Source organism: Pandoraea pneumonica (assembly GCF_049918595.1).
GTDB classification, from domain to species: domain Bacteria; phylum Pseudomonadota; class Gammaproteobacteria; order Burkholderiales; family Burkholderiaceae; genus Pandoraea; species Pandoraea pneumonica_A.
In genome coordinates this window covers 1,325,285-1,367,249 of record NZ_JBNCRZ010000002.1, presented here as the reverse complement: position 1 = coordinate 1,367,249, position 41,965 = coordinate 1,325,285, and the positions used below count along the sequence as shown (strand labels likewise).

34 protein-coding genes and 1 pseudogene (1 of these 35 only partly in view) are annotated in these 41,965 nt (G+C 63.2%); 22 read left to right on the top strand and 13 right to left on the bottom strand.

Features of this window, described 5'->3' with window-relative positions:
- The 6 genes and pseudogenes from ACPWR9_RS12495 to ACPWR9_RS12470 all read left to right on the top strand — a co-directional run.
- A pseudogene (locus ACPWR9_RS12495) lies at positions 1-263 on the top strand (allantoicase); the annotation flags it as partial.
- 86 nt (positions 264-349) lie between these two features.
- Positions 350-883 (top strand): ureidoglycolate lyase, encoded by a 534-nt coding sequence (locus ACPWR9_RS12490; RefSeq protein ID WP_426335077.1) that lies wholly within the window; start codon positions 350-352, stop codon positions 881-883.
- 368 nt (positions 884-1,251) lie between these two features.
- Complete coding sequence (locus ACPWR9_RS12485) at positions 1,252-2,676, top strand: circularly permuted type 2 ATP-grasp protein (protein ID WP_174987699.1); 1,425 nt, start codon at positions 1,252-1,254, stop codon at positions 2,674-2,676.
- Between the two features lie 57 nt (positions 2,677-2,733).
- Positions 2,734-3,726: an alpha-E domain-containing protein gene (locus ACPWR9_RS12480; RefSeq protein WP_150678384.1), complete on the top strand. Its 993-nt coding sequence runs from the start codon at positions 2,734-2,736 to the stop codon at positions 3,724-3,726.
- A 4-nt stretch (positions 3,727-3,730) separates the two neighbouring features.
- The gene (locus ACPWR9_RS12475; protein WP_426296650.1) at positions 3,731-4,531 is read left to right on the top strand and encodes a transglutaminase family protein; all 801 of its coding nucleotides are present in this window, start codon (positions 3,731-3,733) and stop codon (positions 4,529-4,531) included.
- 106 nt (positions 4,532-4,637) lie between these two features.
- Positions 4,638-5,483, top strand: coding sequence for a proteasome-type protease (locus tag ACPWR9_RS12470; protein WP_150678382.1), 846 nt, complete (start codon positions 4,638-4,640; stop codon positions 5,481-5,483).
- An 86-nt stretch (positions 5,484-5,569) separates the two neighbouring features.
- Here the strand turns inward: ACPWR9_RS12470 and ACPWR9_RS12465 are convergent, their stop codons facing one another.
- The 3 genes from ACPWR9_RS12465 to uraH all read right to left on the bottom strand — a co-directional run bounded on the left by ACPWR9_RS12465 (position 5,570) and on the right by uraH (position 9,092).
- Positions 5,570-6,970, bottom strand: coding sequence for an MATE family efflux transporter (locus ACPWR9_RS12465; protein ID WP_426296651.1), 1,401 nt, complete (start codon positions 6,968-6,970; stop codon positions 5,570-5,572).
- A gap of 523 nt (positions 6,971-7,493) precedes the next feature.
- On the bottom strand, positions 7,494-8,699 hold the full coding sequence (locus ACPWR9_RS12460; protein WP_426296652.1) for a urate hydroxylase PuuD: 1,206 nt from the start codon (positions 8,697-8,699) through the stop codon (positions 7,494-7,496).
- A gap of 42 nt (positions 8,700-8,741) precedes the next feature.
- Entirely contained in the window at positions 8,742-9,092 is a 351-nt protein-coding gene (uraH, locus tag ACPWR9_RS12455) for a hydroxyisourate hydrolase (RefSeq protein WP_150685617.1), read from the bottom strand.
- 435 nt (positions 9,093-9,527) lie between these two features.
- On the opposite strand from uraH, the gene ACPWR9_RS12450 reads away from it, so the two are divergent.
- Both ACPWR9_RS12450 and ACPWR9_RS12445 read left to right on the top strand, forming a co-directional pair.
- Complete coding sequence (locus tag ACPWR9_RS12450) at positions 9,528-10,895, top strand: nucleobase:cation symporter-2 family protein (RefSeq protein ID WP_426296653.1); 1,368 nt, start codon at positions 9,528-9,530, stop codon at positions 10,893-10,895.
- Positions 10,895-12,253 carry an 8-oxoguanine deaminase gene (locus ACPWR9_RS12445; protein WP_426296654.1) on the top strand — a complete coding sequence of 453 codons (1,359 nt, stop codon included), beginning with the start codon at positions 10,895-10,897 and terminating at the stop codon, positions 12,251-12,253. Before ACPWR9_RS12450 ends, ACPWR9_RS12445 begins: the two co-directional genes overlap by 1 nt.
- Before the next feature lie 163 nt (positions 12,254-12,416).
- Here the strand turns inward: ACPWR9_RS12445 and ACPWR9_RS12440 are convergent, their stop codons facing one another.
- Positions 12,417-13,355, bottom strand: a complete 939-nt coding sequence (locus tag ACPWR9_RS12440) for a LysR substrate-binding domain-containing protein (RefSeq protein WP_150678378.1) — start codon at positions 13,353-13,355, stop codon at positions 12,417-12,419.
- A 132-nt stretch (positions 13,356-13,487) separates the two neighbouring features.
- On the opposite strand from ACPWR9_RS12440, the gene ACPWR9_RS12435 reads away from it, so the two are divergent.
- The 4 genes from ACPWR9_RS12435 (at position 13,488) to ACPWR9_RS12420 (ending at position 18,448) form a co-directional block, all read left to right on the top strand.
- Entirely contained in the window at positions 13,488-15,119 is a 1,632-nt protein-coding gene (locus tag ACPWR9_RS12435) for an ABC transporter ATP-binding protein (RefSeq protein ID WP_426296655.1), read from the top strand.
- 88 nt (positions 15,120-15,207) lie between these two features.
- On the top strand, positions 15,208-16,314 hold the full coding sequence (locus ACPWR9_RS12430) for an ABC transporter permease (RefSeq protein WP_426296656.1): 1,107 nt from the start codon (positions 15,208-15,210) through the stop codon (positions 16,312-16,314).
- Between the two features lie 10 nt (positions 16,315-16,324).
- Positions 16,325-17,254, top strand: coding sequence for an ABC transporter permease (locus ACPWR9_RS12425; RefSeq protein ID WP_426296657.1), 930 nt, complete (start codon positions 16,325-16,327; stop codon positions 17,252-17,254).
- Between the two features lie 42 nt (positions 17,255-17,296).
- The gene (locus tag ACPWR9_RS12420) at positions 17,297-18,448 is read left to right on the top strand and encodes a BMP family ABC transporter substrate-binding protein (RefSeq protein ID WP_426296658.1); all 1,152 of its coding nucleotides are present in this window, start codon (positions 17,297-17,299) and stop codon (positions 18,446-18,448) included.
- 100 nt (positions 18,449-18,548) lie between these two features.
- On the opposite strand, the gene ACPWR9_RS12415 is transcribed toward ACPWR9_RS12420, so the two are convergent.
- A complete protein-coding gene (locus tag ACPWR9_RS12415; RefSeq protein WP_426296659.1) occupies positions 18,549-19,046 on the bottom strand; it encodes a cupin domain-containing protein in 498 nt (165 codons plus the stop codon).
- A gap of 239 nt (positions 19,047-19,285) precedes the next feature.
- On the opposite strand from ACPWR9_RS12415, the gene ACPWR9_RS12410 reads away from it, so the two are divergent.
- The gene (locus tag ACPWR9_RS12410) at positions 19,286-20,881 is read left to right on the top strand and encodes an ABC-F family ATPase (protein ID WP_426296660.1); all 1,596 of its coding nucleotides are present in this window, start codon (positions 19,286-19,288) and stop codon (positions 20,879-20,881) included.
- A gap of 122 nt (positions 20,882-21,003) precedes the next feature.
- Positions 21,004-22,443, top strand: a complete 1,440-nt coding sequence (locus ACPWR9_RS12405) for an aldehyde dehydrogenase family protein (RefSeq protein ID WP_426296661.1) — start codon at positions 21,004-21,006, stop codon at positions 22,441-22,443.
- Here the strand turns inward: ACPWR9_RS12405 and ACPWR9_RS12400 are convergent.
- A complete protein-coding gene (locus ACPWR9_RS12400) occupies positions 22,418-22,639 on the bottom strand; it encodes a DUF1289 domain-containing protein (RefSeq protein ID WP_426296662.1) in 222 nt (73 codons plus the stop codon). The two genes, ACPWR9_RS12405 and ACPWR9_RS12400, sit on opposite strands and share 26 nt — an antisense overlap.
- Before the next feature lie 119 nt (positions 22,640-22,758).
- On the opposite strand from ACPWR9_RS12400, the gene ACPWR9_RS12395 reads away from it, so the two are divergent.
- A complete protein-coding gene (locus ACPWR9_RS12395; RefSeq protein ID WP_174987696.1) occupies positions 22,759-23,181 on the top strand; it encodes an EamA family transporter in 423 nt (140 codons plus the stop codon).
- A 48-nt stretch (positions 23,182-23,229) separates the two neighbouring features.
- On the opposite strand, the gene ACPWR9_RS12390 is transcribed toward ACPWR9_RS12395, so the two are convergent.
- The 5 genes from ACPWR9_RS12390 to ACPWR9_RS12370 form a co-directional block, all read right to left on the bottom strand.
- Positions 23,230-24,588 carry a phospholipase A gene (locus ACPWR9_RS12390; RefSeq protein WP_426296663.1) on the bottom strand — a complete coding sequence of 453 codons (1,359 nt, stop codon included), beginning with the start codon at positions 24,586-24,588 and terminating at the stop codon, positions 23,230-23,232.
- Between the two features lie 47 nt (positions 24,589-24,635).
- A complete protein-coding gene (locus ACPWR9_RS12385) occupies positions 24,636-26,303 on the bottom strand; it encodes a sensor domain-containing diguanylate cyclase (protein ID WP_426296664.1) in 1,668 nt (555 codons plus the stop codon).
- A 51-nt stretch (positions 26,304-26,354) separates the two neighbouring features.
- Entirely contained in the window at positions 26,355-27,689 is a 1,335-nt protein-coding gene (locus ACPWR9_RS12380) for a putative bifunctional diguanylate cyclase/phosphodiesterase (protein ID WP_426296665.1), read from the bottom strand.
- Positions 27,690-27,906: 217 nt separating this feature from the next.
- Positions 27,907-29,172: an FAD/NAD(P)-binding oxidoreductase gene (locus tag ACPWR9_RS12375; RefSeq protein ID WP_426296666.1), complete on the bottom strand. Its 1,266-nt coding sequence runs from the start codon at positions 29,170-29,172 to the stop codon at positions 27,907-27,909.
- Positions 29,173-29,536: 364 nt separating this feature from the next.
- Positions 29,537-30,007 carry a Cd(II)/Pb(II)-responsive transcriptional regulator gene (locus tag ACPWR9_RS12370; RefSeq protein WP_150678365.1) on the bottom strand — a complete coding sequence of 157 codons (471 nt, stop codon included), beginning with the start codon at positions 30,005-30,007 and terminating at the stop codon, positions 29,537-29,539.
- Between the two features lie 68 nt (positions 30,008-30,075).
- On the opposite strand from ACPWR9_RS12370, the gene ACPWR9_RS12365 reads away from it, so the two are divergent.
- Positions 30,076-32,547, top strand: a complete 2,472-nt coding sequence (locus ACPWR9_RS12365; RefSeq protein WP_426296667.1) for a heavy metal translocating P-type ATPase — start codon at positions 30,076-30,078, stop codon at positions 32,545-32,547.
- Here the strand turns inward: ACPWR9_RS12365 and ACPWR9_RS12360 are convergent.
- On the bottom strand, positions 32,544-33,563 hold the full coding sequence (locus ACPWR9_RS12360; RefSeq protein WP_426296668.1) for a CHAD domain-containing protein: 1,020 nt from the start codon (positions 33,561-33,563) through the stop codon (positions 32,544-32,546). The two genes, ACPWR9_RS12365 and ACPWR9_RS12360, sit on opposite strands and share 4 nt — an antisense overlap.
- A gap of 247 nt (positions 33,564-33,810) precedes the next feature.
- Positions 33,811-34,089 carry an HU family DNA-binding protein gene (locus ACPWR9_RS12355; protein ID WP_058378908.1) on the bottom strand — a complete coding sequence of 93 codons (279 nt, stop codon included), beginning with the start codon at positions 34,087-34,089 and terminating at the stop codon, positions 33,811-33,813.
- Between the two features lie 539 nt (positions 34,090-34,628).
- On the opposite strand from ACPWR9_RS12355, the gene ACPWR9_RS12350 reads away from it, so the two are divergent.
- From ACPWR9_RS12350 to galE, 6 genes are all read left to right on the top strand, one after another.
- On the top strand, positions 34,629-35,495 hold the full coding sequence (locus ACPWR9_RS12350) for a phosphodiesterase (RefSeq protein WP_426296669.1): 867 nt from the start codon (positions 34,629-34,631) through the stop codon (positions 35,493-35,495).
- Between the two features lie 329 nt (positions 35,496-35,824).
- Positions 35,825-37,246 carry a PelD GGDEF domain-containing protein gene (locus tag ACPWR9_RS12345; RefSeq protein ID WP_426296670.1) on the top strand — a complete coding sequence of 474 codons (1,422 nt, stop codon included), beginning with the start codon at positions 35,825-35,827 and terminating at the stop codon, positions 37,244-37,246.
- A complete protein-coding gene (locus ACPWR9_RS12340) occupies positions 37,239-38,381 on the top strand; it encodes a hypothetical protein (protein ID WP_426296671.1) in 1,143 nt (380 codons plus the stop codon). The genes ACPWR9_RS12345 and ACPWR9_RS12340 overlap by 8 nt, the downstream gene beginning before the upstream one ends.
- A gap of 26 nt (positions 38,382-38,407) precedes the next feature.
- On the top strand, positions 38,408-40,078 hold the full coding sequence (gene pelF, locus ACPWR9_RS12335) for a GT4 family glycosyltransferase PelF (protein WP_426297925.1): 1,671 nt from the start codon (positions 38,408-38,410) through the stop codon (positions 40,076-40,078).
- Positions 40,078-41,454, top strand: a complete 1,377-nt coding sequence (gene pelG / locus ACPWR9_RS12330) for an exopolysaccharide Pel transporter PelG (protein WP_426296672.1) — start codon at positions 40,078-40,080, stop codon at positions 41,452-41,454. The genes pelF and pelG overlap by 1 nt, the downstream gene beginning before the upstream one ends.
- A gap of 115 nt (positions 41,455-41,569) precedes the next feature.
- Positions 41,570-41,965, top strand: the 5' end (the start) of a protein-coding gene (gene galE, locus ACPWR9_RS12325; protein WP_426296673.1) for a UDP-glucose 4-epimerase GalE. It continues 627 nt past the right edge of the window; the window shows 396 of its 1,023 coding nt (coding positions 1-396); its start codon is at positions 41,570-41,572; its stop codon lies off the right edge, out of view.

The following is a 41,965-nucleotide window of genomic DNA, read 5'->3' as shown; positions in this document are numbered from 1 at the left end:
CCGCGCACTTCAAGGGCAACTTCCCGGACCGCTGCTCGATTCAGGGCGCGTATGTGACGGGCGGTACCGAGCAGTCGCTGATTACGCAGTCGATGTTCTGGCCGGTGCTGTTGCCCGAGCAGAAGCTGGCGATGGACAAGCAGTTCTTCTTCGAAGAGCAGATTCAGAAGCTGGGCGCGATTACGCACATTCGCTTCAACATCATCCCGGACGGCGGCGTGTCGCGCCTGCGTCTGTGGGGCCGGTTGGGCGAGAAGAAGTAAGCGAGTCAGACAACAAGCAAAGCGACTCACCGTCCGGCAGCAGGCGGGCGGTGAGCTAGTCAAAAAAACGAGAGGGAGAGAGTGATATGGCGGGCCCGGCATTGAAGATAGAGCGATTGACGCGTGAGTCGTTTGCGGCGTTTGGCGACGTGATCGAGTTGGCGGGGGCGAAGCATTTCGCGATCAATGGCGGGACGACCGAGCGGTATCACGATCTGGCGACGGTGGATCTGGGGCCGGAGGGCGGGCGCACGTTGGTGAACGTGTTCCGGGGCCAGCCGCGGGAGTTGCCGTACGAGGTGAAGATGTTGGAGCGTCACCCGTTGGGCAGTCAGGCGTTTATTCCGCTGAAGACGCTGCCGTATCTCGTGGTGGTGGCACCGGCGGGCGAGTTGGACGTGAGCAAAATGCGCGCGTTCGTCTCGGACGGCTGGCAGGGTGTGAACTATGCGCGTGGCGTGTGGCATCACCCGTTGCTGGCGTTGCACGAGGTGAGCGACTTCATCGTCGTGGACCGTGGCGGTGAAGGGCACAACTGCGATGAGTTGGATTTGCCGACGACGTACTTGCTGACGCAGGCCGAGTTGGACAAAGTGCAGGGCGTGCCGAAGGCCGCATAACAGGCAACCTTGCAGGGAATCAAATAAGAACGCCAGACGATGTCTGGCGTTTTTGTTTGGCGGGAAGAAGAAACGACGAGCGGAGGGGGCGGTGTCGCCGGAGGGACCGGCCGGGTGGATGAGGACAGAGTGGGGCCCCTTTCCGAGGCGAGTTGAACACTGTCTGAGCAGCGGAAAGGGGCCCCGCTCTGGCCTGGGGGGAGGTTTAACAGACGTAATCCTGTGCCAATGAACGCCCCGACCTATACTCAAAATCACCGGCATGGTGCGTGGTGGAGGAAAGCGCACCGGAATCGTGCCGAAAGCGATCAAAAAAGCTCGGGCATGGATATTGCTCGATCTCGACACAGCAATCTGCGGAGAAGCGTATGGTCGAGAGCTATAACGAGATGGCGAGCATCACGGGTACGACTCGCTCGCACTACCGTCGATTTGACGATTGGCTCAAGTGTCAGTCCGACGACGTCTTGCACCATAAGCGAACCGAGGCGGATCTCGCGTTTCGCCGGGTGGGGATTACCTTCGCCGTCTACGGTAACGAGGCGGGCACCGAGCGGTTGATCCCATTCGACCTCATCCCAAGAATCATCCCAGCGCACGAGTGGCAGACCCTGCAAACCGGGTTGCGCCAGCGGGTCGACGCGCTGAACCGGTTCATCCACGACGTTTATCACGATCAGGACATCCTGCGCGCCGGGGTCATTCCGGCCGAGCAGGTGTTGATGAACGCGCAGTACCGCCCCGAAATGCAGGGTGTCGATGTGCCGGGGAATATCTACGCGCACATTGCCGGGGTCGACGTCGTGCGGGCTGGCACCGGCGACGATGGCGTGTTCTACGTGCTTGAGGACAATCTGCGCGTGCCGTCCGGCGTGTCGTACATGCTGGAGAACCGGAAGATGATGATGCGGCTATTCCCCGAGTTATTCGCGAGGAATCGTATCGCCCCGGTCGAGCACTACCCGGATCTGCTGTTGGACAACTTACGCGCCGTCGCACCGATGGGCGTGGACGACCCGACCGTCGTCGTCATGACCCCGGGTATCTACAACTCCGCGTACTTCGAGCATGCGTTTCTCGCCCAGCAAATGGGGATCGAGCTGGTCGAAGGGCAGGATTTGTTCGTCGAAGACAATCTCGTCTACATGCGCACCACTAACGGGCCGAAGCGCGTCGACGTCATCTACCGCCGGATCGACGACGACTTCCTCGATCCGCTGGCCTTCCGCGCCGATTCCACGTTGGGTGTGCCGGGCCTGTTGAGCGTCTATCGTGCGGGTCGAGTCACGCTGGCCAATGCCATTGGAACGGGCGTTGCGGACGACAAGTCCATCTACCCGTTCGTGCCCGACATGATCGAGTTCTATCTCGGTGAAAAGCCGATTCTGAACAACGTGCCAACGTACCAGTGCCGCCGCGCCGACGATCTGGCTTACACCCTCGATCACCTGAGCGAGCTGGTCGTCAAGGAAGTGCACGGGGCAGGTGGCTACGGCATGCTTGTCGGCCCGGCGTCCACCAAGGCCGAGATCGAGGCTTTCCGACAGCGCTTGCTCGCCAAACCCGACGGTTACATCGCGCAACCCACGCTGGCGTTGTCGGCGTGCCCGACCTTCGTCGAAGCCGGAATCGCACCGAGACACATCGACCTGCGCCCGTTCGTGCTGTCGTCCGGCAAGAACATCACGATGGTGCCGGGCGGCCTCACGCGTGTCGCGCTCACCGAGGGGTCGCTCGTCGTCAACTCCTCGCAGGGCGGGGGCACCAAAGACACGTGGGTGCTCGAGAAGTAACCGTACCAATCGCCGAACGCCTCACCAGAACTACGCCAATACCCACGGGAAGCCATCATGCTCAGCCGTACCGCCGACCACCTGTTCTGGATGGCCCGCTACATGGAGCGGGCCGAAAACACTGCACGTCTGCTCGACGTCAACTTGCAGAACTTGCTGCTGCCGCAAGACGTCATCGACGATGAAGACGACAACGCCCCCGTGTCGCTCGCCGGGCTCAACGACGAAGCGGGCTGGCGCGCCACGTTGCGCATTTCCGAACTCGAACCGGCCTTCAATCGGAAACACAGCCGCGCCACGCGCGCTAACGTGCTCGACTTCGTCGTGCGCGATCGCGATAACCCGTCGAGCATCGCGTGCTGTCTGGCCGCAGCGCGCGAGAACGCCCGCGCCGTGCGCGGCACGCTCACCACGGAATTGTGGGAAACCGTCAACAGCACCTGGCTCGACTTCCCGCGCATGCTCGACCTGCTCGAACACGATCCGGCGCATCTCTTCGAGTGGGTGAAAGTGCGCTCGCACCTCTCGCGCGGTGTGAGCTTCGGCACGTTGTTTCAGGACGATGCCTTCTATTTCACGCGTCTGGGCCTGTTTCTGGAACGTGCCGACAACACCGCCCGTATTCTCGACGTGCGCTTTCACGAGGCCGTGCGCACGGATCGCGCGGGGCCCGATGCATCGCATCCAACCGACTTCTACTACTGGTCGGCGGTGCTGCGCAGCGTGTCCGGTTTCGAGATTTACCGGAAGGTGTATCGTGACGTGATTACGCCCGAGCGCGTCGTCGAACTGCTCATGCTCAATGCCCATATGCCGCGCTCGTTGCTCGCCTCGCTCACGGGTGTGTGCGAAAACCTCGCGACCTTGTCCAACGCGCAGTCCGGCGACGTCGAGCGATACGCCGGTAAGCTGCACGCCGAGCTCAAGTACACCGATATCCAACAAGTTCAGCAGCAAGGCTTGCACCCGGTCCTGACCGAGTTTCTCGAGCGCGTGTCCGTGCTCGGCAACAAGATCAGCCAGACGTTCCTGATACCGCTCGCGGCCTGATGCCATGCGCCTGACTATCCGTCACGAGACCACCTACCGCTACGACACACCGGTGCGCTACACCATCCAGCAACTGCGGCTTACGCCGCCGTCCTCGGAAGTGCAGCGCGTCGTGAATTGGCGGCTGAACGCGCCCGGCAAACTCACCGCCGCGCGCGATGCCTACGGCAACGACATGCACACGCTGGTGCTGCACCAGCCGCATAGCGAAATTCACCTGCTCGCCGAAGGTGAAATCGAAACCACGCCGCTCGTGGACGGTCGGTTGGGCGAGACGGCCCACACCGTACCGGTGTTATCCTTCGCCAGCCCGACGCCGCTGACCGCCCGTAGCGATGCCATCGACGCCATGGCCGCAGACACCGGACTCACCACCCCGGATGAACTGCTGGCACTGGCGGCGATCATCTGCAACAACGTCGAATACGAGTCGGGGATCACCGCCGTGACCAGCACCGCCGCACAGGCATTGGCGCTGGGGCGGGGCGTGTGTCAGGATCACGCGCACCTGATGCTGGCGATTTGCCGGGCGCGGGGCGTGCCTGCCCGCTACGTCAGCGGCTACATCGACCCGGGTGACGTGCCGCATGCGGCAAGCCACGCATGGGTCGATGTGTGGGTCGAGGGCGCCGGATGGGTTAGCATCGACGTCACGCACGCGTGCTTCGCCAGCGGTAATTACTGCCGATTGGCGGTGGGGCGGGACTACGAGTCCGCCGCACCGGTGCGCGGCATGCGCAGCGGCGGGGCGACCGAAGCCTTGCACGTTTCGGTACAGGTCGACGCGGCTCCGCTCGACCAATAGCCGATGGGCGTTGGCCGCACGCCGAAAGCCGTTAGCAGTAACCTCACAAGAATCACTCGCGGGGCACCGAATTGGACGGTGCCCCGCATTGCAAGACAGGAACGACATGACGTATTGCGTGGCCATGAAGCTCGATGCCGGGCTGGTCTTTCTCTCCGATACCCGCACCAACGCGGGTGTCGATCACGTGAGCACCTTCCGCAAAATGCTGGTGTTCGAGCGTCCCGGCGAGCGCGTGCTCGTGCTGCTCTCGGCGGGCAACCTCGCCGTGACGCAAGCGGTGCGCCAGCATCTCGTCGAAGCGCGCGACGCCAATACGCTCTGGAACGCCAAGACCATGACCGATGTGGCGCGCGTCGTGGGGCAGGCCATTCGCGATGTGTATGAACGTGACGCCAAGGCGCTCGAAGCGTTCGGCGTCGACTTCAATTGCAGCTTCCTGCTGGGCGGCCAGATTGCCGGGGCGCCGAGCCGTTTGTTCCAACTGTATTCGGCAGGCAACTTCATCGAAGCGTCGTCGGTGAACCCGTATTTCCAGATCGGCGAATCCAAGTACGGCAAGCCGATCATCGATCGGCTCGTCACGCCTGCCACGTCGCTCGACGACGGTGCCAAGTGCGCGCTGATCTCGATGGATTCGACGCTGCGCTCGAACGTGTCGGTGGGGCTGCCGCTCGATTTGCTCGTGTACGAAGAAGATACGCTGCGCGTGACCCGCTTCGCTTCGCTCAACGACGAGAACGTCTATTACAAGATGATTCACGACACGTGGGGTGAGCGGCTGCGTCAGGTGTTCGACGAGTTGCCCGAGCCGCAATGGGCGGCTACCGTGCCGGAGACGCCGACGGGGTTGCCGCCGCTGGCCACGCCGCCCGATGGCGTGCCCGGCGCGACCGAGCCGGGGGCCGTGCAATCGCTCGCGCAAACCTTCAAGCTCAAGATGCCGTCCTGACGGCGCGCGCGGATAGCGAAATCGCATCGGCATAAAAAAACGGCGTGACCCAAAAGTCACGCCGTTTTCATTGGCACGTTGCGAAATCAAGTCTGCATCTGCGGGGCAAGCAACTCACCACCGTTGACCGTACGCCAGTAAAGCCATGCGCTTACGGCCAGCGTCAGCAATTCGGTGATGAGCAGCGTGTACCAGATCGCCGCGCCACCGAACGAGACATTCAACAGCCACAGCAAGCCGAGCAGCAACACCCAACTACGCAATGCGGCGATCACTGCCGACGGACCCGGGGCCTCGATAGCGGTCAGAAAGCCCGCCACGATCAAGTTGCCTGCGGCAGGCAGAAACGCCACTGCGTACCACAGCACCGCGTGCTCCAGAATCGACCACGCACTGCCGCCTTCCGGCAGAAACAGGAACGTGAGCGGACGCGAGAGCGTGGCCATGGCAACGGCCACCAGCACCGAGAAGCCCATGACAGCGATCACGCCGAGCTTGAACGATCCCTTCAGCGCGGCCATGTCGCGCGCGCCGCGGTAGTAGCTGATCATCGGCTGCATGCTCTGCACCAGCGCCACCATCGTGACCGTTGCACCCAGCGTCATGTATTCGAGAATGGCGTACGCCGCCAGACCCGACTCGCCGAAGTTCGACAGAATCACCCGGTTAAACGCAAACACCGTAATCGCCGGGGCAATCGCGCCGAGGAATTCCGACGCGCCGTTGTACATCACACGGCCCACATACGATTCGCCATCGCCGAAGGCACGGCGCGCAGGCACGACCTTTTTGGCCAGTACGAAGTGATACGCCAGCATCACGCTGCTCGATACCATCATCGACAGGCCGGTCGCCAGCGACGCGCCGTACATGCCCATGCCCTTGACGGCGATGAACCAATAGTCGAGCGCCACGTTGGCGAGCGCACCGAGGAACATTGCATAGAGGCCGAAGCGGGCCGCCGGTGCGCCTTCCACACGCAGGAACAATTCCATCGCATAAAGGCCGTTGGCGAACAGCACGAACCAACCCCAGCCGGACAGATATGCCACCACGTCGGTGGCGATCGCGCCTTCGGCCCCCAGCATCCCGGCAATTTCGTGACGGAAGATCAGCACCACGGCGCTCATCGCGATACCGAACGCAAGCATGGCCCAAAGCACTTGCGAGAACGCGCGGCGGGCATCCGCCTCACGGCCTTCGCCAAGCAAACGGGCGATCAGCGTGGCGCCGCCGACGCCGACCATCACGCTGAACGCGTAGGGCACATACAGCAGCGGCACGACAAGGTTAAGCGCGGCAAGCGCCTGTTGGCCGACGTAGCGGCCGATGAAAATGCCGTCGATCAGCGTGTAGATCGTGTAGACCCAGCCGGACAAGATGGTCGGGACGGCGAGGGCAGCGAACTGCTTGAAGAGTTGTTGGAACGCAGGCGTCCTCACGCCTTGCGTAGACGAATGAGAAATGGAATGAGACATGTTGGACATGATCCCCTCGATGACATACCGCCGCGTCGTGTCGGGACGCGGCTCACCGTGGCTTGCACATCAGGTACTGCGAGATGGGGGAGTGATACCGGGTAGCGCGCAAGCGATGGCGCACCCGCTCCGCCCGAGGTAACGCGTGGCGGCGTTATCGGGTCGGCAGGAAGGACGGCGGGAACATCGCCTGGTGCAAATGCACCCAGACAACGCCTTGCCGTGAATCGGAAAACAGAAGGAAATTCATGGTGTTTGTGCGTGACGCGCCTGCCGTGAAAGGCATCGCGCCGGTCTTTTGACGCCGTTGGAAGGTTACGGGGAGGTTCCCGGTATTGGATACCTTCTGAGCGTCACACCCGGACTGCCGGGCGCGTAGAACAGACCTGCACTCGCGTGACAAAGTTCCCAAGTGTTTGATTTTTATAACATCGCGGGAAATGACTCAGGCGTCGTGCGGTTACGCGCGCCCATAAAAAAGGGGCGCCGAAGCGCCCCAACATGGGTCCAGCAAGAAAGACGGTGTCAGCCGTTATTGTTGTGCGCCGCCGTTGAACCACGCGGCAATCTTCTGGCGTTCTTCGTCGGTCATCTGGGTCACGTTACCCAGCGGCATCGACTTGAGCGCCACGCTTTGCTGATAAATACGCTGGGCGTTCTGCGAAATCTCGGCCGGCGTATCGAGCATCACGCCGGCGGGTGCGCTGCCCATCATGGTCGGCTTGGCCGAGTGACACGTGGCGCAACGCTGCGTGAGGATCGGTTGAATTTCCGAGAGCTTCACAGCGGGTGCGGCAGCTTCACCGTGCGCACCGGCGGCCGGGGCCGGGGTGGGGCGCGGAGCGGCGAACACGGCAACGCCAGCCAGCAGCGCAGCACCGGCAACCGGCAGTGCGTACAGATTCTTGCCTGCGTGACGCAGCACGAAGAACTGACGAATCATTGCACCGGCAGCCATGATGATCGTGAGGATCACCCAGTTGTACTGGTTGCTGTACGTGAACGCGTAGTGGTTGCTGATCATGATGAACACGACCGGCAGCGTGAAGTACGTGTTGTGCACCGAGCGTTGCTTGCCCAGCTTGCCCCAGATCGGGTTCGGCACTTCGCCCTTCGTGAGCGCATCCACGCTCTTGCGTTGGCCCGGAATGATCCAGAAGAACACGTTTGCCGACATCGACGTGGCCATCATCGCGCCCACGATCAGGAAGGCGGCACGGCCAGCGAAGATATGCGTCGTGGCAAACGTCGCGGCCACCACGAACAGCGCCACGGCAATACCCAGCACGCGCTCGTTCTTACCCAGCGCGCGGCACAGGAAGTCATAGACGAACCAGCCGCCGATCAGGAACGCCACGGCGATGCCGACAGCCTGACCCGGTTGCAGATCCATCACGTTCTTGTCGATCAGGTACGTTTGCGGTTGCAGCAGATACAGCACGCAGAACAGGGCAAAGCCCGAGAGCCACGTCGTGTACGACTTCCACTTCGACCAGTGCAGGTCGGACGGCATCTGCGGCGGCGAGTTCAGGTACTTCTGGGCGTGGTAGAAACCACCGCCGTGTACCGACCACATTTCGCCGAACACGCCTTTTTGCTTGTCTTCGGCAGCCTTGGGCGGCTTCAGACCGTTGTCCAACATCACGAAATAGAACGACTCGCCAATCCAAGCAATCGCGGCCACCACGTGCAGCCAGCGCAACAGCAGATTGACCCAGTCGGTAATAAACGCTTCCATCTTATGTTCTCCTCAACTGCCTGACATTCACGCCCGCGGTTATTAGCTACCGCGATACGTGGAAAAGCTCCACGGCGACACCAGAAGGGGCACGTGGTAGTGCTGCGAAGGTTCGGCAATGCCGAAGCGCAAGACAACGCGATCGACGAAGCGCGGGGCAGGCACGTCGACGCCTTGTGCCGCGAAGTAGTCGCCTGCGTGAAAAACCAGCTCGTACTCGCCGGCGACGAAGTCTTCGCCTTCGAGCAGCGGCTTGTCGCAGCGGCCGTCGTTATTGGTCTGCACGTCGCGCAGCGAGCGGCGTTCGCCGTCCACGCGCCACAGCTCGACACGGATGCCCGCGCCAGGCTTGCCGTGCGATGTATCAAGTACGTGGGTAGTCAGTCGTCCCATGGTGTCTCCTGTGATGGATGGCTGCATTGTAGGGAGATGGCGGCCCGGCAACGCGCGCAATACCAAAGATAAAAACGCGCACATACCATGTCACGCCAGACAAAAAGATGACGCGCATCAAGTGACTGCCTGAAGATGGCAAGCACGCTCAGCATGCACCGGATCGAGGAATTTTTGGACCACTATGGGTTTCGGTTATCCGAGACATAACAGTATCCGCATGATGCGTGGACGCAGCGGGAGGTGATCCGCCCGGAAAGCCCAATGGCAGCGTGCATTCTTGGGGAAAACCCGAAACTCAAGATAAGCATTCATGCATATGTTCTATGAAAAAAACACTATAGCCCCCGGTGGTCTTGCCGCAAAAGGCGTCGACCTGCAACATTGAGCCACCCCAAAAAATCAATCAAACAGCCCCCCTGGGATGGAGACGCAATGAGTGTGACAACGAAAACCGTCGATCCAGTCGACGAGAGACTGCCGATCGCAAAATTGTTCATGCTGGGCCTGCAACACGTGTTGGTGATGTATGCGGGTGCGGTTGCTGTGCCGCTGATCATTGGGGGTGCCCTTGGCCTGCCCAAAGATCAGGTGGCTTTCCTGATTTCTGCCGACTTGATGTGCTGTGGTATCGCCACGCTGATTCAAAGCGTGGGTATTGGCCGCTTTGGTATCCGTATGCCGGTGATCATGGCCGTGACGTTCGCCGCCGTGGGCCCGATGCTCGCCATCGGCACCAACCCGGCGCTGGGCTTGCCCGGCATCTTCGGCGCGACGATCGCCTCAGGCATTATCGGCACGCTCATTGCGCCACTGGTGGGCAAGCTGTTGCGGTTCTTCCCGCCGATCGTCACGGGCATTGTGATTACGTCCATTGGCCTGACGATCATCGGCGTGGGTATTAACTGGGCCGCCGGCGGTGTGGGCAACCCCGATTACGGCGATCCGGTGTATCTGGGCGTGTCGTTCGCGGTGCTCATCTTCATCTTGTTGATCACGCGTTTCGTGAAGGGCTTCTTCTCGAATATCGCGGTGCTGCTCGGCATCCTGTTCGGCTTCGGCATCGCGCTGATGCTGCACAAGGTGAGCTTCGACGGTCTCGATCAGGTGAAATGGTTCGACGTGGTGCTGCCGTTCCACTTCGGTATGCCGGTGTTCGATCCGTGGGCCATCGCCACGCTGACCATCGTGATTCTGATTACGTTCATCGAATCGACGGGCATGTTCCTCGCGCTGGGTGAAATCGTCGGCAAGCCGGTCGATGAGAAGGCGCTGGTCGCTGGTCTGCGTGTGGATGGTGTGGCAACCGTGATTGGCGGCTTGTTCAACACGTTCCCGCATACCTCGTTCTCGCAGAACATCGGTCTGGTGGGCGTGACCGGCGTGAAGAGCCGCTGGGTGTGCGCTGCGGCCGGTGTGATTCTGCTGGTGTTCGGCCTGATTCCGAAGATGTCGGTGGTGGTCGCTTCGATTCCGCAGTTCGTGTTGGGCGGTGCCGGTGTGGTGATGTTCGGCATGGTGCTCGCGACGGGCATCAAGATCCTGACCAAGGTCGACTACAACAATAATCGCTACAACCTGTACATCGTGGCCATCAGCATCGGCATGGCGATGATTCCGGTCGCATCGAACAAGTTCTTCGCAAAGATGCCGGAACAGCTCGCCCCGTTGCTCCATAGCGGTATCTTGCTGGCCACGCTCTCGGCAGTGATCCTGAACGCCTACTTCAACGGCTTCAAGGCGCCGGTGGCGAACGGCCACGGCGAGAAGAGCGGTAACAGCATGGGGCTGGAGGCTCACTAATGAAAACGCTGCTCGTCAAAAATGCCGAAGTGCTAGTGACGATGGATGGCGGCCGCCGCGAGATTGCCCGCGGCGGGCTTTACATCGAAGACAACCGGATCGTGGCTGTGGGCAGTAGCGACACGCTGCCCGCCACGGCCGATGAAGTGCTGGACATGACCGGGCACGTCGTGATCCCCGGGCTGGTCAACACGCACCACCATATGTATCAGAGCCTCACGCGTGCCATTCCGGCGGCGCAGGACGGCGAATTATTTAACTGGCTGACGAATTTGTACCCGGTGTGGGCCAACCTCACACCGGAGATGATTCGTGTCTCGACGCAAACGGCTATGGCCGAGTTGCTGCTTTCGGGCTGCACCACGTCGAGCGATCACCTCTATATCTATCCGAACGGCTGCAAGCTCGACGACAGCATCGAAGCGGCGGGCGAGATCGGCATGCGCTTTCACGCGAGCCGCGGCAGCATGAGCGTCGGCCAGAGCCAGGGTGGCTTGCCGCCCGATCGCGTGGTCGAGCGCGAGGCTGACATTCTCAAAGACACGCAACGTCTGATCGAAAGCTACAACGATGCGGGGCGTTATTCGATGCTGCGCGTGGTGGTGGCACCGTGCTCGCCGTTCTCGGTGAGCCGCGATTTGATGCGCGAATCGGCGACGATGGCGCGTCATTACGGCGTGTCGCTGCACACGCACTTGGCCGAGAACGTCAACGACATCGCCTACAGCCGCGAGAAGTTCGGTATGACGCCCGCGGAGTATGCGCAGGATCTGGGCTGGGTCGGACACGACGTCTGGCACGCCCACTGCGTGCAGCTCGACGATGCCGGTATCGCCCTCTTTGCCAAGACGGGCACCGGTGTGGCGCATTGCCCGTGCTCGAACATGCGTCTGGCATCGGGTATCGCGCCGATTCGCCGGATGCGTGACGCTGGCGTGCCGGTTTCACTGGGCGTGGACGGTTCGGCCTCGAACGACGCGGCCAACATGATTAACGAAGTGCGTCAGGCGTTGCTGTTGCAGCGCGTGGGGTTCGGACCGAATGCGATGACGGCGCGCGAAGCGCTGGAGATCGCGACGATCGGCGGCGCACGCGTGCTGGGCCGCGACGACATCGGTGTGCTGGCCCCGGGCATGGCGGCCGACTTCGTGGCTTTCGACACCCGTGGCATCGGCATGGCTGGTGGCCTGCACGACCCGGTGGCGGCGCTGGTGTTTTGTAATCCCGGACAAGCGGCGTACAGCGTGGTGAACGGACGAGTGGTGGTGCGCGAAGGGCGTCTGACGACGCTCGACCTGCCGTCGCTCGTCACGCGTCATAACGCGCTGGCGCGGCAACTGGCCGAGGCTTCCCGATAAGACGTTGCCACTGCGGCGGCATATTCATGGTGTGCCGCCGAACGTGGTAATGACCGTTGGGAAGTCTTAAGCGGTGTTCTCGTGCATGGGGGACGCCGCCTTGCGGTTCGGCGGAGCGGTGGGGGCCGCTCCGCCGGTAAAAACGGCAGCTTTATGGAAGGACTTACGGAAGGCTGCGCGTCTCGAGCAGGGTACGCGTGGCATCCGAGATGACGCTGCGCAGCCAGCGCACTTCATCCGAGTAGTGGGTGCGCTCGTGCCACAACTGGTAGTACTGCATCGGCGGGAAGTCGATGGGCGCTTCGACCACGGTCAGCGGCAGGAACTCGGCGTAATGATCGGCAAAGAGGCGGGTGGTCGTAAAGATCAGATCCGACTTGAGCAGCACATACGGCGCGAGATTGAAGTACGGAATCGTGACAACAACATTGCGCTTGAGACGCTCGCGCGCCAGATGCATGTCGATGGCGCCGCGCTGTGCAACGGAGTAGGGCGTCGGCGCGAGATGCGGGCTGGCGAGGTACTGATCGAGCGTGAGCCCGCGCTTGGCGTACGGGTGCGTGTTGCGCACCAGACAGACGATTTGATCGACGAACAGGTTCGAGAGGTGAAGCTGCTCGGGCGGCTCGGGCCAGTTGCCGATGACGATGTCGACTTTGCCGTCTTCGAGCGCGTGTTCGTAGTCGAACGCCGGGCCGAGTGAGTGAAGTTCAAGCTGGGCGTTCGGTGCCTGCTGGCGGAAACGCTCGACGACGGTCGGCACGAAGAGGGTGTTCAGATAGTCGGGCGAGCCGATGCGGAACGTGCGAACGGTGGTAGCAGGATCGAAGTTCGACTGCTGAACGGTGATGCGCTCGATTTCGCGCAGGGCGTTTTGGGTCGGTTCCAGCAACGACTGACCGTATTCGGTCGGCACCATGCCCGACTTGCCGCGCACGAGCAGGGGGTCGCCCGTGATATCGCGCAGGCGGCGCAGGGCGGCGCTGATCGCGGGCTGCGACTGGTTCAGCTTGACGGCCGCTCGCGTGACGCTGCGCTCGATCAGCAAGGTGTGCAGGACGCGCAGCAAATAAGTATCGATCGGTTCGCGATTTTGGCTCATGACTAATATAACGATCCGAATATGTCGGACCCGGGATTGCATAAGTAAAACATTATGAGGCATAAGCGCCGGCCGACTCTATAGCGGAAAGCCCCTACCACCACAATAGCTGGTTCGCTTCGGGAAACTGCCATGTTATTGACACGCGCTCGACATTTCGCCGCGAATTGGGTATTTTCGGACCGCCCAAGCCCAGGACCGAGACTTCCCGCCGTGACATCCCCTTTGCAATCGACGCCACGTCTGGCGCTGACCGGCATTACCAAACGCTATCCGAGCGTGGTGGCCAACGACGATATCGCGTTGCACGTTTTACCCGGCGAGATCCACGCCGTGCTTGGCGAGAACGGCGCAGGCAAGAGCACGTTGATGAAGATCATCTACGGTGCCGTACGCCCCGATGCCGGGGAAATTCTCTGGGAAGGCCAGCCGGTGCGCATCGAAAGCCCGGCCGCAGCCCGCAAGCTGGGCATCGGCATGGTGTTTCAGCATTTCTCGTTGTTCGAGACGCTGACGGTCGCCGAGAACATTTCGCTCGCGCTCGACGACGCCGGTCACGACCTGAAGGCGCTAGCCGCCCGCATTCGCGAGGTATCGGCGCAGTACGGGCTGGAAGTCGACCCGGCGCGCCATGTGCACAGTCTGTCGGTCGGCGAGCGCCAGCGCGTGGAGATCGTGCGCTGTCTGCTGCAAAACCCCCGCTTGCTCATCATGGACGAGCCCACGTCGGTGCTCACGCCGCAGGCTGTCCAGAAGCTCTTCACGACGCTGCGCCGATTGGCTGCCGAAGGGTGCAGCATCGTCTACATCAGTCACAAGCTCGACGAAATTCGCGATCTCTGCGATCGCGCCACGGTGCTGCGCGCGGGCAAGGTGTCCGGCCACGCGGTGCCGCGTGAAGAGACCGCCGAGACGCTGGCGCAAATGATGATCGGGCGTGCATTGCCGCAAATCGAGCGTCGCGCGCATCAGCCCGGCGACGTGCTGCTGTCGATCCAAAATCTGTCGCTGGGGAGTGAAGACCCGTTCGGGACGTCGCTGCATGACGTCACCCTCGACGTGCATGCGGGTGAAATCGTCGGCATTGCCGGGGTTTCCGGCAACGGTCAGGCGGAATTGCTGGCCGCGCTGTCCGGCGAGGCGCGCGCTGAGCGCCCTGACGACGTGAAGCTCAACGACCGTGCCGTCGGTCGCATGGGCGCGGCGACACGCCGCCGCCTCGGTCTGGCGTTCGTGCCGGAGGAGCGTCTGGGGCGGGGTGCCGTGCCGAGCATGTCGCTGACCGATAACGCACTGCTGGGCGCGTCGGGCACGGCGCATCTGGGCTTGCTGCGTGGTGGCTGGGTCCGGCGCGGTGCGCTGCGCCGTTTTGCTTCGCTGTGCATCGAGCGCTTCAACGTGAAGGCGGGCGGCCCGGATGCTGCGGCGCAAAGTCTGTCGGGCGGCAATCTTCAGAAGTTCATCGTCGGGCGCGAGATCCTGCAAGAACCCAAGGTGCTTGTGGTGGCGCAGCCGACGTGGGGCGTGGATGTCGGCGCGGCGAGCTTCATTCGTCAGCAGTTGCTCGACTTGTCGTCACGCGGCGTGGCGGTGCTGGTGCTCTCGGAAGAACTCGACGAATTGTTCGAAATTTGCGACCGGATCGCGGTGCTCGCGCAAGGGCGCTTGTCGCCGATGCGCAAGCCCGAGCAGACCGACGCGCGCGAAATCGGCTTGTGGATGGCGGGGATGTTCCCCGGCGGTCCCGGCCAGCGGACCGCTTAACCCCCAGCACTAACGGTAACCCGCGGGTAGTTCGCGGGTAGTCCGCGCCCACGCGGACACGACAACGTTCTCATCAAGACCAGACATCATGCTCGATTTCACGCTTGAGCCACGGCCAAGTCCCTCTCGCACCATGCAGCTCGCCATGCCGCTGGTGGCCACGCTCATCACGCTCGCGGGCGGCGTGCTGATTTTCAGTTTCCTCGGCAAGAACCCGGCACAAGCCATGGCCGCGTTCTTCCTCGCGCCGATCAGCAGCCTGAACGGCTGGTCGGAGTTGCTGCTCAAGGCGTCGCCGCTGTGCCTGATCGCGCTGGGGCTGGCGATCGGCTATCGGGCCAACGTGTGGAACATCGGTGCGGAAGGGCAGTTGCTGCTCGGCGGGATTTTCGCGTCGGGCGTGGCGATTCATTTCGACGGTCATAGCGGCCCGTGGCTGCTGCCGCTGATGATGGTCGCGGGCGCCGTGGGTGGCATGCTATGGGCGGCCATTCCGGCGCTCCTGCGCGTGAAATTCAACGCCAACGAGATTCTCGTGAGCCTGATGCTCACCTACGTGGCAACGCAGTTGCTGATCTATCTGGTGAGCGGGCCTTGGCAAGACCCGCACGGCATGAATTTCCCGCAATCGATCAACTTCAGCCGCGATGCGCTGTTCCCGCGCTTCTTCGGTGATTGGCACTGGGCACCGTGGCGCGGCACGCGGTTGAATGCCTCGGTGTTCATGGCCTTGGTGGCCGTACCCGCTGCCTGGTTCTTCATGCGCAAGAGCTTTGCGGGGTATCGCATGGAAGTGGGCGGTCTCGCACCGCTCGCCGCACGTTACGCAGGCTATTCGGAGCCGCGCGCCGTCTGGCTGGCGCTGCTCATCGGCGGGGCGGCTGCCGGGCTGGCAGGCACGGGCGAGGTGGCAGGGCCGGTCGGTCAGTTGCAGGCCACGTGGGCGCCGGGCTACGGCTTCACGGCGATTATCGTGGCGTTCGTCGGGCGGCTGCACCCGGTCGGTATCGTGCTCGCGAGCTTGCTCATGGCATTGCTCTATTTGGGCGGTGAAGCCGTGCAGACCTCGCTGCAATTGCCCAAGGCGATCAGCGGCGTGTTTCAGGGGCTGCTGCTGTTTAGCCTGCTGGGCTGCGACGTGTTTGTGAACTACCGACTGCGTCGTCGCGCCCGTGCGCACGCGCAGAGCGTCTGAGGAGCGCGGCATGGACTGGATCAATTTGCTCACGCCGCTCGCCGCGAGTGCCGTCATCGCGGCCATTCCGCTGATGCTCGCCGCCTTGGGCGAACTCGTGACCGAAAAGTCGGGCGTCCTCAATCTCGGCGTGGAAGGGATGATGCTCATGGGGGCCATCGGCGCGTTCGCCGTGACGGTGGTCACGGGCAGTTTATGGCTCGGCGTACTCGCGGGGATTGCCGCCGGGGTGGCGATGTCGGCGGTGTTCGCGTGGCTGACGCTCACGCTGATGGCCAATCAAGTTGCCACTGGACTGGCGTTGACGATCTTCGGCGTCGGACTGTCGGCTTACGTCGGCCGTCCGTACACGGATGCGACCATCCCGATGCTGCGCGATCTGCCGATTCCCGGCCTGTCGTCGATCCCGGTGCTGGGGCCCTCGATCTTCTCGCTCAACCCGCTGGGCTATCTGGCAGCGGTGCTGCTCGTGGCCATTGCGTGGTTCCTGTATCGCACGCGTGCCGGGTTGGTGCTGCGCTCGGTCGGTGAAGCGCCGTCGGTGGCGCATGCCATCGGCTACCCGGTGGTGCGCATTCGTTATCTGGCAACGCTTTTCGGCGGGGCCATGTCGGGGCTGGCGGGCGCGTATTACTCCGTGGGGTATCTGCGTCTGTGGCAAGAGAACCTGACCGCCGGGCGTGGTTGGATTGCGCTCGCGCTGGTGGTGTTCGCGACGTGGCGTCCGGGGCGTACGGTGCTGGGCGCGCTGCTCTTCGGCGTGGTGATGGCGCTGCAATTTCAGGCGCAGGCGATGGGCATTCGTATCCCGTCGCAGGCGCTCGCGAGCCTGCCGTATGTAGCGACCATCGTCGTGCTGGTGATCATCTCGCGCAATCGCCAGACGATTCGCCTGAATGCGCCGGCCTCGCTGGGCAAACCGTTTTTTGCTGGGTCTTAAGTTAAGTCAGTTTTAATTCAATCGATACCGAGGAGAAAGTCGATGCGACGTAAAGTCCTGATCACGATGGCGAGCCTGGCGGCCGCCATGCTGGTTTCCGCCTGCGGCAAGCAGGAGAACAACACGGCCAGCGCGCCGACCGCAGCGTCCGACGCGTCGGCAGCATCGGCTGCCCCGGCGGGCAAGGGCCCGCTCGGCGTGGCGTTTGTCTACATCGGCAACCCGGGCGACGCGGGCTGGACGTTCGCGCACGAGCAAGGCGCGAAGGCCGTGGAAGCCAAGTATGGCGACAAGGTGACGGTGACCCGCGTCGAGAACGTGCCGGAAGGTGCCGACTCGGAGCGCGTGTTCCGCGATCTGGCGAGCAAGGGCAACAAGCTGATCTTCGGTACGTCGTTCGGTTATATGGATTCGATGGTCAAGACGGCCGCCGACTTCCCCGACGTGACGTTCGAGCACGCCACGGGCTTCAAGACCGCGCCGAACCTCGGCACGTACGACGTGCGCACGTATGAAGGCGCGCATCTGGCCGGTGTGGTCGGTGGTCGCGTGACCAAGACGAACGTGATCGGGTACGTGGCGTCGGTGCCGATTCCCGAAGTGATCCGCAATATCGATGCGTTCACGATCGCCGCGCGCGAAGCCAACCCGAAGGTGAAGGTCAAGGTCGTCTGGATCAACAGCTGGTTCGATCCGGGCAAGGAACGTCAAGCCGCCGAGTCGCTGGTGGGGCAGGGCGCCGACGTGCTGATGCAGAACGTGGATTCGGCTGTGGTGATGCAAGTGGCTGAAGAGAAGAAGATTCACGCGTTCGGCTGGGATTCGGACATGAGCAAGTTCGGCCCGAACGCGCACCTGGCGTCGGCCGCAATCGACTGGAGCAAGTACTACATCCGCACGGTCGACGAAGTGATGCAGGGTTCGTGGAAGAACACCCCGGTCTGGGGCGGCATCAAGGAAGACGAAATCAACCTGGTTGCCATCAACGACAAGGCCGTGCCGGAAGCCGTGCGCAAGGCTGTGACCGAGCGTCACGACGCCATTCGAGACGGCAAGTACGATCCGTTCACCGGCCCGCTCAAGGGTCAGGACGGCAAGGAGATCGTCCCGGCGGGCAAGACGCTCAACGACGACGAGAAGCACCAGATCAACTGGTTTGTCGAAGGCGTCGAGGGCACGCTGCCGAAGCAGTAACGCCTCATCGGACGTGGCTTAGGCGGCGGTGTAGTGCCAAGTAAGCCCGCCTAAGCCGTACAAAAGCCGCCGGCCGACCCTATGTCGGACCGGCGGTTTTTTATTTCGACGCGTCGTTGACCGGCGACGGTGCCGGAATGGCCAACGGCTGACCTGGCGTGCTGGCATAGAACACGATGAGATCGGCCCCTTTGTCGCCCGTGACACCCCGGTGGGCGATATCGACCAGCTCGGGCAGCACTTGCCCTGCGGTGTACGTCTTCGTCGCCCCGGAATCGGCGCGCTCGACGATCAATTCCCCTGCCTCGACATAGGCGGCATTGGGGATCGGGTGGGTATGCCAGCCCAGCGTCGTGTTGGGCGCAATCGTGATACGAAGGACCGCCAGTTCGGGCGTGCCAGATGGGTAGGCCGTGTAGCCGGTGTTGTCCCATGCCGTGGTGCTTTTCAGGAGCGTTTGTACGCGAACGCCGGAGGTGTGAGGCGAGGCGTTGGCGGCGGCTGGCGCCCAAAACAGGGCCGGGACGACTAAAACGGCAGCCGCGAGACGTGTGACGAACAAGGCGAGGCGAGGTTTGCGGGCAACGTGCGATGTCATGGAGCTGTCGATCTCTCGAAGTTGGGGGGCGCACGCCATCTGTGTTAGCGACGACGATGCGCTGGCAAGCTTAGTGCGCCACAAAATGAGGCCCAGCACGGTGGGGCGACTTTGGGAGAATCACTAAGGCACGTGGTTCGGCGCGTGCGCATGGAGGCGAGCGACACGTATCGGTGTTAAAATGCCCGGTTTCGTGGCGCAATTTCGTGCCGCCGCACCTCATCTCCCGGATACCGCCAGTGCTGTCTACCGCCAATATCACCATGCAATTCGGCGCCAAGCCGCTCTTCGAGAACATCTCCGTCAAGTTTGGCGGGGGCAACCGTTACGGCCTGATCGGCGCGAACGGCTGCGGCAAGTCCACGTTCATGAAGATTCTCGGCGACGACCTGGAGCCGAGCGGCGGCAACGTCATGCTCGAACCGAACGTGCGTCTCGGTAAGCTCAAGCAGGACCAGTTCGCGTACGAAGACATGCGCGTGCTCGACGTCGTGATGATGGGCCACACCGAAATGTGGGCCGCCATGAGCGAGCGCGACGCGATCTACGCCAACCCGGAAGCCACCGACGACGACTACATGCACGCGGCCGAACTCGAAGCGAAGTTCGCCGAGTACGACGGCTACACGGCCGAAGCGCGTGCCGGTGAATTGCTGCTGGGCGTGGGCATTCCGACGGATCAGCATCAAGGGCCGATGAGCAACGTCGCGCCGGGCTGGAAGCTGCGCGTGCTGCTGGCACAGGCGCTGTTCTCGAACCCGGACGTGCTGCTGCTCGACGAACCGACCAACAACCTGGACATCAACACGATCCGCTGGCTGGAAGACGTGCTCAACGAGCGCAACTCCACCATGATCATCATTTCCCACGATCGCCACTTCTTGAACGCCGTGTGCACGCACATGGCCGACATGGACTACGGCACACTGACGGTCTACCCGGGCAACTACGACGACTACATGCTCGCGTCGGCACAAGCCCGCGAGCGCCAGATGGCTGCCAACAGCAAGGCCAAGGAACGCATCTCCGACCTGCAAGACTTCGTGCGCCGCTTCTCGGCGAACAAGTCGAAGGCCCGTCAGGCCACCAGCCGTCTCAAGCAGATCGACAAGATCAAGGTGGAAGACGTCAAGCCGTCGTCGCGTCAGAACCCGTTCATCCGCTTCGAATACGAGAAGAAGCTGCATAACCTCGCGTTCGAATTCGAGGGCATCAGCAAGGCGTACGACCGTCCGATCTTCAAGAACTACACCGGCGCAGTGCGTGCGGGCGAGCGCGTGGCGATCATCGGTGAGAACGGTGCCGGTAAAACGACGCTGTTGCGCAGCCTGATGGCCGCGCTGCCGGTGGATGCGGGCAACGTGAAGTGGGCCGAGAACGCCAACATCGGTTACATGCCGCAGGACACCTCGGAAGCGTTCCCGCAAGACCTGACGCTCACCGACTGGATGACGCAGTGGGGCAAGGAAGGCGACGACGATCAGGTGATTCGCGGCTCGCTGGGCCGTCTGCTGTTCGGCGGCGACGACGTGCGCAAGTCGGTGCGTGTGCTCTCCGGTGGTGAAAAGGGCCGCATGATTTGGGGCAAGCTGATGCTCGGCCGCCACAACGTGCTGATGATGGATGAGCCGACCAACCACATGGACATGGAGTCGATTGAATCGCTCCAGATCGCGCTCGACAAGTATCCGGGCACGCTGGTGTTCGTCTCGCACGATCGTGAATTCGTGTCGGGCCTGGCCACGCGCGTGATCGAAGTGAAGAGCGACGGTACGCTGGTCGACTACGCCGGGACGTACGACGAATATCTGGCTAGCCAGGGCGTCGAAGTCTGACGTCATGCGTCGTTAGCGGTATCCCGATAAATAGGGCGTTTGCTGATGCGAACGCCCTATTTGCGTTTACGTCGCGAGACTACAATTAACGTTTGTTGCCTCATGTCAGCAGGAGACATCGCATGATCACTTACGACAAGTTTTATATCGGTGGCGAGTGGGTCGCACCGAACGGCACTGGTACGCTGGACGTCTTCCACTCGGCCGACGGCAAGCTCATGGGGCGTATTCCGGAAGGCGCTGCCGACGACACCGAAGCGGCGATTGCCGCGGCCGTCAAAGCGCGCGATGCGTGGGCAGCCACGCCCCCGGCGAAGCGCGCCGACTATCTGCTGAAGATCGCTGCCGGGCTTGAAGCGCGCGCGGAGGAATTGGCACAAGTCATCACGGGCGAGACCGGCATGCCGATTCGCGTGTCGCGCGCCGTGCAGGTGGCAGCCCCGATTCAACACTGGCGTCACTACGCCGAGCTGGCGCAAACGTTTGTGTTCGAGGCGCGCGTCGGCAACTCGCTGGTCGTGCGCGAGCCGGTCGGCGTCGTCGGTGCCATTACGCCGTGGAACTATCCGCTCAATCAAATCACGGTGAAGGTCGCGCCCGCACTGGCGGCGGGATGCACGGTGGTGCTGAAGCCCTCGGAAGTCGCGCCGTTCGACGCGTTCATCCTTGCCGAAGTCATTGCGCAGGTCGGTTTGCCAGCAGGCGTGTTCAATCTCGTCACCGGGCTGGGGCCCGTTGCAGGCGAGGTGCTTGCACGGCACCCCGACGTCGACATGGTGTCGTTCACTGGCTCGACGCGTGCGGGTAAGCGTGTCTCGGAAGTGGCGTCGCAAACCGTCAAGCGCGTGGCACTGGAACTCGGTGGCAAGTCGGCGTCCATCGTGCTCGACGACGCGGATCTCGCCGCGGCAGTCAAAGGTACGCTCAATGCCTGCTATCTCAACTCCGGCCAGACATGTGCGGCACACACGCGCTTGCTGGTGCCTGCCACCCGCTACGACGAAGTGAAAGCGCTCGCGAAGGAGTCGATCGCACGCTTCACGCTGGGCGATCCGCGCGAAGACTCGACACGTCTCGGGCCGCTGGCCTCGGAGGCGCAACGCGAGCGCGTGCAGTCGTACATTCGCAAAGGATTGGCAGAAGGGGCCGAACTGATCGCGGGCGGCGATGCTGTGCCGGAAGGGTTCGAAGCGGGCTACTTCGTGCAGCCGACCGTGCTGGGTCGCGTCGCACCGGAGACGACCGTGGCGCGTGAAGAAATCTTCGGCCCGGTGCTCTCGATCATTACCTATCAAGACGAAGCCGACGCCGTGCGCATTGCGAACGATTCGATCTACGGGCTGGCGGGCGGTGTGTGGTCAGGCGACGAGGCGCGTGCGGCGCGCGTGGCGCGACAGATCCGCACGGGGCAGGTGAGTATCAACGGCGGGGAGTTCAACGTGGCAGCCCCTTTCGGGGGCTTCAAGCAATCGGGGAACGGTCGCGAAAACGGTGTGTACGGTTTCGAAGAATTCCTCGAATACAAGTCGCTGCAATTCAGGGCTGCGAAGGCTGAGAAGTAACGGTATCGTCGCAAAAGCGCATCGCCGTGCCTTCGCGGGTGATGCGCTCCCAGATGACGCGCTTCTCGTCTTCGGAGAAGAACACCCAGTTCGACACTTCGGACGCGGTGCGGCCACACCCTTTGCAGACCTCGTCGAACAGGGTGGAGCAAACGCCAATGCAGGGGCTGTCGGGACGGTCGTGCAGTTCGGACATGTCGGGGGGATTCACGTTGGTGGGACAGGCGCCATTATCGCATCGGTGGCGATGACCATCACGGAATGATTACGGGCCGCCATCCGGCGCATGCCCGAGCAGCCACAGGAGATTTTCAAATGCTGCGGAGTTGGCAACTTTTCGCACTCGGTTCGGCGTTTTTCGCTGCATTGACGGCGGTGTTCGGCAAGCTCGGGGTGGCGCAAGTCAATTCGAACATGGCCACGTTGATCCGCACGGTGATCATCTTCGCCGTGACGCTCGCCATCGTTGGCATGCGAGGCGAATGGCAGCGACCCACGAGCCTGAGCTCGCACACGTGGCTGTTTCTCGTGTTGTCCGGGGTGGCGACGGGCTTGTCTTGGCTGTGTTACTTCCGAGCGCTCCAACTCGGCCCGGTGTCGGGCGTCGCGCCCCTCGACAAGCTCAGCGTGGCTATGGCAATGCTGATTGGCTGGGTCGTGCTTGGCGAGCCGTTCTCGCTCAAGGAAGCGCTCGGCGGCGCGTTGATTATTGCGGGCGCTCTGGTGCTCGTTCTCTGACCCACCGCGCCCGTTCGGTGGCCGTCCAACGGCGGCCACCCATACCCATCACCAGCGGAACACGCTATAACCGATGCGCACTTGCGACGGCGAGTGGCGGTTGTAGTCGAGCAAGTCTTCGCCGTATCCGGTGAAATAGCCAATCCAGATGTAGCCGCCCGTGCCCGGAATCAACTTGCCGAGCGGATACGTGATCTGCAAATCCACACTGCCGTAGTTGCGCTTCATGCCCTTGCGCAACGTCGCGCCAATCTGCCAGCCGTTCGGTTTACCCCACAGCACCAGCAAGTCCATATAGCCGCGGTAGTCCTGAATATCGGGGTTGTCGGCCTTCTCGAGGTACGCGTACAGCTTCGGGGCCACCGTCCAGTGATATTCCGACGGGTTGCCGAACGTGAAGATCGGTTTGACGAAGACGCTGTTGATGCTGCGCGAGTCCGGGCCCGCCTTGCCGTTCGATTCGTGCTCGATACCGGCCGCCACGCCCAGCGACGAGAACCAGCCGGCCCGCACGCCGGTATCCGGCACGTAATAGAAGAAGCTCGGCCGGTAGTTCGAGTCGCGGAACGGTGCCGATTCCGCTTCCAGATCCCAGATCGACAACTGCGTATAGCCGAAGTACAGGTTGTCGAGGAATGTTTTGGACGACGGATTATCGGGCTTGAGGATGTGGAACTTGAAGCTCAACTGAAAGCGCGCGTTGGCATCGCCGTTCTTGCCGAACGCAATGTACATCGGCTCGTTGGACGAGATGCGCGCGAATTCGGTGTCGGCCGTCGGGGCTGCGGCATCGGCGGCAGCGCTGGCTGGGGCCGATGAAGTCCCCGGCGCGCCCGGTGCAGCGGTCGCGTTGGCAGCGCTGGCGGCATCGGCTGCGGCGGCGACGGCAGTGCTGCCAGTGCCCGCAGCGCCAGCCGCCGCTGCCGCACTGCTCGCCGTCGCCGGGGCTGCGGCAACCATCGGTTCGGCAGGCGCGGCGCGATTGAGCACGATCGTGGTGGTCGAAGCGTCCCAATCCACGGCTTCCAATCGCACCGTGCCACGCAACTCCTTGGGCAGTTCCGCTGCATAGGCAATTCGACGGAACTGGCCGTTCGAGAGCGTCACTTGCGCGGGCACGACGGCAGCGCGCTTGAGATGCAACAGCGTCGGCTTGAAATCGTCGTTGGAGATGCGCACGACGATTTCGTCGGGCAACTTGATGGTCTTGCGGCCCGGTGCGTCCTGCGTCACGAGCAGCGTGAGCTGCAACGGCGCACCGCCAGTGAGTGCGCGCGGCGGTTGCAATAAGGACAGATCGGCGTGAGCGGTTTGGCTCGCGGCGAGACAGAGGGCGGCCCCGATCTGCATGGCACGCAGGCGCAAGGGAGGTGACTTGGCGAACTTGGCGAGATTCGTCTTGAGCATCGGTCCGGTCTGGGTTGGCGACCCCGGGCCGGCAAGCCCGAAGTCAGTTACGAGCCGCCTCGGGTGAGCACCCGGAGGTCGGACTCGCGTGCGCAGCGATCGCGCCCGCGAGATTTGGCAAGATAAAGCGCGGCGTCGGCGCGTTGCAGCCATGCGTTATCGTCGTCACCGGTGTGCCACTGCGCTACACCGGCACTGATAGTGAACTGAAGCGCGCGTCCGTCGACATTGATACGCGCTGCGCGAACGGCTTCGCGCAAGCGCTCGGCAGCATCGAAGGCACGGGCTTCGGTGGCGCCACTCAGGATAATAGCGAATTCTTCGCCCCCCAAACGACCGCAGATGTCATCTTCGCGTAACGAATCGTGACAAAGCCGCACGAACGTGGCCAGCACGGTGTCGCCGAGTGCATGCCCCCACGTGTCGTTGATCTGCTTGAAGTGATCGAGGTCGACCAGGATGACGCAGGCCGCCACGCCGGTGGTGCTGGCCTGATGCACTTCGCTGCGCAGACGCTTGAGGAAGTGGCCGCGCGACAGGCTGCCGGTCAGCGCGTCGTATTTCACTTCGTGTTCCAGCGCGGCGTTCTTCGCCAGCGTGTCGGACAACTGAAGTTTGCCGCGCCGCAGGTGGCGAATCAGCAGGAAGAGGGCGCCGCCGGAGGTCAGCAACAGGCCGAACACGAGCCACGTGTAACGCTGACGCTCGATGAAGAGACTGCGCAGCGTGGGCACTTCGCTCATCGTGTAGATCACCATCTCGCTATCCATCGACGGTGCCGATTCGAGCAGATAGGGCTGATTGTCCGGGCGCACGCGCACCAGATCGGCCTCTTCAGGGGCGTGGTGTGCCTCGTGTGCGTGACTGGCATCGGAATCGGCACTCAGATTCGGCATCAGGAAGGACGGCGTGCCCGGCGCGGGATCGAAGCTTTCGATGGGGACGATCGTGAAATCTTCCTGCTGATACAGGTGACGTCGCTCGGCGGGCGTCATCTTGAACACTGCGGCGCCGGGCACCGCCAAGCCGGTAAACGTCGGGTCGTTGGCGAGCACGATCACGCCGTTGACGTCGGTAATGAACGACGCGCCCGTATCGACCCAATGCGACAGCCGACGCAGCCCGAGTTTGACGACCATGGCCCCGACGAGCCTGCCTTCCTGATAGACGGGCGCGGTGAAGTAAATGCCGGGCATGCGGGTCTTGCGCCCGATCACGTACTGCTGACCGGCCGTACCGAGGATGGCCGTTTGGAAATACGACCGGTCGCCATAGTTGTCGCCGACGAGCGGGTTCGCGTCGCGGGCATCGCTCGACGCAATGGTCACGCCATCCGGCGTGCCGAGCCACACGAGATCGGCACCGAAATACAACTGGGCGGCGCGCAACAGATCGTTGACCGGCTTGAGCGTCGGATTGGCAAGCAGGCGTTCGCGCGCCTTTTCGTGCGGAAGTTCGGTCAGCGGATGGTCGGCGATGCTGGCGGCGGCGTTCTGAATCTGGGCGATTTGCGCCAGCACCTGCGGAATGCCGCGAATGAGGATCAGGTCCTGATTGACCGTGTGAACGGTGCCGCGTGCGAGCCGGGTCGCAACGCTGCGTTCTTCGGCGAGCAGACGCGCCGAACGATTCGCCACCAGTTGATCGGCGGCGAAGCGCGCCAGCCCCCATGCGGCAACGAGGCACAGGAGGATGACGATGCCGCGGACAATCACAGGCGCGGCGCGGCGGCGGGAAAAAAGGGCGTTGGGCAACGGCAGAAACGATTACAGACGTCCGTGCCAGTCTCGGATGAACGTCTCGATGTGACCGGGCGGTAAGGGCCGTGTGCAATGATACCCCTGCCATGCGTGACAGCCGAGTTGCGCAAGCGCATCGCGTTGGGCGCTCGTCTCGACGCCCTCGGCGACCGTCTCGATTTCCAGTTTGCGGGCGATGGCAATGATGGCGCGAATCAACTCAGTGTCGTAGCCGCCGAGCAGCACCCCGGCGACGAACTGATAGTCGATCTTCACGGTGCCGAACGGCCAGCGCTTCAGGCGCACGAAGCTGGAATAGCCGGTGCCGAAGTCGTCCAGCGACAGGCGTACACCCATCGCGACAAGTTCGTTCATCAGCGTGGCCGCTTCATCCAGATGCGAAATCAACGACGATTCCGTGATCTCGATTTCCAGCTTGTCGGGCGGCACGCGGTGGTGCTTGAGCGCGTAGCGCACGGTCTCGAGCGTTTGCACGCGCATCTGCTGGGCTGACAGATTCACCGCCACGCGTGGATATTCCTCCCCGTCGGTCTGCCATTGATCGAGCTGGCGGCAGGCTTCATGCAGCGTCCACTCGCCGATCGGGCCGATCACGTCGCAGCGCTCTGCGGCCGGGATGAACTCGCCGGGCATGATCAGTTCGTCGTCGCGTTGCCAGCGAATCAGCGCTTCGAGACCGGTCAGCCGGTGCGTGCGCATGTCGATTTGCGGCTGATAGTGCAGACGGAATTCCGAACTCGAGAGCGCGCGGCCAATCGCATTGCGCCAATAGTGCTCGTTACCGGCGTCGTCCGGCGGCATGACGATTTCCGTCGGTGCGCTCGGGGCATCGGTCACGAGAAAGCGCGCGGCGCTCTCGCGAATGGCCAGATCGGCCACCTCGGACGTATGTTCGAGCAACGTCGCCGGCCACACCGGCACTTGCGGCAGGTGGGTGACCCCTGCCGACACAATGGGGTAGAGCAAGCCATTGCCGCACGGCACTGGCGATTCGCCTGCGCGGATAAAACGGCGGGTGATTTGCACGGCGGCTTCGCGGCTGCCGAGGTCACGCAACAGCACGGCAATCTGTTGATCGGAGATATGTCCGATCAGGTCGCGACGGCGAATGCGCGAGCCGATGCGAAAGGCGACGGTCGCCATCAGATCGGCGTCGGAAATGGCGTGTTGGTTGGTCGCGGTGCGCTGACCGCGCCCGACATGCAGCACCACGAGGGCGCTGTGGCTGCCGGGCGGGCTGGGTGTGCGCAGCTCGAGACTGAGGGCGCGCAGGAGCCGCTGGCGATCCAGCAACAGATCGGCCAGAACGACTTGCCGGCGTAGCGCGTTGGTATCGTTCATCTCGGCACGCCAGAAAACCCTTGAATCATGTTCTGCATAAGACGCGTAAATGTGTCGGCCGGTGACGGGCGATGCATTGGCAGCCCCATGCGAGGCACCCCCCGGTTTCCGGCAGACCGCGCGCAAGGCGTGGCCCGACTAGAAGCTCGTTCCCGGTCGCGAAAACCGGGTCCTTTGACCTTTAACGGCACCTGACTTTAAAAATTAAGTCCGGGTTTCACCTATGGCCCGGGCGGCTGGGTTGCGCCAGCCACTCGCGGCCACGCAACATGTAATCCCAATACACCTTGGGCAGCACGTACTTCTTTAAAACCCACGCAAAACGGTTGGGATGCGTGCCGTCGATCGGGAACGTCGGCAGCAATTTGCCGCCATAGCCGAACTCGGCCAGCACGATCTTGCCGTGCTCGACGGTCAGCGGGCAGGCGCCATACCCGTCGTATTGCAGCGGCAGCGGGCGGCCATCCATCGCGGCGAGCAGATTCTCTGCGACGACCACGGCTTGCTTGCGCGCCGCGGCGGCAGTCTTGGCGTTGGGCGCCGAAATGGCGTCGCCCAGCCCGAAGACGTTGGCGAAGCGGACATGGCGCAGCGTCGCGTGATCGACCTCGCACCAGCCTGCGGCATCGGCCAGTGGGCTCGCGCGCAGCACGTCGGGCGCGCTCTGCGGCGGCACGACGTGCAGCAGATCGAACGGTTTGTCGACGAATTGCGACTGGCCGTCGGCGTCGAAAATTTCGAAACGCGCCACACGGCGCTCGCCGTCGACGGCGCGCAGGTGCGAGAGGTGATTGAGCGAGATGTTGTAGCGCTTCACGTACTCCATGAGCGCCGGGATGTAATCCTTTACGCCGAACAGCGCAGGCGCGACGAGGTGGAACTCGATCTTCGATTTGTCGAGTACGCCGCGCGAGCGCCACGTGTCGGCCGACAGATACATCGCTTTTTGCGGCGCACCGGCGCACTTGATCGGCATGGGCGGCTGCGTGAACAGCGCGTTGCCACCGGAGAACTCACGCACCAGCGACCACGTGTAGGGCGCGAGGTCGAAGCGATAGTTCGACGTGACGCCATTGCGCCCGAGCGTTTCGGTCAGGCCGTCGATGGCTTCCCAGTTCAGTTGCAGACCCGGGGCGACGATCAGATAGCGATAGGCCAGACGGCGGCCATCGGAGAGCAAGACTTGCTGGTGATCGGGGGCGAACGCAGTGACAGCGGCTTGCAGCCACGTGACGCCTTCGGGAATGACGCTCGCCATGGGGCGTGCCGTGCGTGCCGCGTCGAACTCGCCGGCGCCGACGAGCGTCCAGGCGGGCTGATAGTAATGCGTGTCGGCCGGATCGACGATCGTGATCGAGAGCGACGGGCGGCGGCGGCGCAGGCTGGCTGCCACGGAAATGCCTGCTGCACCGGCGCCCATGATGACGATGTCGGCGCTGTGCTCCGTCACAGGAGTAGGCGTAGCGGATACGTCGCTGGACATAAGGTCTCCGACAATTGGGAAAAATTAGGACGGATTACGACATATCGACACGTTTTTAAAACAGTGAGCGAACGTCGTTAAAACACTATGAAAGATTGGCTGCGTGAAACGTGCCGGGACATTGTATAGAAAACATGCAGGTTTGCCCCTGTTTCAGGTTGCAAACCCACGATTCATCACAATCATCGCGGCGTTCAACGCAATACGCGCACCGGCATGCGTCGATGCGGCAGCGTCGGAGGGGGATTGGCGGGGGTGAGGCGGTTGCGCAGGCGGGATGCGCAATCAGGCGGGGGCGCAAGTCAAATGCGCCCGCCTGAAACTTACGCCACGGTGGGAGATGCCGCAAACGCGGCGATCGCTTTCAGGCGTGTTGGTGATCGTGTTCACACTCGACCGCGATCGGATCGGTGTCGTTGTGACAAGCGCAGGCTTCGCCGTGGGCGCCTTGCATCAGCGCGCGCAGAATGCCGCAATCGCTCGTGTCGTGACGACTCTGGCATTGGGCCTGCAAATGCAACAACTGTTGCTCAAGCGCCTGCAATTCGTGGATACGGGCGTGCACGCGCGTCAGGTGCGCTTCGATCAACTGATTGGCGTCCTCGCACGTGACTGTTGTGTCGTGCGCGAGCTCGCCTAGCCGCTTGGCGTCGGCGAGCGGCATGTCGAGCGAGCGGCAGTGGCGGATGAAGCGCAGGGCTTCCAAATGTTCCGTGCCGTAGGTGCGATACCCCCCGTCGGTACGCGGCGGGGCGGCCAGCAGGCCCGCCCGCTCGTAATAGCGGATGGTTTCGACGTCGGTCTCGGCCGCACGCGCCAGTTCACCGATTTTCATGCTTGACTCCGTAGTGACTACAGGGTTTTGAATAGAGAGTAACACGAATCACGTAACCAGGAGTGAACATGCCCAATCCCTCGGATCCGGCCCGCCGGGCGGCCCCGGAGGCGGTGTGTGACCACGCGCACGGCCCCGAACACGCCCGTCACACCCATGACAACCATGGGCACGGCAAGCGCGACGCGCATGCCCATGCGCATGAGCAGACGCACGATCATGGCGCACAGGCCCGTCGCGATGACCACGACCATGCGCACGACCACCGCCATGACGCGACGTCGGGCGCGCATTCACACACCCACGATCACGGCCATGCGCACGATGCCCCGGCGTGCTGTGGCGATTCGGCCAGCCTGATGCCCGAGGCCGTGGCCCCGTCCGCCGACGCCCCGCAGGCGCGCTTTCGTATCGATCAGATGGATTGCCCGACCGAAGAACGCCTGATTCGAGATCAGTTGGCGCGCCAGCCAGGCATCGATACGCTGTACTTCAACCTGCTCAAGCGCGAGTTGACGGTCGTTTTCGGCGCCAAGGCATCGGAAGCCGAGGTCAGCCGTCAGAGCGACGTGGTGGCCGACACCTTGCGCAAGCTCGGCATGACGCCCGTGCCTCTCATTGCGGGTGCGGCGAACGTTGCACCACCGCCTGCCAATCGCAAAGGCGACGTCGCACGGCTGATCGCCGGGGGCGTGCTGGCGGCCGCCAGCGAAGTGGCCGTCTGGTCGGGCGTGCCGGAGCACAGCGTGTGGGTCGGCGCGATCGTCGTGGCGGCCATCGCGTTGTGCGGATTGCCGACGCTCAAGAAGGGCTGGATTGCGCTGCGCCATTTCACGCTGAACATCCACTTCCTGATGTCGCTCGCCGTGATCGGCGCGCTGGCGATCGGCCAGTGGCCCGAGGCAGCGATGGTCATCGTGTTGTTTGCCATTTCCGAGAAGCTCGAGGCGGCGTCGCTCACCCGTGCTCGCCGTGCTGTTGAAGCGCTGATGCGTCTCGCGCCGGACGAGGCTTCGGTCGAGCAACCCGACGGTAGCTGGGCCGACCAGCCCGTTGCGGCACTGACCGTCGGCACGCGCGTACGCGCCCGTCCGGGCGAGCGTATTGCGATTGACGGCGTGATCGAGCAGGGCAGTTCTGCGCTCAATCAAGCGTCGATTACCGGCGAGAGCGTCCCCGTCGACAAGACGGTCGGTGACGAGGTTTTCGCGGGCAGCATCAACGAAAGCGGCCTGATTGTTTACCGCACGAGTGTTGCCCCGGGAGATACCACGCTGGCGCGCATCGTACGCATCGTGGAGACGGCGCAGCAGCAACGCTCGCCGACTCAGCGCTTCGTAGACAAGTTCTCGCGCATCTACACACCCGTCGTGGTGCTTTGCGCGTTGCTCGTCGCGATTGTGCCGCCGTTGGCTTTCGGCCTCGCGTGGACGCCATGGATCTACAAGGCGCTCGTCATGCTGGTGATTGCGTGCCCGTGTGCATTGGTGATTTCGACGCCTGTCACGGTGGTGAGCGGTCTGACAGCGGCGGCGCGTGCGGGCATTCTGATCAAGGGCGGGGCATTTCTGGAGAGCGGGCGGCTGATTCGTGCCGTTGCGCTCGACAAGACGGGAACGCTCACCCGAGGCGAGCCGCATCTGACCGATGTGGTGCCGCTTGACGCGACCACCGAGGCGGCGCGCAACGAGGTGCTGACCCTCGCGGCGGCACTCGATGCCCAAACGACGCACCCGATTGCCCGTGCGGTGGTCGATGGGTACCAGGCCACCGGATTGGGGTCGTTGCCTGCGGTGACTGACTTCGAAGCGTTGCCGGGCATGGGCGTGAAAGGTCGCATCGGGCAAACGTTGTACTACCTTGGCAACCATCGCCTCATCGAGTCGCTTGGCGTGTGCAATGCGACGGTCGAAGCCGAATTGACGCGTCTCGAAGCGCAAGCACGCACGGCTATCGTGTTGGCGAGCGAAACACAGGCGCTGGCGGTGCTGGCGGTGGCCGACACGCTGCGTGAAGAAAGCCGCGAAGCGCTGTCGCAACTGGCGCAAATGGGCATTCGTACAGTGATGTTGACGGGCGACAATCGTGCGACGGCGCAGGTCATCGGCGAGCAAGCCGGTGTGAGCGACGTGCGAGCCGAAATGCTGCCGGAAGACAAGTGGCAAGCCATTACGGCGTTGCGTGCGGAATTCGGTCACGTCGGCATGGTGGGCGACGGCATCAACGATGCCCCGGCATTGGCCGCTGCCGACGTGGGCTTCGCGATGGGCGTGACGGGGACCGACAGCGCGTTGGAGACCGCAGACGTCACGCTGATGGACGACGATCTGCGCAAATTGCCAGCCTTTCTGGCCCTTTCACGGCGCTCGGCGACGGTGCTCAAGCAGAACATCGCGATCGCACTGGGCATCAAGGCGGTGTTCTTCGCGCTGGCCGTGGTGGGGGCGGCGTCGCTCTGGATGGCAGTCTTCGCCGACGTGGGCGCGAGTCTGCTGGTGATTGCTAACGGTATGCGGTTGCTGCGAACACGAGCCGCTTAACGGTGTTTGCGAATGCCGCGTTCGAGCGATTCCGCGTCGGGCAGTCGGCATAGCACGTGGGCTGCGCGACTCGTCGCATTCACGATGAAGGTGTCGAGTCGCCCGGTCAGTACGTCGCGCTGGGCTTGCGAGAGCGGCATCGCCTCGCAGGCCTGCTGCGCCACCACCGCGTCGTTGAGCTGGCCGAGCAAGTTCTGCGCGGCGCGCAGAGTGTCCTGATAGGGCGTGCGCATGGCTTTGCGCAACCACGGCGTCAACGCTTCGGCGCTGTAACGCGCCTTTTTGATCCGCACGCGCAATGCGTGCAACTGATCGGTATCGAGCATCGCCAATTGGCGACAATCCGGAAATAACGCAATGTAGCGCACGCGAATCACGTCACGTGCGTGCTTTGCCATCGCGCGTGGCCGCGTGCCCGGCGTACGCGACGGGCGTCGCAATGCCTTGGCGGCCTGCACGTTCGTATCGCCCTGTTCGTCGATGCCGAATGCGCGCCGAAGCAGACGATGCAAGGCCACCTGTCGGTCGCTTAGCAGGGCCTCGTCCGCTTGACTATGCGCGTCGCTACGCAGCTTAGCCACATAGGCATCGACGGATGGCCAGTCGATATCGGGATGCTCGGTACGCAACGCGGGCAACGTGCTGGTGGCCAGCACGTCGGCATCGCGTGCCGGTCCCATGGTGTGGCTTAGCCAGTGCAATTCTTGTTTGAGTTTGCGGTGCCACCGAGGCTTCAGCCAAGGCGAGAAGATGTCGATGAGCGCACGCAGACGGCGCGTGGCAATACGCAGGTGGTGGATGGCTTCGGGGGCGATGACGTCGCCACCGTTGTGCGCGGCCGAGAGCGTCGGCCACTGGGCAATCGTTTCGGCAGCCAGTCTGACGAGCAGACGTGACGCAGGCATCCGACGCATCTGTCCGGCATCGAGCGGTGAGCCGATGTCCGCAGCAGGTCGCGCAGAAAGCGAGGAATTCTCGGGGGTGGCGGCGCTGGCCGCAGACGTCTCGCGTGTCATGTCACGCACCATAGCATAGGTCGCTAGGCCAGGAGAGTCGGAAGATATTACGCAGGGGTCGTGCTACCGCGGGCGCCCGGTTCCCGAAAGGATTCGGCGCTGGACACCCGCGAGGCGCGCAGCTCACATCAGTCGTGGTCCTCGCGAGAGGGTGACGTGAGACATATCTCTTTGCTACGAACCGGAGGCCGGCGGCGCAGGCAAAAAAGATAGGCCGGCCCGAAGGCCGGCCTGCGCGCAACTGGCTTTACTTCTTGTTCACAGCGTCCTTGAACGCCTTACCAGCCGTGAACTTCACGGTCTTGGCAGCCGGGATCTTGATCGCTTCGCCGGTCTTCGGGTTGCGGCCGGTACGCGCAGCGCGCTTGCCCGAACCGAACGAGCCGAAGCCGATCAACTGAACCGCGTCACCCTTTGCGACTGCCTTCTTGACGGTCTCGAGCAGAGCGTCGATGGTTTCGCCGGTTTGAGCCTTGCTTGCACCCGTAACACCAGCGACGGCGTCGATCAGTTCCTGTTTGTTCATGTGTGTTTCCCTTGAGAGGTGGTGAATACCGGCGACAACTCTAACACTTTCGCCATTTGACGAGTGTCGGTGTTGTATCCGCGCCATAAGGCACGCGGCGCGCGCCAGAATGTCGCCTACGCGGCACATCGAAAGCACACGATCCGGAGATCGCGTCTCGTGACGTGACGAGAGGGCGCCGGCACTTGCCGGGCAGCCGCATTATAGAGCCTTCGGCGGCCTGTGGGCCAGTCCTGGCAACGGTTTGCGGCGATTTTGTTGCGCAATGCCGCGTACTTTCTCGTTCTTGGTGGTAAAACCCCGGTAACTGCGCTCATCTGCGGGCTTAGCACCTCGCAATCCCTTGCTGGGCGGGCTTTGGGGGTTTCCCTAGCGCGGGAGGGCTTGCGCTGGCGCCTGACTTTTGGTTGGCGTCGCCTCGTGTTTCACTGGCTGTCATCCCAGTGTCATTCACGACACCTAGCGTTGCGGCGCCTGCTACTGCCTACACTTCAGAACACATGATGGCGCGCCAATGCGCGCCTCAAGGATTCGTCGCTATGCTGCTTTGCCAGATCACCGATCTTCACGTGACCCGCCCCGGTGCGCTTGCCTGTGAGCGCGTCGACACGGCGCGCGCGCTGCGCCGCGCGATCGCCACGATCAACCGCTGGTCGCCGCGGCCTGACGCCGTGATCGCTACCGGCGATCTCGTCGATACGCCACATCCATCGGAGTACGAAGTATTGCGGGAATGCCTCGCCGAATTGCAGATTCCGCTCTATCTCGTCGTGGGCAATCACGACCATCGCGCGGGTCTGCGGGCGGCGTTCCCCGAGCACACGTATCTGCACGGCGGCAAGCCGGGCGAGGGCAGTGAGGCCGGTAAGGCCGGTGGTGACGACTTCGTGCAATACCGCGTCGACATCGGCCCTGTGACCGTGCTGGCGCTCGATACGCAATCGCCGCCGGGGGCCAGCGGTCACTTGTGCGACGCGAGGCTCGACTGGCTCGACGCCAAGCTACAGGCCTGCGAAGGACGCCCAACGATCATCGCCATGCACCATCCGCCATTCGATACCGGTATCGCGTTCATGGACGAACTCGGTCTGTCGGCCCAAGGCCGGGCGGGCTTCGCGGCAGTGGTGTCTCGCCACCCCCACATCGAGCGAGTGATCTGCGGGCATTTGCATCGCAGCATTCAGGCTGGGGTGGCGGGGGCACCCGGTGTGATGGCGAGTACCTGCGTCTCGACCGCCCATCAGATATCGCTTGGACTCGCGCCAGATGCGCCTGGATCGATCACGTTGGAGCCGCCCGGGTTCGCGCTTCACCTCTGGCAGCCGGGGGCCGGTGTGCGCACGCATTTGGCGTACGTCGGGCCGTTCGAAGGGCCTTACACGTTCGACGGTGAGTCGGTCTCCTGACGGGTTGACGGTCCCGAATTGTCGCTTGTCACGTAGTTGTCGCAAGGCTTTCACGCGGCTTTCACGCGGTGCGCAGCCACGTCAAAAATGGGGACGATAGTAGGACTGACGATGTGTAGAGTGCGGTCGTATCAACCATAAGAAGTCACTTCAGATCAGCAGTCATGGGCTGCGCCGGGGATCCAAATTGCCGTCTCGCGCCGGTTCCGCGCGAAAGCCGTTGTCCGTCACGAGGGGTGTCTATGCCCGCACGGACGCCATACCGAAGCGTCGGCGCGTGAGCCCGCAGGCCGCCCGACCCGGCTGATTCTTTTTTTCACGAGCGCCACGTGACAACCGCCACGCCTAACGACGCCGAACCGGCACGCGATGCCCATGCATCGGCGCGCGTGCGTCGCTCGCAACCGCTCGGCAACCTGGGCGTGTGGGGGCGTTGGCTCGCACCGGCGGTCGTCCGCCCGCTCGCCGTCCTTGAAATCGTGGGCGTGATGACGCTCGCGATTTTCGTGGCATGGGAGTTTCGACCGGAAGACCCGTTGCTGCGCACCGCGCAGTTTCCCTGGTTGTGGCTCGTCGCTATGGTGACGGCGCTGCGCTATGGGGCTTTCGCGGCGGCGGGAAGCGGGGCGCTGCTCGCGCTGGCTTGGTATCTTCTGTGCGGCCGGTCGGGCGAAGTTTTCCCGATGGGCTATTTCGCGGGTGGAATGACGGCGGTACTTGTCACCGGACATTTTTGCGATGTCTGGTCCTACCGCACGCGCCGTGCGCAGAGTATCAATGGCTATCTGAACGACCGTCTGGTCGCCATCACGCACAACCACTACCTGCTGCGGGTCTCGCACGAGCGCTTGGAGCGTGACTTGCTCGCCCGGCCCGTCACCCTGCGCGACGCCATCACGCGCTTGCGCGACCTGACCGTGCGCCGCGCCGGCGATGTGCACTTGACTGGCGGGGTGACACTGCCGAACGCGCAGCCGATGCTCGAATTCGCCGCGCTCACGTGCCAAATCGAAGTGGCGTCGCTCTTCCCGGTGCGCGGCGATCGCCTCGGCACGACGGCACTCGCGCGCGTAGGGGAGAGTTTCGAACCTATCTCCGACGATCCGCTGGTGCAGCACTGCCTGCGCGAGGGCACGCTGACGCATGTGCGCTCGGATGCCGCGGCCAGCGAGTCGAGCCCTTATCTCGCCTGCGCGCCCCTGGTCGACGCCGACGGGCAACTGGTGAGCGTGCTGATCGTGCGCCGCATGCCGTTTCTGGCCCTCAACCACGACAATCTTCAGCTGTTGCTCGTGTTGCTCGCGTATTACGCCGATGGCGTGGCCCAGCAGCCGCTCGTGGCGGAAGTGCGGGCGTCGGTACCGCAAGCCCCCTACGATTTCGCATTGGAGCTGGGACGCCTCGCACGGCTCAAGCGCGGCAGCGGCATCGAGTCGTCGCTCGTCGCGCTGGTGTTCCCCCGCGGGGCCCGCGGCGACTCCCTGTTCGAGCAGACCGTGCGCCAGCGCCGCGCACTCGACGCGCTGTGGACCTTAGGCACGCCGCGCCAGCAGATCGCCATCGCGCTGATGCCGATTACCGACGAGCACGGCATCGACGGTTACCTGTTGCGCGTGGAAAACCTCCTCCGTCAGCAATACGACGTCGATTTTCAGAGCGGCCATATTGCGATTCACAGCGCACACGTCGATGCCGATGCGCCGGGCGAAGGGCTGCTCAAACTCGTCGAACGGTGTACCGGCCATGGTTGACTTGACGCATCGCGACGACGCCTTGCGAAGCTGGCAGCGACCCGGTCAAGGCGGCGCGGCAAAGGCGCTGCGGTGGATGCTGCTGCTCGTCGTGGCGGGCCTTGCGATGGCAGCGCAGTGGCAGGCGGCCCGCATCGTTCTCTTTCCTTCCCCAGTTGTCGAAGTGACGCCTGGTGTCGATGGCACTGGCGCCGCGCTCCATGCGCTCGCGTGGACAGACCCGCTATGGCTTGTGCTGGCATGGCAAGCCGTGTCGGCTTGTCTGGCTGGCGCGTTCATGACGCACGCCTTGCCCGCGAGCTATCGTCATCGGCGCGGCGTCGGGTGGCACACCGCACTGATCTGTTTCTTCCTGCCGCTGGTCGGGATCTTCGTGCTGTTCGGTGTGATGCTGATCGGTTACCTGTTTCCGATGCCGCGTGAAATGCCACAAGCCGTACAGGTGGCGTCGCCCGGGTTCGTCACGCATCTGGTGGCGCGCGTGCGACATGGCACCGGTATGCGATTGCGTGCCCGCCTGCGCAACGTGAACGGCGAGCGTGACGATCGCGTGGCCGCACTCGTGTCGGTGCAGGCGCTGCCGTCGCGTGTGACCAGCGAAATTGCGCGTGATCTGCTCGCCGACCCGGTGGAGGAGGTGCGTCTGCTGGCATACGGCATTCTCGATGGGCTGGAGAAGCGCATCATGCAGCAGATCTTCCAGATGCGAGACCGCCACGAGGCGGCGCAGGACGAGGACGAACGCGCCGACACGAGTCGTCGGCTGGCTCAGTTGTATTGGGAGCTCATTTATCAGAACCTGGTGCGCGGCGAGGTGCTGCGTTTCACGCTGGAACGGGTCGAATTCTTCGCGCACGCGACGCTTGAGCAGCATGAAGACGATGCTTCGATGTGGTATCTGCTTGGCCGGTGTTCGTTGCTGCGCCACGCGCCCGATGCCGCAGAAATGTATCTGCGGCATGCGCAGTTCCACAGTTTCCCCAGCGAGCGGTTGCTGCCATGGCTGGCCGAAGCGGCGTTCCAGAAACGCCGTTACGACCGTGTGACGCAACTGCTGTGCGGACTGGGTGGTCACGCCGCACTGGCGGCGGTGTCGCCGACGGTGCAGCCTGCTGTGCGGTTCTGGACGAGATGATGTCGCCGCCCGACGCGCCCGGCGAGATGCCGCTCGACGCCGGCGAGGCTTCGGCCACGCCGGCGCCTCAAACCGCGCCCGTGGCCGATGTGGCATTGCTGCTCGAAGGCACGTTTCCCTACGTGCGCGGGGGCGTGTCGTCGTGGGTCGACCAACTGATCCGCGCGTTTCCCGAGCGGACGTTCGCGGTGGTGTTCATTGGCAGCCGCCGCGAAGACTACGGCGCACCGGTGTACGAATTGCCGCCGAACGTCACCCACTTTGAGGCGCATTACCTCTACGAAACCTCGTCGCAAGACGACGCAGTGGCCAGTCATCAGGGCGTGCTCCACACCGACGGCGACGCGCGAGCGTTTGCACAGGTCGGCGAGATGCACGATTTGATGCGGCGCCGCGACGCTGCGGGGCACGGGCACGCCGACGGGGCGGGGAACGATGGCCTGCGCCAGATGCTTGCGCGCCTCCTGCCGATGCTTCGCGAGGACCGTGAACTGGCACAGCCCCAGTTTCTGCACAGTCGCGCGGCGTGGGACTTCATGACCGAGCGCTACGAGCGTCACTGTCTCGACCCGTCGTTCACCGATTATTTCTGGACCGTGCGCACGATGCACAAACCGCTGTGGCAACTCGCGCGCATTGCCGACGCCATGCCGCCTGCGCGCATGTATCACACGGTATCGACTGGCTATGCGGGCCTGCTGGGCGCGTTGTTGCGGTTCTCGACCGGACGTCCGCTGCTGGTGAGCGAGCATGGCAGTTACACCAAGGAGCGCAAGCTCGATCTGCTGCAAAGCGAATGGTTGCGCGATAACCGCGGGGTGCTGGAGCGCGATATCTCGCAGGTCGGCTATTTCCAAAACCTATGGATGCGCTTCTTCGAGACGATCGGGCGCGTGTGCTACGACGCGGCCGACGACATCGTGGCCCTGTTCGAAGGCAATCGGCAGCGGCAACTCGCCGACGGCGCGCCTGCGCACAAGACACGCAATATCGCGAACGGGATCGACGTTGCACGTTTTGCGGCGCTTCGGGTGCCACGGCGTGGCGACCCGGGCGCGGCCGACGATCCGGGCAATCCTGACAATCCGGATGAGGCAGACCGTACGGACATTCCACCGGTAGTGGCCCTCATCGGGCGGGTGGTGCCGGTCAAGGACATCAAGACGTTCTTGCGGGCGATCTTCATCGCGTATCGCCATCGTCCCGATGTGCAAGGCTGGATCATCGGCCCGGAGACGGAGGACCCGGCGTACGCGCAGGAGTGCCGCGACGTGGCGGCGAGTCTCGGCATGGAGTATCAGGTGCGCTTCATGGGCTACCGGCCTGTCGAGACGGTGTTGCCGCACATCGGCGTGTTGGCGTTGTCGTCGGTCTCCGAGGCGTTGCCGCTCGTCGTGCTGGAGGCGGCGGCCGCCGGTGTGCCGGTGGTGACCACCGATGTCGGCGCGTGCCGTCATCTGATCGAAGGGGATCACGCCCTCGACGGCGACCGGGCGCTGGGAAGTGCCGGTCGCGTCGTACCCATTGCCGACCCGGAAGCCCTTGCGGCTGCCATCGTCGACGTGCTGGAGCCGAATGTCTGGCACGCTGCAAGCCGTGCCGGCATGGCCCGAGTGGCACGTCACTACACGCACGACGCCATGTGCGATGCCTATCGTGCGCTCTACGGGCGTCTGCTGGCGGGGAGTCACGGCTGATGGCGGGTATCGGTTTCGAATTGCGCCGATTGCTGCGCAGCGACACGCTATCGGGCACGCTCGTGGCGTACAGCTACGCGGGGATCATCAGCGCGGGGCCGTTGGTGCTGTCGATGGTCGGCATCGTGCTCGTCGGCCTCATGAGTCTTGCCAACGTGCAGTCGGCCACCATCCTCACGCAGTTTCAGGTGTCGGTGACGTACCTGATCGCCGCCAGCGTGATCGTCACCGGGCTAGTGCAATTGGCCTTCACGCGGCATTTGAGCGACCGGTTGTTCGCGGGCGAATCGCGGGCCGTCATGCCTGCGCTCGGCGCGGTGGCGCTGGTCACCACCGTGGTGCTCGGTAGCCTCGGTCTGGTGTTGTCGCAGACGCTCTTCGTCGCGTTGCCACTGGCTTACCGGTGGTTGATGTGGATCGGCTTCGTGTTGCTCGGCAACCTGTGGGTCGTGGTGTTGTTTCTCACCAGCGTGAAGCAGTACCGCGCGATTCTCGGTGTGTTTTGCGTCGGCTACAGCTTGAGCGTGGTGAGCGCCGTGCTGTTGGGGCGCTACGGTCTGGTGGGGTTGCTGGGCGGGTTCGTGATCGGTCATGCGTGCCTGCTGCTGGGGCTGGTGGCGATCGTCGTGCGGCAGTACCGCACCGATACGTGGCTGTCGTGGGACGTCTTTGCGCCGAAGGGGTTGTACGTGTCGCTGGTCGGCGTGGGCGTGTGTTTCGGACTCGGCGTATGGATCGACAAGCTGATGTTCTGGGTATCGCCCGCCACCGGCATGACGATCATCGGACCGTTGCGGGCGTCGCCTGTCTACGATTTGCCGGTCTTCCTCTCGTATATGTGCGTCATTCCCGGCATGGCGGTGTTTCTGCTGCGCATCGAGACGGACTTTGCCGAAGCCTATACGAGCTTCTTCGATGCCGTGCGGCATGGTGGCACGCTGCGGCAAATCGCGACGGCGCGCGACATGATGACGCGTGCCGTACGCACCGGGTTGTACGAAATTCTGAAGGTGCAAACGGTGGTGACGCTGCTGGTGTTTGCGTTCGGCGACGACATGCTGCGACTGGTCGGCATGCCTGCCGCCTGGCAGCCGTTGCTGCGTGTGGATGTCATTGCGGCCAGCATGCAGGTGTTGCTGCTGGGCGTGCTCAATGTGTTGTTCTATCTCGACCGGCGCCGCGAGGTGCTCGTGATTACCGCGTCGCTGGTGGTGCTCAACGCGGTGTTCACTTGGGCGAGTCTGCGGCTCGGGCCGGACTGGTACGGCTATGGGTTTGCCCTGGCGTTGTTGTGCGTGCTGATAGTGGGTGTCGTCTGGTTAGGCAGGCGGTTGGGCGCCCTCGAATACGAGACGTATATGCGTCAGCCGATGTAAGGCTGCCGGCGGCCCGCGCCAATTGGCGAAGCCGGCAGCCGTGGAGTAAGATGCGGGACCTCGCGCAACGTGCGCGACCCCGGGCGCGCGGGGAAGGCGACGCCAAGGCATTTTCATGAGCAATCAGGGCACCATTCTCGTTACCGGCGGCGCCGGTTATATCGGCTCGCATACGTGTGTCGAGTTACTGGCAGGCGGTTACGACGTCGTCATTGTCGATAACCTCAGCAACAGTCAACGCGAAGCCATTGTCCGTATCGAACGCATTGCTGGGCGCGCGCCGGTGTTCATCCAGGGCGACGTGTGTTCCGCCGCGCTCATGGAGGACGTTTTTGCCCGCCACCGCATCGATGGCGTGATTCACTTTGCGGCGCTCAAGTCGGTCGGCGAGTCGGTTCGCGAGCCGTTGCGCTACTACAGCAACAACCTTGGCAGCCTCGTCACGTTGCTTGCCACCATGGCGCGTCACAACGTACACGATCTGGTGTTCAGTTCGTCGGCCACGGTGTAC

What these genes read in the sequence shown, in the direction of transcription:
- ACPWR9_RS12370 (WP_150678365.1), bottom strand. Translation starts at nt 30,007, where the DNA reads ATGAAAATCGGTGAACTGGCGCGTGCGGCCGAGACCGACGTCGAAACC.
- ACPWR9_RS12350 (WP_426296669.1), top strand. Translation starts at nt 34,629, where the DNA reads ATGCTGCTTTGCCAGATCACCGATCTTCACGTGACCCGCCCCGGTGCG.
- ACPWR9_RS12355 (WP_058378908.1), bottom strand. Translation starts at nt 34,089, where the DNA reads ATGAACAAACAGGAACTGATCGACGCCGTCGCTGGTGTTACGGGTGCA.
- ACPWR9_RS12465 (WP_426296651.1), bottom strand. Translation starts at nt 6,970, where the DNA reads ATGTCCAACATGTCTCATTCCATTTCTCATTCGTCTACGCAAGGCGTG.
- ACPWR9_RS12445 (WP_426296654.1), top strand. Translation starts at nt 10,895, where the DNA reads ATGAAAACGCTGCTCGTCAAAAATGCCGAAGTGCTAGTGACGATGGAT.
- ACPWR9_RS12490 (WP_426335077.1), top strand. Translation starts at nt 350, where the DNA reads ATGGCGGGCCCGGCATTGAAGATAGAGCGATTGACGCGTGAGTCGTTT.
- ACPWR9_RS12340 (WP_426296671.1), top strand. Translation starts at nt 37,239, where the DNA reads ATGGTTGACTTGACGCATCGCGACGACGCCTTGCGAAGCTGGCAGCGA.
- ACPWR9_RS12380 (WP_426296665.1), bottom strand. Translation starts at nt 27,689, where the DNA reads ATGAACGATACCAACGCGCTACGCCGGCAAGTCGTTCTGGCCGATCTG.
- ACPWR9_RS12405 (WP_426296661.1), top strand. Translation starts at nt 21,004, where the DNA reads ATGATCACTTACGACAAGTTTTATATCGGTGGCGAGTGGGTCGCACCG.
- ACPWR9_RS12480 (WP_150678384.1), top strand. Translation starts at nt 2,734, where the DNA reads ATGCTCAGCCGTACCGCCGACCACCTGTTCTGGATGGCCCGCTACATG.
- ACPWR9_RS12430 (WP_426296656.1), top strand. Translation starts at nt 15,208, where the DNA reads ATGCTCGATTTCACGCTTGAGCCACGGCCAAGTCCCTCTCGCACCATG.
- ACPWR9_RS12365 (WP_426296667.1), top strand. Translation starts at nt 30,076, where the DNA reads ATGCCCAATCCCTCGGATCCGGCCCGCCGGGCGGCCCCGGAGGCGGTG.
- ACPWR9_RS12450 (WP_426296653.1), top strand. Translation starts at nt 9,528, where the DNA reads ATGAGTGTGACAACGAAAACCGTCGATCCAGTCGACGAGAGACTGCCG.
- ACPWR9_RS12360 (WP_426296668.1), bottom strand. Translation starts at nt 33,563, where the DNA reads ATGACACGCGAGACGTCTGCGGCCAGCGCCGCCACCCCCGAGAATTCC.
- ACPWR9_RS12420 (WP_426296658.1), top strand. Translation starts at nt 17,297, where the DNA reads ATGCGACGTAAAGTCCTGATCACGATGGCGAGCCTGGCGGCCGCCATG.
- pelF (WP_426297925.1), top strand. Translation starts at nt 38,408, where the DNA reads ATGCCGCTCGACGCCGGCGAGGCTTCGGCCACGCCGGCGCCTCAAACC.
- ACPWR9_RS12390 (WP_426296663.1), bottom strand. Translation starts at nt 24,588, where the DNA reads ATGCTCAAGACGAATCTCGCCAAGTTCGCCAAGTCACCTCCCTTGCGC.
- ACPWR9_RS12440 (WP_150678378.1), bottom strand. Translation starts at nt 13,355, where the DNA reads ATGAGCCAAAATCGCGAACCGATCGATACTTATTTGCTGCGCGTCCTG.
- uraH (WP_150685617.1), bottom strand. Translation starts at nt 9,092, where the DNA reads ATGGGACGACTGACTACCCACGTACTTGATACATCGCACGGCAAGCCT.
- ACPWR9_RS12415 (WP_426296659.1), bottom strand. Translation starts at nt 19,046, where the DNA reads ATGACATCGCACGTTGCCCGCAAACCTCGCCTCGCCTTGTTCGTCACA.
- ACPWR9_RS12485 (WP_174987699.1), top strand. Translation starts at nt 1,252, where the DNA reads ATGGTCGAGAGCTATAACGAGATGGCGAGCATCACGGGTACGACTCGC.
- ACPWR9_RS12395 (WP_174987696.1), top strand. Translation starts at nt 22,759, where the DNA reads ATGCTGCGGAGTTGGCAACTTTTCGCACTCGGTTCGGCGTTTTTCGCT.
- ACPWR9_RS12470 (WP_150678382.1), top strand. Translation starts at nt 4,638, where the DNA reads ATGACGTATTGCGTGGCCATGAAGCTCGATGCCGGGCTGGTCTTTCTC.
- ACPWR9_RS12475 (WP_426296650.1), top strand. Translation starts at nt 3,731, where the DNA reads ATGCGCCTGACTATCCGTCACGAGACCACCTACCGCTACGACACACCG.
- pelG (WP_426296672.1), top strand. Translation starts at nt 40,078, where the DNA reads ATGGCGGGTATCGGTTTCGAATTGCGCCGATTGCTGCGCAGCGACACG.
- ACPWR9_RS12375 (WP_426296666.1), bottom strand. Translation starts at nt 29,172, where the DNA reads ATGTCCAGCGACGTATCCGCTACGCCTACTCCTGTGACGGAGCACAGC.
- ACPWR9_RS12400 (WP_426296662.1), bottom strand. Translation starts at nt 22,639, where the DNA reads ATGTCCGAACTGCACGACCGTCCCGACAGCCCCTGCATTGGCGTTTGC.
- ACPWR9_RS12460 (WP_426296652.1), bottom strand. Translation starts at nt 8,699, where the DNA reads ATGGAAGCGTTTATTACCGACTGGGTCAATCTGCTGTTGCGCTGGCTG.
- ACPWR9_RS12435 (WP_426296655.1), top strand. Translation starts at nt 13,488, where the DNA reads ATGTTATTGACACGCGCTCGACATTTCGCCGCGAATTGGGTATTTTCG.
- ACPWR9_RS12425 (WP_426296657.1), top strand. Translation starts at nt 16,325, where the DNA reads ATGGACTGGATCAATTTGCTCACGCCGCTCGCCGCGAGTGCCGTCATC.